Raw genomic sequence first — 57,415 nt, forward strand, 5'->3', positions numbered from 1 at the left:
AAGAGGCTCTCAGACTCAGGGAAGCCGGCAAGGCGAGCGAAGTTATCGTCGTGTCCGTCGGACCGCAGCAGGCAACCGAAACCCTGCGTACAGGCCTCGCCATGGGTGCGGACCGGGGTATCCTTGTCAAAACGGATGAAATCACCGAGCCGCTGGCGGTCGCGAAAATTCTGAAGGCCATTGTCGAAGCCGAGGAGCCGGGTCTTGTTATCGTCGGCAAGCAGGCGATCGACGACGATTGCAACCAGACAGGTCAGATGCTGGCCGCCCTTCTGGGCTGGAGCCAGGGAACCTTTGCTTCCAACATCGAGCTTGGTGACGAAACGGCGGACGTCGTTCGCGAAGTTGACGGTGGATTGCAGACCGTCAAGTTGAAGCTGCCGATGATCGTCACGACCGACCTTCGTCTGAATGAGCCCCGGTATGCATCGCTTCCCAATATCATGAAGGCCAAGAAGAAGCCGATCGACGAGAAGACCCCCGAGGATTTCGGTGTCGATATCACGCCGCGGCTTACTGTTGTCACGACGACAGAACCGCCTGCGCGCGAGGCGGGTATCAAGGTGGCTTCGGTAACCGAGCTGGTCGACAAACTGAAAAACGAGGCCGGTGTCCTTTAAGGACCCGTCGCAGGAGGAAAGAAAATGACAACACTTCTTGTGGCTGAACACGCCGGTGGTGCTTTGAACGATGCGACGTCGAAAGCTCTGACTGCAGCCGTTGCGCTCGGATCTGACGTACACGTACTGGTCACCGGCAAGGGCATCCAGGGTGTCGCGGAAGAAGCCGCCAAACTGAGCGGTGTCGCAAAGGTTCTGGTCGCGGAGAGCGACGCCTTGGAGCATCAGCTTGCAGAACCGACTGCCGATCTCATTGTTGGTATGGCCGGTGATTATGATGCGATCGTCGCGCCGGCGACGTCAAACGGCAAAAACACGCTGCCGCGTGTTGCCGCACTTCTCGACGTCATGCAGATCTCCGATGTCACGGCCGTGATTGATGCGGAAACCTTCGAGCGTCCTATCTATGCCGGCAACGCGATGCAGACGGTCAAGTCTGGTGATCCGAAAAAGGTCATCACCGTTCGTACGTCGACATTTGCCGCAGCAGAAGAAGGCGGTTCCGCTGCCATCGAAAATGTGGCCGGTACGGATGGGACAGGTCTGTCGGAATTTGTTGGCGAAGAACTGTCGAAATCCGATCGTCCGGAGCTTACCTCGGCAAAAATCATCATTTCCGGTGGCCGCGCACTCGGCTCGGAAGAAAAGTTCCAGGAAGTCATCATGCCGGTTGCCGACGCACTCGGCGCGGCAGTCGGAGCGTCCCGCGCAGCAGTCGATGCCGGGTATGCACCCAATGACTGGCAGGTCGGCCAAACCGGCAAGGTGGTGGCACCGGATCTTTACATCGCCTGCGGCATTTCCGGTGCAATTCAGCACCTTGCCGGCATGAAGGACTCCAAGGTCATCGTGGCAATCAACAAGGACGAGGAGGCGCCAATCTTCCAGGTTGCCGACTATGGCCTTGTTGCCGATCTGTTCGAGGTTCTGCCCGATTTGAAGGCTGCCGTGGAGTAATACCTGCGGCAAATTGATCACGGACCCCGGGGTGAATGCGAGTTTTCGCTCCGGGGTTCTTGCTGTTCGGCTCAAGACTTGCCAAAAATAGCCACAACCCGGTCCGCCGGGGTGTTTCTCATACACGGAAGTTCAGGATGGCAGTCGAAATCAAAAAAATCGGCGTGATTGGGTCAGGCCAGATGGGTAGCGGCATCGCACATGTGTGCGCACTTGCCGGCTACGACGTCGGACTGAGCGACATTTCGATGGAGCGGATCGAATCCGGGCTCGCCTCGATCAACGGCTATATGGCCCGTCAGGTCGGCAAGTCCCTGATAACCGAAGACCAACGGGCAGCAGCGCTTGACCGTATCAAGCCTGTGGAAGAGCTCGATCTTCTTGCCGACGCGGACCTTGTAATCGAGTCCGCAGTGGAAAACGAGCAGGTCAAGCGAAAGATTTTCGCGCAACTGTGCCCGATATTGAAACCGGAAGCCATTCTGGCAACCAATACCTCGTCGATTTCCATCACCCGGCTTGCGGCCACCACTGACCGTCCGGAACGGTTCATCGGTATTCATTTCATGAATCCGGTTCCGCTCATGGAGTTGGTCGAACTGGTCCGAGGCATAGCAACGGAAGACGAGACATTTGAAGCTTCCAGGGGCTTCTGCGATCGACTCGGCAAGCAAGTTGCCGTTGCCGAGGATTTTCCGGCATTCATGGTCAACCGCATTCTGCTGCCGATGATCAACGAGGCAATCTATACGCTCTATGAGGGTGTCGGGTCTGTCGAATCCATCGACAAGGCCATGCGCCTTGGTGCAAATCACCCCATGGGTCCTCTTCAGTTGGCCGATTTCATCGGTCTCGACACCTGCCTGTCGATCATGCAGGTGCTTTATGAAGGCCTCGCAGACACCAAGTACAGACCTTGTCCCTTGTTGGTGAAATATGTCGAGGCCGGCTGGCTCGGACGCAAGACTCAGCGCGGATTTTACGACTATCGCGGCGAGATCCCGGTTCCGACCCGGTAAGGTGCATGAACCTCGCCCGCTACTGCCTGACGAATGCCGATGCGGATCCCGGCAAGACCGCACTGGAAGTCGTCGGGCCGGGCGGCGCAATACGCGAAACATGGTCCTATGGCCAGCTGACCGGCACAGTTCTTTCAGTTGCTTGTGGCCTGAGATCCGCGGGCCTTGCAACCGGTGACAGGATCCTGCTCAGGATCGGGCACAGCAGCGATTTTCCGTTGATGTATTTCGGTGCGATTGCCGGCGGTTTTGTTCCCGTCCCGACCTCCGATCAACTGACTGCAGCCGAGACGGCCGGAATTCTTGCAGACAGCGGTGCAAGCCTTGTCATTCACGACAGGGAAGCGGTTTTGCCCGAAGACGGCACAGTTCCTTTTCTGGGACCGGAGGGGATCAGGGAACTCAAGACGTTCCGGGCAGGTGAGTTTGCAGATACCGGGCCAGATGATCCGGCATATCTGATCTATACATCCGGGACCAGCGGCGTGCCTAAGGGAGTGCTGCATGCCCAGCGAACCGCCCGGGCGCGATTGCCTGCTCATTCGGGCTGGCTGGGACTGGAGGCCGATGACCGCCTGTTGCATGCCGGCGCGTTCAACTGGAGCTACACGCTGACCGTCGGACTGATCGACCCATGGATCAGGGGTGCGACAAGTGTCATCTACCAGGGTCCGCGCGATCCATCCGTGTGGCCTGATCTACTCCAAACCAGCCGGGCAACCCTGTTTGCCGCGGTTCCGAGCCTTTACCGCCGAATCCTGAAATACTCAGATATCTCGCACACTTCCTTTCCGGCATTGCGGCACGGCCTGACCGCGGGAGAAGGCCTTCCCGCCGCACTTTACCGCGACTGGAAAGACCGGACAGGCCGTGAGTTGTACGAAGCCCTCGGTATGAGCGAAATCTCGACTTATCTGTCCAGCGGTCCGGGTGTCCCGGTGAAACCCGGTGCAACCGGGAAACCGCAACCCGGGCGCAAGGTTGCTCTTTTGAACGATCGGGGTGGTGCCCTGAGCCCGGCCGGGGTCGATGAACCGGGCTTGCTATGCGTTCACAGGGATGAACCCGGGCTGATGCTTGGTTACTGGAATCGGCCGGATGAAACCAAGGCAGCTTTTCGCGGAGACTGGTTTCTGACAGGCGACCGGATGCGGGAGGACGCCGATGGTTACTATTGGTATGACGGGCGTGCTGACGACCTGATGAACGCCTTCGGCTATCGTGTTGCGCCCGAAGAAGTGGAACGGGTTTTGACGGCGCACCCCGATGTGCATGAAGTCGCCGTCACCGAACTGGAAGTGCGGCCGGGCGTCAGCCTGATCACCGCCTTTGTCGTGCCACGCGATCCGGCGGAGTTCGACGAAGAAGCGCTTTCCGTCCACACTTCGCGACATCTTGCAGACTACAAGCGGCCAAAATTGTACAAGATCCTCGACCAACTACCTCGCACTCCGTCTGGCAAGGTTCGGCGCAAGGCCCTTGCAAGGACAGTTGAGGATGGAGCTTAAACATTTAACAAGACCGATAAATATCTGTTAACGCTTGCTTAAGCGCAGAGAGCTAATGTCGGGGACGATATTGGGAGCTCTCATGAACAGCGTTGGAATCGCCAACACATATGCAGCAACGATGCAGGCGCAGACCAGCCAGGCGCTGCAATCGGAAATGCTGAAAATTGCCGCCCAACAGGATGCCGGACTTGTCGCTCTGCTGCAGGAAGGCGCTGCAAACCTTCAGTCCACTCAGGCGGCTCCCGCCCCGGGTTTGGGAACGCAGGTCGACGTCTCCGCCTGAAAACCTTTCTTCCTTGAAAAAGTTAAGCTGTCCTTCGTGATTGATCCACGAACGCCGGCACGTGCAGTCTGTTTGCAAGGCCGGATCCCACTTGCATGAAACCTTCCGGCTCGTCCACCTGAAAAAGAAAGTAACCAACTCAGTATCTTGACTGTGCTTATTTCAACATTTAGATAAATTTCTGGTATTTCTTTAGATATATATGAAGTAACAAAGCAACTTTACTGTAAAATTTACCTTTCAATTCAATCCTCTAGGGCACAATGAAGTCAAATCGCAACGTGTATTTGGCTTAAATATGCCCGAAGCAATAGCAAGTTCAACATCCCAGGTATTCCAGCCTTCGCTTGGAACTCCGCGAACAGAAAAGATCGCGGAACAGGCGAAAGCGCTTGGAGCGCGCCAGTCGGAGGCTGCAGCCGAAGCTGTTCAGCGTCAGGCCGAGTTCAGCTCGAATCGCGCGGAGTTCCTGAGCGATCAGGCTCAAAAGCTGGAAAATCGTGCGCAATCGCGCAGCCCGGAAAACGGCCTGGGTGGCCGGCTGGATATCACCCTCTAGCTGCCTCGCGTAACCATGTCACAGGAGAATCAGGAATGGCGAGTGTCTCAGACAGCACATCAGCGTCCTACAGTGTTGCAAATATCCGCAACGAATTCGCCATCAATGCGGTGAAAGATCAGGCCGAACAGGAACGCGCTGTCGCCGACAGGCTAAACGACGCACAGGCAACCCAGGAAGAACAGCGTCGCGAGACACGGAAGATCCCTGGCCTGGGCGAAGCCGTCGACGTCACGGTCTAGGGCTTCATACGACTTTGGCGCGCCGGCCCTGTCAGCTCAATCAGCGCGCCATTTGGCCTGTTCTGGGAAGACCGCGAGCCTTACCGCAAGGACAAGCGACGTTTTTCAGTGGCACCGGCTCAGTGTCTTGTCAGCCAGAAAATCAGGTGCCACTCTTCCCCCGCGCGCTTTGAATGAGGGCCTTGGCTTCTCCGGAGGCCCATTCGGCCGGCCCGTACATCGTCCCGACCTCACAACCATCCGGATCGATGAGAATTGTCGTCGGCAACCCCGTTGCCCGGCTGACCCTGCGAAGAGCCTTCAACAATCCGTTTGAACTGTCCTGATAGTAGGTCAGATTTGACACACCTATTTCGTCCAGAAATGCTTTCGGCTTGTCCGGACCTCCGCGGTCCAGATTTACCGCAACCACCTCGAAAGTCGGATCTCCAAGATCTGCCTGAAGCTGATCAAGCGCAGGCATTTCCTTGCGGCACGGCGCGCACCAGGTCGCCCATAGGTTGAGCAGAACCGTCTTGTCCTTGAAGTCGGCCATCGACATCGGTGCGCCTTCGGGTCCCTGGAAGGTAAGGTTTTTCAGGTCGAGTGGTTGGCTGGCCGGAAGAAAGGCAGCAACTTCGCCCTTGGCAAAGGGCTTGGCGGAAGCTGCGGCTGACAGGGCTGCGGAACAGCTTTGCGCACTTGCGATATTGCCATCGGGACCGGCGATCACGTATAGAGCCGCTAAGGCGGCTACCGCGCCTGCGAGCCCTGCGGCGACCAAGCCGCGCCTGGAGCTCTTTGCGGGTTCGGTTGGCTTATTCATTTCGTTCACACCTCGCAAGAGGCGCCTCTTAAGGGACAGGACATGAGCAATCGCATGTGGGGAGGCCGGTTCGCCGAAGGACCGGACGCCATCATGGAGGAAATCAATGCCTCCATTGACTACGACCGGAAGTTATATAAGCAAGACATCGACGGCTCGAAAGCCCATGTGCGCATGCTCGCAGAAAAAGAAATCGTCACCCGCGACGATGCCGAGAAGATTGTCGGCGGTCTAGACACAATTCTGTCAGAAATAGAAAACGGCGAGTTCAAGTTCTCCCGCGCCCTTGAAGACATTCATATGAATGTTGAGGCCCGTCTGGCCGAGCTGATCGGTCCGGCGGCCGGACGCCTGCACACGGCGCGCTCGCGGAACGACCAGGTAGCAACGGATTTCCGTCTCTGGGTGCGCGATACGCTGGACACCCTCGATGAGCAACTGAGCGACCTGATGCTTGCTCTCGCCGAAAAAGCGGAGACGCATGCTGCCGACGTGATGCCGGGTTTCACACATTTGCAATCGGCACAGCCTGTCACTTTCGGTCACCATCTGCTTGCCTATGTCGAAATGTTCGCACGTGACCGCGGCCGGGTTCGTGATGCACGCAGGCGGATGAACGAATGCCCCCTGGGATCCGCTGCGCTTGCCGGCACCTCGTTCCCCATTGACCGGAAGCTGACCGCGGAAGCGCTTGGCTTCGACAGGCCGACTGCGAACTCGCTCGATGCCGTCTCCGATCGCGATTTCGTCATCGAGGCGCTGAGTGCCTCCGCCATGACCGCAATGCACCTGTCTCGTCTTGCCGAGGAGATCGTGATCTGGTGTTCGGCACAATTCGGCTTCGTGAAGCTGTCCGACAAGTTCTCCACCGGCTCCTCCATCATGCCGCAGAAGAAAAACCCGGACGCTGCGGAACTCGTGCGTGCCAAGAGTGGCCGCATCTACGGATCGCTGCAGGCGCTTCTGGTGATGATGAAGGGACTTCCGCTGGCCTATTCGAAAGACATGCAGGAAGACAAGGAGCAGGCATTCGACGGTTTGGCCAGCGTTTCCCTCGCGCTCGCCGCCATGACCGGCATGGTCAAGGATCTGGAACCTGTTACCAAGGCAATGAAAAAAGCCGCGGGATCGGGGTATTCCACCGCCACGGATCTGGCAGACTGGCTCGTAAGGGTGCTGGGAATGCCGTTTCGTGATGCCCATCACGTGACCGGCCGGATCGTTGGTCTTGCTGTGGTAAAGGGTGTTGAACTGCACAAAGTCCCACTGGATGAGATGCAAAAGGTTGATCCGAAGATCACCGGGGAAGTGTTTTCGGTTCTGTCCGTGGACAAGTCCGTCCGCAGCCGCACCAGCTTTGGCGGAACGTCGCCGGTCAACGTGCGCAAACAGGCGCGCCGCTGGCTGAAGGAACTGTCCAGGGGATAGGTTCGGGACTGGCAATCTTCCCTCGTTGGCACCGGTGGCCTTGCTCAACGGTGTCTGTCATGCGAGGAGAAGACCTAAGAAGAGAATTCCGAGAAGGGCATTTGCGAATGACGATCCGGTTCAAATCACTGGCGCTGATCGGCCTCTGCCTGGGCGTGCTTCTGGCCGGGTGCGGCCGGAAGGGCGATCTGGACGTTCCCGGGACACCTGAAACACCGGAAAACGAAGCAGTTGATCCTGCCGACGCGCCGGCACCGCCGCAGCTTGAACCGGAAAGTGAGAACGATACCTTCTTTCTGGATTTCCTGATCAACTGACACTGAGCGCATGGAGTTCCGGAAATTCACCGGACCGATTGATACGCGACAGCTCGACGAGGCACGTCTTGCATCATTTCGACTACAAGAATGGCGAACTTCATGCCGAGGATGTGGCGATTGAACGAATCGCCAGAGAGGTCGGTACGCCGTTTTACTGCTATTCGACCGCGACCCTGACCCGACACTATCAAGTGTTTGCCGGTGCGTTTGACGATATTCCCTCGTTGGTCTGCTATGCCATGAAGGCCAATTCGAACCAGGCTGTCCTGAAGACCCTGGCACAGCTTGGGGCCGGTATGGACGTGGTTTCGGAAGGCGAATTGCGCCGCGCCCGCGCTGCAGGTGTTGCACCCGCCAGGATCGTTTTCTCCGGAGTCGGAAAAACGGAAGCGGAACAGGCATACGGCCTGGAAGAAGACATCTTGTGTTTCAACGTGGAATCCGAGCCGGAATTGCATCAGCTGTCCCGCGTTGCCAGCGAAATGGGCCGGACCGCGCGCGTCTCCATGCGCATCAATCCTGACGTTGATGCCAGGACCCATGCGAAGATCGCAACCGGCAAGGCGGAGAACAAGTTTGGAATACCGTGGCAACGCGCCCGGGAGGTATATGCGCAGGCAGCAAGCCTTCCTGGGATCGAAGTGACCGGTATCGACATGCATATCGGATCCCAGATCACGGAGTTGCAGCCGTTTGATGATGCGTTTGCCCGTCTGGGCGAGTTGATTTCCGATCTGCGTGGACAGGGGCACAAGATTGACCACGTGGATCTGGGCGGCGGCCTCGGTATCCCCTACGTCACGGACAATGACCCGCCTCCGCATCCGGATGCCTATGCCGAAGTCGTCAAGAAACATGTGCGAGAACTTGACTGCAAGGTAATGTTCGAGCCGGGACGGCTGATCGCCGGCAATGCCGGTATTCTGGTGACAAGGGTCATCTACGTGAAGGATGGCGCAGGCAAGACATTCGTCATCGTCGACGGGGCGATGAACGACCTGATCCGCCCCACACTTTACGAAGCCCATCACGAAGTGCGGCCCGTCAGGGAAGATGATGGAACCCGGGAGCGAATCAAGGCGGATATCGTTGGTCCCGTTTGCGAGACCGGCGATTTCCTGGCGCAGGACCGCGACATGGCCGAAGTGGCTGCTGGGGATATGTTGGCGTTTCTTTCCGCCGGCGCCTATGGTGCTGTCCAGTCGAGTACGTATAATTCCAGGCTACTTGTCCCCGAAGTCCTCGTAAACGCTGATCAATTCGCGGTCGTTCGTCCTCGTCCGACATTCGACGACTTGCTTGGTCTGGATCAAATACCCGATTGGCTCAACGCTTCGTGACGAAGTCGACCTCGAATTAGTTGGCTCATACTGTTGCCGGATTGCCTCCGATGCCTCACCTTATAGGGTGGAGGGCCGATCACGCAGCCGGTGTCCGTCTCATCGGCGACCGCGGGATATGAACCGGAGGTGCCTTTGAGCACGAACGACAGCGACCTGGAACCTGAACGGCAGAAAGACCCGGAGCCGTCCGGCTGGCGGCACTACATCCAGTCTCGCCTGGACACGCTTGTCAGGCAAAGCCGCGTTTCCTTGTTCCTGGAGCGCTTCTGGCGCGCCTTGGTGCCGCTGCTTGTCGTCGTCGGCATATTCATCGGCCTGTCCTGGCTTGGTTTCTGGCTCGTCCTGCCTGCCTGGGCGGGACCGATCGGGATTATCCTGTTTGCCGCCGCCGCCATCTGGTCCGCCAGGGATCTGACGAGATTGTCCTGGCCGACGCGTGAAGACGCGCTCCAGCGCGTCGAGCAGTCATCCGGCTACCGTCACCGCCCGCTGACCGCGCTGGAAGACGATCTGTCTGTCGGTTCCGACAACCCGCAAACCCGCGCGATCTGGGCGCTGCACCAGCGCAGAACCGCCGAAGCCGTCGCTTCGATCCGCTCGAAAGCACCTGACCCGCAAGCCTATCGCCGGGATCCGTGGGCTCTCAGGGTTCTCGCAGCGAGCCTGTTGCTGGTGGGACTGACGACCGCGAGCGGCGACTATATGGGGCGTTTGACCTCTGCTTTTCAAAATCCTTTCAAGACGGTCGAGCCACCCAGCCGGCTTGATGCCTGGGTAACGCCGCCGATCTACACAAGCGAACCTCCTATCTATCTGACCGGCGAAAGTGCCCAGTTGCGCGACCCCGGAACGCCGGTCTCCGTTCCGGAAGGCTCTATCCTCGTCGTGAGGTCGCAAGGCGCGCGCGAACTGGCAATGACATTTGCCGGACCGGACGATGCCGAGCCGCTGGTTGTGGATCCGGAAGAAAATGCGGAAATCGCGGATCCGGGCGTTGCCAGGCTGCTTCCGGTCGAGCGGCGCCTGAAACTCGAAACCACCGGTATCGTGGAGCTTTCGAACGGCGAGGAACCGTTCATGAGCTTTGTCTTTGCGGTCAGGCCTGACGACGCGCCTGAAATACGCCTCGTCGATGACCCTGAAGAGCAGCTCAGCGGTGCACTGAAATTCTCCTATCTGGTGAATGACGATTACGGTGTCGTTGCCGCCGAGGGGCGAATAAGGCCGCTCCCCAATCCTGATCATGTGGATCGTGTCCCCCGTCCGCTGGTCGAGGCACCCCAGTTTCCCTTGTCGCTTCCGCCACGAACCGGCACGGCAAAAACCGCGGAAACGATCCGCGACCTGACGTCTCATCCCTGGGCAGGCTCGGAAGTCGATCTGACGCTGCTCGCGCGCGATCAGGCCAGCCAGGAAGGCACGTCTCCGGTCTATCGGATCACGTTGCCCCAGCGCCGTTTCGGCAAACCCCTTGCCCGTGCGATTGTCGAACAACGCCGCAATCTGGCACTTGATGCACAAAACCATGCGCAGGTAATCACCGCCATGGACGCGCTCATGCTGGCACCGGAGCGATTCAATTTCAAAGCGCGCAACTACCTCGGCATGCGCTTTGCCTACGGAGAACTCGTGCGCGCGCAATCCGACGAGGATCTCAAGGCTATGCTGCCTCTGTTGTGGGATCTTGCGCTGTCCATCGAGGATGGCGACCTGTCTGCAGCCGAGCGCAAATTGCGGGACGCCCAGGAAGCGCTGCGCAAGGCACTGGAAGAAGGTGCGAGCGACGAGGAAATCGCCAAGCTGACGCAGGATTTGCGCGAGGCGCTCAACGAATACATGCAGGCACTGGCCGAACAGATGCGGCAAAACCCGCAGGCTATGCAGCCATTTGATGGCAACCAGCAGACCCTTAGTCAGCAGGATCTGAGCGAGATGCTGGACCGCATCGAGGAACTGGCAAAGACCGGGTCACGGGATGCCGCCCGCGAGCTTCTGGCGCAGATGCAGCAAATGCTGGAAAACCTGCAGGCCGGGCGACCGCAGATGATGCCCAACGGCATGAACAGCGAAATGATGGAGATGCTCAATCAGCTCGGCGAGATGATCCAGCGCCAGCAGCAATTGATGGACGAGACCCACCGGTTCAACCAGGACCAGCAGCGCCAGCGCGGCGATCAGCGCCAGCAGGGCCAGCAACAGCAAGGTCAGGGTCAGCAACTCACCCAGGAGCAGCTGGAACAGATGCTGCAGCAGCTTCAACAGGGTCAGGGTGATCTGGCACAGCAGCTTCAGGAACTGATGGAACAGCTCGGCCAGAACGGTATGGGCGAGAATGAAGCTCTCGGCCAGGCCGGCGAATCCATGGGCGATGCACAGCAATCCCTTGGCCAGGGCCAGGGTCAACAGGCACTCGGTGAGCAGGGAGACGCGCTGGACGCACTCCGGCGTGGTGCGCAAGGCATGACCGAGCAGATGATGGGCCAGGGCGAAGGGGCAGGAAACCCGAACGGACCCTCGCCCATGGACGAAGATCCACTCGGCCGTCCGCGCCGTGCAGAAGGACCGGATTTCAACAATCGGGTACAGATTCCGGATGAAATCGACGTTCAGCGCGCACGGCGGATCCTGGAAGAACTGCGCAAGCGCTTCTCCGATCCCTCCCGACCCAAGCTGGAACTGGACTATCTGGAACGGCTTTTGAAGCGGTATTGATTGAAAAGGCCGAATAGGCCTGCGTTATTGCAAGTCCCCCGTCATGTGTGTACCGGGGTTGTTTGTTGGCAACCGGAAGAATGTGAGGGTTAGGCCGGACGCCAAAAACGGCAAGGGGCCGGGTTCACAGCGCAAGACGTCCGTTGATTGAATCGAGAAAGCCGGTCTTATCAATCCGATGCCGATCCGGCGTCCGGGAATTGAAAATCAGGTGATACCGTCACTAGAACCTGCGAGCGCAGACCGCGCGCTATTCAGCACTCTGATGCGCGCAGAGAATGGCGTCATAGACACACGCTTCTGCATGTGTGTGTTGCTTATCATCTCGACGCGACAGACAGATGGGAACGTCAAAACAAAACCTGTCCGGACGTATAACACGCATTTCATTCCGTTCGATCCAATAGTCTGCAAAGAATTCGGGCAGGAAACCGACACAACGTCCACTGAGGATAAAATATGCCAGCCCCTCCATTTGATGCGAGACTGCAAGGGCAGGACTGTTGAAATGGGATGAATACGGCGTCATAACCGAAACAAAACCACGCCGAACGTATTGTTGCTCGGCAACCAGCTTTGACGTCATCTTGTCTTCGTCAAGCAAGAATAAAGGGTTCTCCCTGCCGCAGAGTAAAAGTTGCCTTTCCGAGAATACTGGTCTTTGTGAAATGAATTTCCTGTTCTGAAACTGTGGCGTGATCGCCATTTGGATTTGTCCCCGAACCAATTGTTCCTCAATCTCGTCAGGTGGAGCAATCCGAAGCGTAATTCTCAGGTCTTGGGACACGGCAAGAGCGTCGCGGATCGCGTCGCGAAGGTGACAATCCGAATTCGTGATGAGGTTGTCGACAACACCGACGGTGACTTCACCGACGATCCGTTCCTTCAGGTGCTCGATTTGCGCGTGGTAGCCTTCGATTGCAGCCAGCATTGAACAGGCCGCCTCGTAGACGGAGCGACCCCGGTCAGTCAGCGCGAAGCCGGCGCGTCCGCGGCTACACAGCTTGAACCCGACCCGTGTCTCAAGATTTGCCATATGTGTGCTGATGGTTGAGCGCGACAGATTGAGCTCGGCCTGCGCCGGAGAAAACCCCCTGCATTCCACGATCGTGCGAAACACACGAAGCAGCTTGATATCGACATCTGCAAGTATGGAATCGGTCATTACGTCCAAATTTTTCAAAGTTAATTACGATATGTCCGAGTTTATCAATTTCAAGAAGTAACTACAATTGCGCAATCACACAAGTTTTGAAGAGATCGCAATGTTGCCTAAAGACGCCGACTTCCAGCCAGTTTCAGGAATGAAAACACCTCGCTTCGCGGCGCTGCCCACGTTCATGCGGCTTCCACATGTCAATGTCGACAGCGCAGATGCCGACAAACTGGATATCGGGATTGCCGGCGTTCCATTTGACAGCGGCACCTCTAACAGGCCGGGACCACGCCATGGCCCGCGTCAGCTTCGAGACCTGTCCACAATGATCCGGACCACTCATCCGCGCACCGGCATGAACCCGTTTGCGCTGGTCAATTGTGCCGACCTTGGAGATGCGCCGGTCAATCCGATGGACATCATGGAAAGTCTGGATCTGATCACCGGATTTTATGATCAGATCCATGAAAGGCGCATCGTTCCGCTAACAGCTGGCGGCGATCATTTGATTTCGTTTCCGGTCTTGCGTGCCTTGGGCAAGGAAAAGCCGGTAGGTATGGTTCATTTTGATGCCCATACCGACATGAACGATGTCTATTTCGGTGGCAGCAAATACACCCATGGCACACCCTTCCGCAGGGCAATTGAGCAGGGTTACCTTGATCCCCGGCGCACAATCCAGATCGGTATTCGCGGCATCAAGTACGATGCTTCGGACTTTGACTGGGCGTTGGAACAAGGCGTTCGCATAGTCGAGATAGAAGAACTCTTCGAGCGCGGTGTGGTCGATGTCATGACCGAGGCGCGTGAAATCGTAGGCTCTGACGAAACCTATGTCAGTTTCGATATTGATTCCATTGATCCATCTTTCGCGCCCGGAACCGGCACACCGGAAATCGGCGGATTTACAACATTTCAAGCGCAACAAATGGTTCGGGCTCTCGATGGGCTAAACATCATCGGCGGCGATCTTGTTGAGGTGTCACCACCATTCGACCCGACCGGGGGCACGGCCTGGGTTGGCGTCTCGATCATGTTTGAAATTCTGTGCGTTCTCGCGCGTGCGCGGGACGCAAGGTCATGAACCGACAAGAAATGCAGCGAGATTGTCCAGCACCGAGGAGAATGAAATGACATCGATACTTCATCACATAAAACTGCTCTCGAAAGGATTGTTCGGGTTTGCAGCGATCCTTGCGATGACCGGTTTGTCAAACGCTGGGTCGGTGCTGGAAAGCGTCAATTCCAACGGAAAAATCACGGTCGCGACAGAAGTTGCATATCCGCCGATGGAGTATCTCGAGAACGGCAAGGTCGTCGGATACGGCAAGGACATTCTCGATCTGGTAGTGACCGATATGGGTGTTGAACTCGAGCAGCTTCAATTGCCGTGGGACGGCATCCTTGCCGGCGTTCTGGCCAAGAAATACGATCTCGTCGCCACCTCGGTTGCGATCAAGCCTGATCGGGTCGCGAAATACGCTTACACCCGACCGTTAGCGGTGGCAGAAACCATGCTGGTCAAACGTCATGGTGATGACAGCATGTCCAGTCTGGCGGATGTAGCCGACAAGATCGTCGGCGTTGAGCTGGGCTCATCCCAGGCGCAGGAAGTTGAAGCCGTTGATGCAGAACTGAAGGCCGCGGGCGGACCAGGATTTGCAGACATTCGGGGCTTCAAATCCACTGATGACATGCGTCTGGCCCTGGCAAGCGGTCAAATTGACATTGGCACAATTCCTTCCTTTTCACTGGCTCCGATGCAAAGGCAGCGCCCCGATACATTCGCGAAGCTTGATCTGATCGGCGAGGGTACGTTGTTTGCCTGGGTCGCACATCCCGATGGGTCGGATTTGCGGGATCAGGTAAATGAAATAATTGACAGGCTCGAAGCCGACGGCAGCCTGAAAGAACTTCAGATGAAATGGTTCGGATTTGAAATGAAGCTTCCTGAAAGTTACCTGCCAGCTGGTGCGCTCTGAGTTTTCGTTAAACCGGAACAGGGCGGGAACCAGTTCCCGCCCTGTTCCGGTTCAACTAACCCCTCACCGGAAAGAACATCTCCATGGAGCTGCAATTTGCAGAAATCATCCCGAAAACGGGACCCATGCTTTGGGGCGCTCTTTACACGATTTTTGTCGGCATCCTGGCGTGTTGCGTCGGCATTCTTGTCGGGACCGTCCTTTTGTTGTTGCGTAACAGCCGTTGGTGGTTGCTCAGGTCGATTGCCACAGTCTATGGCAGCTTCATTCGCGGAACGCCCGCGTTGGTCCAAATCCTGATTTTCTACTATGCGCTTGCCCCGCTAACGGGAGTGAACATTGGCCCATTCACCGCTGGAATCATGGCAATAGGCTTCAACAGTGGGGCCTTTGTTGCCGAAATACTTCGTGGTGGTTTAAGCCGTATTCCGAAGGGGCAATGGGAAGCGGCCGAAGCCCTGGGACTTTCCAAAAGCAAGGTCTGGCTCAAGATCATCCTGCCCCAGGTCTTCAATTCGGTAATCCCCTTGCTGGTGAATGAATTCACCATGGTGATCAAGATAACACCGTTGCTGTCCACCATCACATTGGTTGAGCTGACCCGTGCATCCCAGATGCTTTACAACGAGACATTCCGGCCTGTTGAAGTGCTGGGCCTGGCGGCGATTGTCTATTTCGTAATCTGTTTTTCGATCAGTCAGTTTGGAGAATACCTCCAGCGCAGATCCCTGAAATACCGGGTGTAGAGAGGCTCCATGACATTCGATTACAGCGCCATATGGGACAATCGGGATATTCTGTTCGAGGGTTTGATGAACACCTTGCTGATCTCGGGAATCTCGATCCCTGTCGGCATTCTGATCGGGGTCTTTGTCTGCCTGTTGCGCATATCAAGGTCTCGACTGCTGCGCTGGCCCGCGATCGTGTTTATCGAACTGATGCGCAACATCCCATTGCTCATCATAATATTCATGGTTTTTTACGCGCTTCCATTCTACGGCATCCGGTTGTCGGGCCTGACCACGGGATTAATCTGCCTGTCGGTCTATGGCGGAGCATACTTCGCCGAAGTGTTTCGCGGTGGTGTGGAAGCCATTTCACAGGGTCAGTTCGACGCTGCCAAGGCGCTTGGCCTGAAGTATGGCTTTTACATGCGCAGGGTAATCTTCCCGCAAATTTATCAATATGTGTTTCCGCCAGGGACAAATATCGCTCTGACGATGATCAAGGAAACCTCACTACTGTCGATGATCACGGTGGCCGAACTGACTTATGCAGCAAGCGATATCAATGGGCGCACGTTCACACCGGTCGAGACATTTGCAACGATCGCCGTGATCTATTGGATGCTTTCGACGCTCTTTCTGAAACTCACGCAGATGGTGCAGGTCAGGATTGATGTCGAGACCGCCAAACCAGCGGCCGCCTTGCGCTAGACACCAACGGGAATCCGGACCAAATGGAAATTCAGCACTTCACCGAGGAATCTTCGCCGTCCGTGCGGGATCTCATGATCGACCTTCGGCATGTGAACAAGTGGTACGGCGATTTCCAGGTTCTGAAGGACATCAATCTGACTGTGCACAGCGGAGAGCGGATTGTTGTCTGCGGACCGTCCGGGTCGGGAAAATCCACACTGATCCGATGTATCAACCGTCTGGAAGAACATCAGCAGGGGGATATCATCGTCGATGGCATCCCCTTGACCGGCGACGTGGAGAATATCGATCAGATCCGTTCGGAAGTCGGAATGTGCTTTTAGCAATTCAACCTGTTTCCGCACCTGACTGTCATGGAAAACTGTGTGTTGGCCCCGATGTCTGTTCGCAAGAAGACGCGCCGGGAAGCTGAAAGCCTGGCCCGGCGCTATCTTGAAAAGGTCAGGATACCGGACCAGGCTGACAAGCTTCCCGGCCAATTGTCAGGTGGACAGCAGCAGCGGGTGGCCATCGCCCGCGCATTGTGCATGGAACCTCGCATCATGTTGTTTGACGAGCCGACATCTGCGCTGGACCCGGAGATGATCAGTGAAGTTCTCGATACAATGGAACAACTCGCGACAGAAGGCATGACAATGATCTGCGTTACCCACGAAATGGGGTTCGCCCGGAATGTCGCAGATCGGGTTGTGTTTATGGATCAGGGTCAGATTGTGGAAGTGAACGAGCCTGAGAAATTTTTTGAAAGCCCCCGCAATTTGCGGACCAGGAGTTTCCTGGATCAGATACTGCAACACTAGTCCTGGACAATCATGGGGAAAAGACACCCAAAGGGCTTCGCTCGATTGCGTCATACAGATCGGATCGACCGCCTCTAGGCGGGTCAGGCACCAGAACTTTGATCGATCAAGTCTCTTCTGACTTGATCAGGTTGTAGCTTTTCAGCAGAAAGCCGAAAGACTATTCCCTAGCGTATGCGGATGATCGTGACGGACAGAACCCTGGATTGACAACCAAGTGCAGATTACGCGTAACGCCGTGTTTCCTGCGGCAACTCGCCGGCAATGGCATTGCGGACGGTTTTGCGGATATCGACAAGCGAGAACGGCTTGGTGATCACGTCGTGAACCAGTGCGTCCAGACCGTTCGCACGCTCGCGCTGATCGGCAAAACCTGTCATCAGCAGTATCGGCATATCTGGAAAATCACGCGCGGTTTGCAGGGCGAGCGCAATGCCGTCCATGACCGGCATCTTGATATCGGATACCAGAAGATCGAACTCGCCCTTTTCGCGGGTCAGCGTTTCTACGGCTTCACCACCGTCTTCCGCCACGTCCACCGAATGTCCATCAAGTTCAAGCGCGCGCTTTACGAAACTGCGTACCGCTTCGTCGTCTTCCGTTAGAAGAATGCGAGCCATGCTCACGCTCCTGTTTTGCCGTCTGCCGCTGCCTCGTCTTCGGAAGCCACGACATATCCAATAAAGGGCAATTGCCGCCACGCATGGCCCATATCCATACCGTATCCGACGACAAACTTATCAGGACAGGCAAATCCCACATAGTCGGCAGATATGGCAGCTTTGCGGCGCTCGGGTTTATCCAGCAGTGCCGCAATCCTTACAGAGCGGGCGCCGCGCCCGATCAGCCGCTCCCTAGCAAAGGCGAGAGTACGGCCCGATTCCAGAATATCATCCACTAAAATTATATCGCGGTTGTTAACGTCACTTTCAACATCGCGCAAAACACGGATGTTTTCCGATCCTTCTGTTCCTGCGCCGTAGGAAGACAGGTGAATGAACTCCATTTCAGGCTCCAGATTGGCGCGGTGCATGGCGCGGACAAGATCCGCGGCAAAAATGAAGCTCCCCTTCAGAACGGCGACGACGAGCAGGTTCCGGGGGTTTCCCTCGGCGATTTCCTGGGCAACCGCTGCAACACGCGCGGCAATGGCATCTTCATCAAAAAGGGTACGGATATTGGCTGTCATGATCACTCGAGTACTATTTGGCGTTTGCCGCGGTCGGTAAACCGGACCTGGATATCGGAGGCCTCTTCCGGCGGGTCGGCCAGTATTGTCCTGAACCGGGTTTCATCGAAACCGTTCAGAGCTTTTGTGCGCGGTTCGACGGTCCAGGCATATACTTCCTGCAGATCCGAATTGCGAATGGAAAGTCGAACGGCCGGCACCGCATTTGCTTCGTCGAGAAGATTACGGATCGACCCTTCGACAACAAGAACCTTCTTGCCGTCCTCGATTTCTGAAAATGTTCTGAGGTTGCGGAATTCAAGGCCGCGCAGGTTGACGTCAAAGCCGATTATCTGGAAGAGGCTGGCGAGGTCCGGTGATTGCTTGACCATGCTGTCTCTGAGCAAAACAAAGGACGCAAGCGCGGCAATTGAAACACCGAAAATCAACAGACCGCCCAGCCTGCGATAATTTCGCCTGGAGAGCCAGCCCAGCAAGGCCCCGATATGATTGCGGCGGAACTTGTCGGGATTGACGATGATCTTGGGTCGCTTGGCCTGGGATTCGATGTCGACCTGGTCTTCCGCATCACCCTCGTCCGCGGCGAGATCGGCAGCAAATTTGCTCTCGTCGGCGCTTGCAGGTGTGTCTGCCGGTGGCGATTCGAAATTCGCGATATCTTCCTCTGGTTCGGAGTCTTCCGCCGGCTCCTGCTCCGCTTCGTCGGATTGTGAATCCGCCTCGGAATCAGCCGCCCAGTCAGCTTCATCCTTGTCAGTTTCGGCGTTGTCGATTTCGCCCTTGTCGGTTACGTCTGGATCCGAACCTGTGGTGGATGAATTTTCAGCCGCCTTGAAATCTGAAGATGCGTCGTCATCATCAGGGCTGACAAACCAGCGGTTGCCGCATTTGGCGCATTTGACACTGCGCCCTTCCGGACCGACAGCTTCTGTCTTGATTTCATAGGACGTACTGCAGTCCGGACATTTGATCTTCATGTGCGAAGACCTTTCGCCATGTCTTGCTCAAGCGCTATTATCTTGTGACCGACCGGGTCGAAATCCGGCACGAAATGTTGGACAAATGCCGGCAAATCCAGTGACGGACTTTCAGGTCACTAATGGACCTTTATATGATTAATGCACCGTTAACGGCCTGGCTATAGCGTCGGTCCATCAACAGGAGACAAATTTGTGATCCGCTTCGAAAATGTCGGATTGAGATACGGTATGGGACCGGAAATCCTGCGGGACCTGACATTTCAGGTCGAACCGCAGTCGTTTCAGTTTCTCACCGGGCCGTCAGGCGCCGGCAAGACCAGTTTGATCAGGCTCCTGTTCATGTCGCTTCGTCCGACCCGCGGATTGATCAAGGTTTTCAACCGCGATCTGAGCGTTATCGACAAACAGGAACTGCCGCAACTGCGCCGCAAGATCGGAGTCGTGTTCCAGGATTTCCGTCTGCTTGATCATCTGACGACCTATGAAAACGTTGCCTTGCCGCTTCGCGTCGTTGGTAAACAGGAGTCCGAATACCGTTCGGACGTGATCGACCTTCTGAAATGGGTAGGCCTTGGTGACAGGATGCATGTCCTGCCGCCGGTCTTGTCGGGTGGCGAAAAACAGCGAGCCGCCATCGCCAGGGCGCTGATCACGAGACCGGAAGTGCTTCTCGCGGACGAGCCGACCGGAAACGTCGACCCGCCTCTCGCGCGCCGTCTGTTGCGTCTTTTCATAGAATTGAACAAACTCGGCACTTCCGTTGTGATCGCGACCCACGATATCGCATTGCTGGAACAGGTGGATGCCCGGCGCATGGTGCTGGCCGACGGACGCCTTTCGATTTTTGACTAGGCGACAGACATACGACCAGGCAACCCAATGGCCCAGACCGAGAACAATGATGATGAGCAGGCAGTGGCCGTGGAAGTGAAACCGCCGAACCGGCTGGTTCGCAAAAAGCGACCCAAGAAGAAAGCGGCCCCCAAGGCCCCGAAAACGGAGCAGGGCGATGCGGCAAAGCTTCGTCCGGCTGCCGCGATCGTACCGCCTCAATCGGTGGCGGGACGGGCACTGACGCTTGTTGTCGCGATCATGAGTTTCCTGGCCTGCCTGACAGTAGGTGCCGTGTCCATCGTGTGGGACGCGGCCGATGCCTGGCAGAATGATCTTGTTCGGGAGATCACGATACAGATCCGGCCGACCGAGGGTGTCGACATGCTTCGGGAAATCGACAAGGCGGTTGCGCTTGCCCAGGAGTTCCCGGGAATAGGCGCAGTCCGTGCGTTGTCTGATTCTGAAACAAAGGCCCTGCTGGAGCCCTGGCTGGGGGAAGGGCTGGAGCTCGAAGGCCTGCCGGTTCCAAGACTGATCCAGATTACCGTAAGCGATCCGGAGCTTCTGAACCTGTCTCAGCTGCGCAATTCGGTCTCCGGGCAAGTGACCGGTGCGAGTGTCGACGATCATTCGATCTGGACGTCCCGTCTTTCGGCCATGGCTGGTGCCGTTGTTGCCGGTGGATTTGCCATTATGGTCCTGGTGATGGGATCGATGGTCCTGAGCGTGGTGTTTGCGACCCAATCGGCAATGGCGGGCAACAAGGACGTCGTTTCCGTTCTTCATTTCGTCGGGGCCGAGGACGGCTTTATTGCGCGGGAGTTTCAACGGCACTTTCTCATGCTGGGCCTCAAGGGAGGCGTGTCCGGAGGTGTGGCCGCGATTGTCTGTTTCGTACTTGTCGACATGTTGACCCGTCAGGGTTCGGGCCAGGCAGGATCTGACCAGGTTTCGGCGCTCCTCGGTTCAGTGTCCGTCAGCCTGCCCGGGTATTTCGGTGTCTTCGCCGTTGTGTTCCTGGTTGCAATTCTCACCGCGTTGACTTCCGGTCTTGCCGTCAAGGCCCATTTGGCGAAAGTTGATTGATTTTAATGTAGAATGCCGCGAAATTGGCCGAATCAACGATCACAGTTGCTTCATGTCGCACGCTGATACGCTCATAGACCCTTCATCAGATGACGGCGTTCACGCCGGAGCCGGGCGAAGTGTGTCTTCGGCGAGCGGAAACGACGTCGCGTATGTCAACGGCAATTCTGTTTCGAAAAAGCGCAGAAAACGATTCGGACTGAGGATAGCGTTTCTCCTGTTCCTGGTTGCGCTCATGGGGGGAACAGTCGGCCAGTTTCTCTATTTTGCCCATCAGATTGCCACGGCAAAAGTACCGAAATCAGCCAATGCCGATGCGATTGTCGTACTGACGGGAGGCCATGCGCGTGTCAACGAAGCGGTTCGTCTTCTTGAAGAAGGTCATGCCAATCGCCTGCTGATTTCCGGGGTCCATCCGGGAACGACGCGCGAACAGCTTGCAGCTGTGACCGCCTCAAGCATGCCGCTCGAAAAAAGCACTGTTGATCTTGACCGGGTTGCGCTCAACACCGCCGGAAATGCTACCGAAACCGCAAACTGGGTCCAGAAGAACGGGTTTGATTCGTTGCTTGTTGTCACCAGTGCGTATCACCTTCCGAGGGCGAAGGCCGAGCTCTCCGATGTTCTCCCCCAAGTCAACCTGATTGCCTATCCGGTTTTTTCAAAGGATCTGAAACTGGATACCTGGTATCGCGAACCGGCAACGATCCGGCTTCTCATGCGCGAATATGTGAAGTATATCCTCGCCAGACTCCGCAACACCGTGAAGGGCATGAACTGAATTTCGTCAGTGCGTGACCAAAGCGGTGACCTTGCTCCGCTCAAGCTTTCTGGTGCCATGCTTCTCTTGCGTTCTACCCTTTTTCAGGTGCTGTTCTACCTGGTCACGTTTGTCGAAATGATCCTGTTTTCACCGGTCATGCTGTTGCCACGCAAATGGGGCTGGCCGATTGTACCGTTCTGGTCGCGGTCGCTGCTTTGGCTGATGCATGTCGTCGCAGGTATCAAGGTGGAAATCCGCGGCCGGGAAAATTTGCCGGAAGGCGGATACATCGCCGCCATGAAACATCAGTCTGCCTGGGAAACGGTCGCACTGATTCCGCTTTTTGCGAGCCCTACCTTCATCTTGAAACGGGAATTGCGCTGGATCCCGATATTCGGCTGGTACACGGCGAAATACAGACAGATCCCGATCAACCGCGGAAAACGTTCCGAAGCGCTCGCCGCCATGATGGAGGCGGCCAAGGAAGCGATTGCTGAAAAACGCCAGATCATGATTTTTCCTGAAGGGACCCGCAGGCCCGCAGGAGCAGAGCCAAAATACAAATACGGCATTGCCCATCTTTACAGGGACCTGAAATGCCCGGTCGTACCGATCGCTCACAATGCCGGGCTCTATTGGCCCCGGTCGTCCTGGAAAGTTTATCCAGGCACTGTGATTGTCGAGATCCTTCCGCCTATCGAGCCGGGTCTTGCGCCGGATGTCTTTTATGAGCAGTTGGTGGATACGGTCGAAACGGCAAGCAACAAGTTGATCGAGGAAGCCCGGCAGGCGCCCGTCCCGTCGCCTGTGCTGCGGGAAGTCGATGCAAGCAAGACCACCGAACCCGTCGGAAACAGCAGTTGACTGGAATTTCCCTAAAGGGCCTTCAATTTCTCTGCGAGCCAGGCAAGGTTGCTGTCCGCAATGCCCATCTCTTCCAGGTGGGAGGCGGTATTGATCACGTATTCGGGATTTTCGCCTGATTTACCGACAGCGCCGTTGACGATCTCAAGCTGTCTTTCCACTGGGAGAGCACCGGCATATTGCGCATGATCATGATCCACCATGTAGACGAGAGCCTGCACTTTTTCACCACTTTCAAGCTCGATATTGTGCCAGTGTTCCTTGTAGACCATTGTGGTCTGTTCGCGCGCACGAAGGTAGTCGAGCGTATCGGGCCAGATGTCCTCGGCGACCTGGTAAGCCATTCCGCGGCAGGCGCCGCCGTTGTCGAGACCGAAAACCAGGCCAGGACGGTCCTGCGTGCCGCGGTGAACCCATGAATAGACACACAATGCCCTGTGGGCACCGCGCAACAGGGCCTGCTCGGAGCGCAGATGATCAAATCCCGGGTTCCACATCAGGGATCCGTAGCCAAATACCCAAAAATTGCTCATATCGCCCTATCTATCCTTTAGTCGGTAGCGGAGATAGCAATACCTGGTCGATGATTCAATGCGTGGCGCAGGTTGCCCGAACAAGAATGCCCCAAACAGGGAATTGAAACCGTGTCAGAAAACGAAAGCAAACCGGCAAGGTCCTCCAGGCGCCGGTTCATAATTCTCTTGAGTGTGATCGTGCTGGTCGTTGCTGGCTGGTCTGGTGCCTGGGTCTACGGCCGGTCCGTGCTGGCCGGGCAGCTCGACCTGCAGATGAAGGCCATGGCAAAGGAAGGTGTTCAGGTCAGCTGCGCGGATCTTTCCATCAGCGGGTACCCTTTCCGCTATGAGGTCTACTGCAAGGAGCTGATCTCCCGGGACAGGACCGGTGCTGAAGGTTCTCTTGGTGCGCTGAATGCCGTCGCGTTGATCTACAATCCCTGGCACATCATAGTCGAAGCCAAGGCACCGGCGTCGGTCGCCGAACCGCTGAGCGGTCTCCTCGGCGAAGTGAAGTGGGAGACGGCACGGGCAAGTGTCAAATTTTCCAGCGCCTCGCTCGGCGCCTTTGACGCGGTTCTGGAGAAGCCGGAAGCTGCGGTTGAAAACGCGGTTTCAGCGGGTGTTTTCGCGGCGGACAAGGCGGAAGTTCACTTGAGGGAATCACCAGAGCTGGCTGGCACGGTCGACGGATTCGTATCCATAGCCGCATTGCAGTTGAAATCGGTACCGAACCTCACCGAAACGATCGATCTTCGCGGCCACCTGCAGATAGAGGGCGGGTCCCCGCTCCTGGCGGGTGCTGATATAGTCAGCCTGGTGCAGTTCAACAACGGCAGTCTGCCGGTCAAGCTGGTCCTGATGGAAACAGTGATCGGCAAGAGCAGGCTGGGAGCGTCAGGAGATCTGGCCGTCAATGGAGACGGGACCGTGTCAGGTCAGCTGAACATGACAATTGGCAATGCTGATGGACTGCTTCAAACGCTGAAGCCGCTGTTTCCGCCGCAGGACAACGGATTTTCCGTTGCCCAAACCGTCGTTCAAAGCCTGAAGGCAACCGAAAAGGAAGTCGACGGCGTTCCCTCGATCACGTTGCCGGTTGCGATTGATCATGGGGTCGTTCGTGTCGGTTTCCTGTCCCTCGGTCGGATCCCGCCACTCTTTTCGGCCGGATCCTGACGCCGCGTCCATCCGGGGCACGGGAGGTTTGACCGTGCCGGCGCGGAGCCGAATTCCTCGACGGTTCAGTCTCCGGCAACCCTGTCGATCGGGATCACATAGCTCTTGCGATGGTCAGGTTCGGCAATTTTTTCGTAAAGCGCGACCGCCGGGGCGTTTTTGCCGGGGACAATCCAGCGCAGATGCAACCAGCCGCGCCTCTGGCCTTCGCTGACAAGCGTTTCGATTATCTTCCGTCCGGTTCCCTGGTTGCGGTGGTCGGGATGAACGTAGATGTCATCCAACTGACCGATTCGCAGTCCCGTGATCAGTTCGGGCAAGTCGAAATAAACGCCAAAACCGACCAGATCATTGGCGACGAACGCCCCAAGAACCTCGGCGGACTTGTCGCCCAAAATGCGTTCAGCGTAGTACTCGTCGGGTCTGCGCGGCGCTCCGCGTTTGAGCGCCTGGGCATTTTCGGCAATGAGTGGCGCGAGCTGATGGGCATTTTCCGGCCCAAGGACCCTGATTTCCGCAGTTGTCATGAATTCCCCGGATATGGCAGATGAAAATAGTGACCCCCAACATGTCCCGAAACAGGAGCCGGGATCAAGGACCTGAATCAAAATCCGTGAAATGGGCACCCAAGTCTTTTGCTATGCGGCATTTCATGCCAAGAGCGAACTGGAAAACAGAATCGGACGATGGGTAATGGCGGAAACCGGACGTGTGAAGGCAACGGCAATCGGGCTGAGCGCAGTTCTGATGTGGGCGACGCTCGGCGTCTTCGGGGCCGGTTCTGGCGATGTTCCACCGTTTTTGCTGAATGCGCTCTGTTTCGGCATTTCAGGAACCCTTGCGCTGATCTGGCTGACGGTTTCGGGAAAGCTTGATCGTCTTCGCCAGCCGCTCAAAGTCTGGGCCTTCGGCACCATAGGACTGTTCGGCTTCCATTTTTTCTACTTCACGGCGATCCGGAACGCTCCTCCGGTCGAGGCCAACCTGATCAACTACACCTGGCCACTTCTGATCGTGTTGTTTTCAGCACTGCTGCCGGGTGAAAAACTCCGGATCCATCATGTTATCGGAACCATCCTGGGTCTTGCCGGCGCAGCACTGCTGATCAGCGGCGGAGAAGGAATTCAGTTCTCGGGCGGATTCGCGATCGGATACGGAGCAGCGGTTACCTCCTCACTATTCTGGGCAAGTTACTCTGTTCTGTCGCGGCGGCTCGGGGCAGTGCCGACCGAGGCGGTAGCGGGATTTTGTCTGATGACGGCCATCCTCTCCGTTTGCTGCCATATCGCGCTTGAAGAGACCGTTTGGCCTGCCGGATCACTGGAATGGGCCTCGGTCCTTGCTCTTGCGCTGTTTCCGGTCGGCCTTGCCTTTTTCACCTGGGACATCGGCGTCAAGCGCGGCGACATTCAGGTGCTTGGAGCAGCTGCCTATTCCGCTCCCCTGTTGTCGACACTCCTGCTGATCGCGTTCGGCTTCGGAGCACTCACGATGTCCGTAGGAGTGGCTTGTCTTGCAATCACGCTGGGTGCCGTAGTCGCTGCAAAAGACATGATTTTCAAGAAAGGTCGTGGCGCCAAGACACCATGAAAAAGGCGAGTTGACCTTACCCCTTCGGCGGATATCGCGGAACTGAGCGATCCGTTAGGGTGCATTCAAGTCTCCAGCGAACAGTCCAGGATCCCTCAATGACACCATCGATCAGACCGCGCCGATCCGCTCTTTACATGCCGGGTTCAAATGCGCGAGCCCTTGAAAAGGCAAGGACACTCAATGTTGATTGTCTGTTGCTGGATCTCGAAGATGCCGTGGCGCCCGACGCCAAGGAACTTGCCAGAAACCAGATTGTCGAAGCTGTCGCGACGGGTGGATATGGTGAGCGGGAGGTCGTCATTCGCATCAACGGTCTCGATACGCCTTGGGGAGAAGCGGATCTGCAGGCAGCCGTCACCGCATCTCCGGACGCGATCCTTGTGCCGAAAGTCAATTCGCCTGCCGACCTTCAACGTGTCGCGCACATGCTTTCCCTTCACAATGCCCCTGATACGCTGAAGCTCTGGGCGATGATGGAAACACCGGAGGCAATGCTGAACGCCGGGGCCATCGGTTCCTGCGGCAAGGATCCGGCAGTCCGGCTTTCATGTTTCGTCATGGGGACCAACGATCTTGCCAAGGAAACCCGCGCCCGGTTGACGGCCGGCCGCGCCGCGATGATGCCCTGGCTGATGACTTGCGTTGCCGCGGCGCGTTCCGGTGGTATCGATATCCTGGACGGTGTTTACAACGCGTTCCAGGACACCGAAGGTTTTGCAGTCGAATGTGCGCAAGGAGCCGAAATGGGCATGGACGGCAAAACGCTGATCCACCCAAAACAGATCGATGCCTGTCACGCGGCATTCAGCCCGTCGGAAGACGAAATCGCCTGGGCCCGCAAGATCAACGAGGTGTTCGAACTTCCGGAAAATGCCGGCAAGGGCGCAATCCAGGTGGACGGCAAGATGGTTGAACGGCTACATGCCGATATGGGCAGGCGGGTGATCGCGATTGCCGATACCATCGCTGCCCGGGGCTAACCGAGAGGCCCGAACTCGGGTCACGCGGCTCCGCATACATCAAAAGGATTCTGGACCATGAAGCTCTACCGGCTCATCACAGGTATCGACGACAGCGAATTCTGTCACCGGGTCACGCAGGCTCTCAACAAGGGCTGGGATCTTTCCGGCTCGCCTACCATGGCTTACGACGCAACAAGAGGCGCGACAATCTGCGGCCAGGCCGTCACAAAGGAAGCCAAAGGACAATATTCCCCGGAAATAAAGCTCGGCGAATACTGACCACCGGATCAATTTGTGTTTGACCGTGATCCGGCATCAGGGCCGGATCATGATCTTTTTTCGCACTGGTGTCCGCTCGAACGTGTTTCAGTGCTTCAGCTTCGTCTCGAGAACCTTGGTGATCTCTTCTGCGTTGAAGGGCTCCTTCAGGAAATTGAACAGCGGTTCCAGTTTTTGTGCGCCTTCCAGATAATCCTCGTAGCGCAGCCGATAGCAGACATCCTTGTTCGAATCGGCATAAGCCTTTGTCAGGTTTTCGAAATTTTGCCACTTTCGCTTGACTTCGGCCTGTTCCATGTTCTTCCAGAATGAAGACTTGGCAACGTTCTCGAAGGACCGGTTCTGAAAGATGAACCGGCTCTTCGGAAAATAAGTCCGGATCGTGTCGAGGAATTTCGGGAAATACCGGGGATCGTTGTGATACCGGATCTCCTTGAAGCCGAGGACCCGTGCAGTGCCTTTCGGACAAAGCACCCTGGAGACGAACGTGTCAAAAAGACCCATCGCATAGTCATCAACGTCGACGTCTTCCATGCCGTACCAGGGGTCAAGGGACGTTCCCACCATCTTGCCGAAATAGGGTCGTTCAGTAGCGATCCTGGACCGCTCCGGTTCCTGACGCTGCTGAAAATTTCCTTCTCCGCGGATGGCTGTTATCGATCGGCACAAGTGCACCAGCGCGTTGCAGTTTTCTCCGCGAATGAAATATCCGGGAAGCGAATTCAAAAGGTGCTGCGTCAAAGTTGACCCGGATCGCCCAAACGCTACGACAAAGACAAATCCGTCTTTCGGGAAATACAGCGCAGGATACTGCTTGTGCAGTTGGAAGCTGTCCTCCCGAAACGGCAATACATTCGACATGATGCGATCTCCTGAAAATCAGACTGAACGTCCGCAAAATTACGTTCAGCCCGGCACTTCGCCTAAAACCATAGATCCGCATTGTCCTGTTCAAGCCATCAGTCTTGCTTTGCCGACGGCTCGTAAAACTGAGATGGATCTCGTGCACAATATTTTTTCTGAATAATGTCTATTTTCGCAAATATGTCTAGAAGTACTTTAAATGAATCCAGAAAGCTAAAAATTGTTTCGAAAATGCTATTAAATACTTTTTATTTATTTGAATACGAGTTCATCTTTCAGAAAGAATGTCAGTTCGAAAACATGGCGTCGAAAAGCCGGGTGTAGATTTCCTTCACCAGTCCAGCTTCCTGATGCCCCTGCCGGTAGAGATTGCTCAGCCCGGGGGCAGCATTCACCTCCAGTACGACAGGAGCCGAGCCAGGGTCCGTTTCTTCAGGTACAATCAGGTCTACACCTGCGTAGCGCAAGCCGAGGCTTCTGGTGGACTTACAGGCGATGTCAAGAAGGTCAGGTGCGATCTTGTCAGTAATGATCTGAGCCGATCCGCCGGAAGACAGATTGGACACGGGAAGTACCGAAACGATTTGCCCGGCAGCCGGAACACTTTCCGGCGTCAGTCCCTGCAAAGACAATTGGTCTGCAAACCGGCTGTCGGCCGGACTACTCCGGTCATCGGCAACGACAAGTTCCGAAACCGGGCGCCTACCGTCGCCGGTCACCTGCGGAGGCCTGCGTTCGATGGCGCACAGGACGTCACCGTCAAGAACGACAATCCGGATATCCCTGCCTTTCATTTCTTTCTGGACAAGGATTTGGGCGTGACGACTTGCGATTTCGCGAAGCGCTGTGTGAAGCGCATCATAAGAATCGACCCGAACAACGTCCCGGCCTTCCTTTCCGCAATTGGGTTTTACAAACAGCGCGTAATCTTGCTTTGCCGCGAAATCGAGTACGTCCTTGTTCAATGGCTTCCCGTCCTTGATATCTGAGCCGAAGACAAGGAGTGTTGCCGGCACGGCAACACCGTTCATATCAAGGAATTTTGCCGTATAGGCCTTGTCATTCGCGATTTCCGCACTGCCGAACGGATTTATGTCGAACCGGGCGCCCTTGAAATACCAGCGCTTCCCTTCAGGGCTCTCGATAAGACCGGCGTGGCCATGGGGATCACCTGCGATCAGGCGCAGGTTTTTTTGTGCGCAAAATGGTTCCAGTAACCGGAACACAAGTGACCGACCTGTTGCATCAGGCTTATCCTGAGGTGCCAAATCTGCTCAGTTCCGGCCCTTGCGCTGATTTGCATTGGCCAGGTAGTCGATCTTGAACAGATCCGGGTTGGTCGGCGCATTGGAAACAACGTTGTAGACAGCAACAGACGTGTCATAGCCCTGCTGGTCGGTGACGGTCCATTGCTTCAGCGCAAAGTCATCGGTGTCAAAGATGAGCGTCAATGTGCCTGAATTGAACTTGGTCTTGTCAAAAATCGTGACGGTGATCAGGTCTTTTTCGACCAGCACGTTGGTGACATTCGTGTCTTTTTCCAGGTTAATCGAATCGGACAGGAGGAAACGGAGCGGTGTCTGTCCGAGGGGCCAGATGTCCTGTGTGTTCAGCTTGCGGTCACGCACGGAAACCGACTTTCCGTCCGCTACGATGTCGAGCACGGAGGGTTTGTTGTAGTAGAAACGCACCTTTCCAGGACGGGCTATGTAGAACTTGCCGTCAGACTGGCTGCCATCCGGACCGAACTGGATGAAATCGCCATGCATGGTTTTCACGGAGTTGAAATAGGTACTCAGTTCCTGAAGCGTTTTCTGCTCTTGCTGGGTCAGTGCTTGCGCCGGAAGCAGAAGGGTCAATGTTATGGCTGCTGCCAAAAACGGCCGGCTGAGATGTCCGGCCAGGCGAAGAGCAAAGCGTTTCAGCATGATGCAATGTCCTAAATCGTTATTTGCCGCAATTATTATACCCTAGCTATTCAGAGTGTGTGGCAAAGCTTTGGCATTTGGGACTTAAAACTCTTCCTCAACGCCGTTTTGCACGAGAATTTCCCGTTTTCCGGCATGGTTTGCGGGACTGATCAGGCCCTCCTGCTCCATGCGTTCAATCAGGGAAGCCGCACGGTTGTAACCGATCGAAAGACGTCGCTGAACGTAGGAGGTAGACGCCTTCTTGTCGCGCAGAACGATTGCCACTGCCTTGTCATAAAGCTCGTTACCTTCCCCGCCACTGGCCAGTCCGCCTCCGTCATAGGGGCTTTCCGCCTCGTCTTCTTCCTCGGTGACGGCTTCGAGATATTGCGGCGTGCCCTGAACTTTCAGATGCTTGACGATATCCTCCACTTCGTCATCGGCAACGAATGGCCCGTGCACGCGCTGGATACGTCCTCCACCCGCCATGAACAACATGTCACCCATGCCAAGCAATTGCTCGGCGCCCATCTCGCCCAGGATCGTTCGGCTGTCGATCTTGGAAGTGACCTGGAACGAGATTCGGGTCGGGAAATTGGCCTTGATCGTGCCGGTGATGACATCCACGGACGGGCGTTGCGTCGCCATGATCAGGTGAATGCCGGCAGCACGCGCCATCTGGGCAAGACGTTGGATTGCCCCTTCGATGTCCTTGCCGGCAACCATCATCAGATCGGCCATCTCGTCGACGATCACGACAATGTACGGCATTGCCTCGAGCGGCAGTTCCTCGTCCTCGTAGATCGGTTGGCCGGTGTCCCGGTCAAATCCGGTCTGTACGGTGCGGGTGAAACTTTCGCCCTTTTCGAGCGCCTGCTTGATCCGGGTGTTGTAGCCATCAATGTTGCGGACACCCATCTTGGACATCTTCTTGTAGCGGTCCTCCATCTCGCGCACAGTCCATTTCAGCGCGACGACCGCTTTCTTCGGATCGGTAACCACCGGTGTCAGAAGGTGTGGAATGCCGTCATATATGGAGAGTTCAAGCATCTTCGGGTCAATCATGATCAGCTTGCACTGTTCCGGCGTCAGCCGGTAAAGCAGCGACAGGATCATGGTGTTGATCGAGACGGACTTGCCCGAGCCGGTAGTCCCGGCGACCAGGAGGTGCGGCATGCGCGCCAGATCCGCAACGACGCTCTCGCCGTTGATCGTCTTGCCAAGGGCCAGTGGTAGCTTCGCCTTGGATTTTTCAAAGTCCTGGGCGGCAATCAGTTCACGCAGGAAAACCGTTTCCCGGCGAGCGTTCGGCAGTTCAATACCGATGGCATTCTTGCCCGGAATAACTGCCACACGGGCTGAAATCGCGCTCATCGAACGGGCAATATCGTCGGCAAGACCGATGACGCGGGAGGATTTGATGCCGGGCGCTGGCTCAAGTTCGTAGAGTGTGACGACCGGACCCGGACGCACTTCGATGATTTCGCCGCGGACGCCGAAATCCTCCAGGACACCTTCCAGAATGCGGGCATTCTGCTCAAGGGCGTCAGCCGACAGACCCGGAACCTTTCCGCCAACCTTGGGTTCGGAAAGCAACCGGAGAGGGGGCATTTCGTATTCCTCGGGTGCGCCGAGGAAAGAGGGTTGCGCTTCCGCGATCGCACGCTTGCTTTGCTTGGGCCTAGGCGCAGGTGGTATGACCCGACCGCTCTGGCTTGACTGGACGTCGGGCTGACCTGCCGCCACCTGCGGCTGATCGGGAGCAGCAATGCCAACTGGCATTATCTGTTGGCCGGCAACGGGACCCTTATCGATCAGGAGTTCTTCAGGTTCGAAGCCTTCTCCCTCCTCTTCGTAAGGTTCATCGGCGTAGGGATCATCCATGCCGTCTTCTTCCGCCTGATGGCCCCGACCGTAAAATTCGTCCAGGCCATCGTCGTCCTCCGGCATCAAACGGCCTTTCAGGGCCCGGCGGAAAACCGAAAGGCGACCCTGATTGCGGTCGTCTTCCGGTTCAAGGTCACCCTCGAAATCGTCTTCATCCCAATTGTCTTCGTCTTCACCGAGATGTTGCTGCTTGCGACCGGTCAGACGGCGGAACTGGGTCTGGCCCTGCAATCGCCAATGTTCCATCTGCCCGACAAAGGCACTGAAAAAGAGTGAAAGCCGGGATTCGCTTTCATCGTCCTCAAGGCCGAGCTCCTCCTCGATCGACCGGCCGTGGCCCTTCGCGGCGCGGGCAGGTTTGCCGACATCGTTATCGGCACCGTCATCGGGCAGGTCTTTGTCTCCGAGCCAGCCCGCCGCGGACATGAGAAAGAATATTGCCGGCACGCCGAGGCCCAGGCCGCCGACAATCGTTGCGGCACCGGATGTCATGTTGGATGTGATTATTGCCGGCAACTGGTGGACAGTGTCACCGAAAAATCCGCCAAGGCCGGTCGGCAGCGGCCAGCTGTCCGGAACGGGAAGCGCAGCCAGAGCGCCGGCCGAAAGACTGGAGCCTATCGCCCAAAAGAACAGCCGTTTCCTGCCGATACCGAGCGCATGTCCGGCCAGAAGCCGCCAACCCCAGAGTACGAGAGGGATTAGAAAGACGGCCGTTGCAAGGCCGATCGTCTGCATGAGAATGTCGGCAACGATGGCGCCAACAGAGCCCAGCGCATTGCGGACGGACCCGCTCGTCGCGTGATTGAGACTTGGGTCGTTGACGGACCATGTCGCCAGAGCGGCGGCAAGCATGGCGGCCAGCGCAATGATGCCGAGCCCGGAGGCACCGACCAGATTGCGCCTCAAGAAGCGCTTGACGGGACTTTCGGTGTCCAGAAGGTCTACCGGCGACCGGCGGCCGTTGCTGCGTACTGCACTGGCTCGTCTCATGCCTGTTCTCCAAACCAGTTTGCCATGCGTTCAAGTGCGACTTCCGTCTGCTCAAGCGGAGCGACCAGTCCGATACGGATAAAGTCGCGGCCGGGGTTGCTGCCGTCGGATTGATCCGACGCCAGGAAACCACCGGGAACGACCTTGACACCGATGTCTCGCCAAAGGCGCTTCGTGACAGTCACACCATCACCCCACTTGCCGACATCAAGCCAAAGAAAAAACCCGCCCTCGGGTGTTACCGACCCCATGATCGGCCCAAGAAAACGTTCAGCCGCTTCGAATTTCTCGTTGTATAGGCGCCTGTTTTCAGCGACATGCGCCTCGTCCTGGTATGCCCGGACTGCAACGGCCTGTGCGGGGAGCGAGACCTGCGGTGCCGCAAGGCCCCGGAATTTTGCCCATTTGCGCAGAAACACCGGATCCCCCGCCGCAAAACCACAGCGCAAGCCCGCGAGATTGGAGCGTTTCGACAGGGAGTTCAGAACAATGATATTGGAAAAATCGGTATTCATTGCCCTGGCGGCTTCCAGAATTCCGGGAGGCGGATCGCTGCGATAGATCTCCGAATAGCATTCGTCAGCGAAGATGTAGAAGCGGTGCTTGCGGGCCAGCCCGATCAAACGCTGCCAAAAGGCAATGTCCGCGGGATAGCCTTCCGGATTTGTCGGAGAAGCGATGTAGAAGGCAACGGTTTCATCGAGGAGATCTGCGTCGAGGTTGTCGAGATCCGGCAGGAAATTGTTGCCCGGAACGGCGTCCAGCAGCACGGCCCTTGCGTCAGCAACATGGGCCGCCGCCGCATAGGTCTGATAAAACGGGTTCGGCAGCACGACAACGGGGTGATCAAGCCCCTTGTCCAGTTGGTCCCGGGCGGCGATCGCGCCGAAGGAAAGTCCTTCACGGGATCCGTTCAGCGGCAGAACGCCGTGATCCGCGTCGATTGTGCCACCAAGGCGATAGCGTCGGTCGAGCCAGTCCGCCACGGCCCTGCGAAACTCCGGTGTCCCGTTGATTGGTGGGTATCGGCGGAAGTCGCCGATATTTTCAGCAAGAACTTCAGCCGTAAAATCGGGAATGGCATGCTGGGGCTCGCCGATGGTCATGACAACCGGGTCAAGCCCGGGCGTCTCGCCTTCGAGGAGCTCGGCAAGGCGCTGGAAAGGGTTGGAGCTCGGCAGGACAGCGCCGCGCTTATAGGCTTTGGGGCTGGAAATCATCTAAAATCCGGCAGTCGTTACGCAGTACATTGACGCAACCCTATCGTGCCCTTGGTAAATCTCTTATTAACCAAGCACGGAAAACGGTCATTTCATGTAACCGATTGCCTGCCGGGGGGAACTTTTCTAAGGTCGCCTGAAAACAATCCCGCATTGATCGCAAAGGGTTTTCATGGCGGAAAAAAAGGCTCCGGTTGCCGTTGTCTGCTTCGGCGACTCCCTCACCTGGGGGTTCAACCCTGTGGACAAATCCAGATACGGCCACGACGTGCGCTGGACCCGGCGGCTGCAGATGGAACTTGGGACGGACTACTACGTGATCGAGGAGGGTGTTAACGGGCGCACCACCGTGTTCGAGGACCCGACAAGAGGTGACAAGAACGGGCTCGCGCATCTTGCCACCGTGCGCAAAACCCATATGCCGATCGACGTGCTGGTCATCATGCTCGGATCCAACGATCTCCAGGACCGGTTCAACATGAGTGCGGAGGCCATCGGTCTTGCGATGGGGCGGGTGCTGTTCGAGGCGACGCGGGCAACCGATGATGTTGAAGGCAGGGCTCCGAAGGTTCTTTTGATGGCGCCGCCGCCGCTCGGCGACTTTTCGGGTCTCGAATATGAAGGTCTTTATTCCAATGCGCACGGGGGCGCCCAGTCACGGCGTCTCGCAGAGGTTTATGCGCGCCTTGCGGAGCAATACGGCACCGCTTTTCTGGATGTCGGGAAGCACATGAATGCGAGCCCGGTTGATGCCATCCATTTCGAAGCAGCGCCACAGGCAAATCTGGCGAAAGTCATTGCAAATGAGGTCCGAGGGCTGGCCGGCATCTGATTTAGACCTTGAGTTTTTCCAATGCCTTTCGAATGCGCACTTTTACCGAGCCAGCCGTCTCGCATGCGTCAGAACGTTCCAGCGTTTCAATCGCATGGGATTTATGCGCCGGAAACCGCTGGGCTAACACGGCGAGCGCGTAGTGAGACCAGGCGCGCACGAACTTGTTTTCAGATGTCAGTCCGCTGTCGATCATCTGCCTGAGGGGGTCTTCCAGATGTTCCGGGATCTGCAAATGCTCGAAATACTGAAGAAAGTGCAGTCGGGCTTCCCAGTCGGTTAGCTTCGGCGCGAAGGCTGCGTGCCTCGCTGCTAACTGTTCCGGAAGCCCGCTTCTGGATTTTGCCACGTAATGCTTCAAAAGCCACGTTGCGCCGCGCTCACACTCCTCAATCTCGCAGAGCTCAACCAGGTGAACGGTGAAGTCCGGTTCTGTCGCAAAGCTTGAGTAGGCATGCTCCAGCGGCGCGGTATCCTTACCGTCCCACTTTCGGAGAATCTGGGCGAGTTGCATGCGCATGAGCTAGGGGCAGGCCCTCAAAAGTCAACCGTCAGGCCCTTGATCTCCCAATCATCGTACCGGGTCGGTTCCAGTCCGCCGCGGCCGTTGATCTCATCCGGCATGGCATCTTGTTTCGCGTCGATCTGTTTCCGGCGCTCGTCGGCCTCGAGAAGAGCGCGCTGGGCAGCAGGTGGGAGGTCCTCGAAACGTTTCTTCGGCTCCGCTGCGGTCTCTGTCTTCAGCGAAGGAGCTTCACTCTGGCTGTAGCTCGCGGTCGGTTCTTTCTGGTCGTGCGTCATGTTAGCTATCGGCTGGCTGCATGTTTCGGTTATGTCGTCCTGATTATCTTATATAAGGCATGACTGCCGGATTTGGCAGTGGGCGTATTCCAGTATCGGTATTGCTCGATTGGGCTCATAGCCGTGAATATTAGGCTGCGGCGGGCAGCCCCGCGCGGTGTACATTTCGTCCGATTTGGTTATGCCCGACTGTGCGCGGCTTCAGGTGCCGCGAGCGGCAATTGGGTGTGCCGTGGTTGCCTGTATCTGACAAGCAGGAATAAACCGGCTGGAACCGCGGCTACCAGCAAAAATACCAAGGTCGCATGGGTTCCCAGGGTTGAAGGCCAGATCGACAGGAGCAACACATAGACAAAAGGTTGCATCCAGGTAATGCCCGCCAGAAACTGCAACTCCATTGGCCAGTCAGGCATCGACCTGGCAACGAAAAGTACGCCTGCGGCAAACAGGGGCCAGCTGTAGTACAGAAAGGACGGTGCAACGATGGTGCTGAGCAGCAAAACAAACCCGATACGCAACTCATAAGGCAAGCGGGAAGGCAAGCGGAGTGTGCAGATCACGCCCAGTATGATTGCTGCAAAGACGAGCGCCGCTCTCAAACCCATATCGACATGCATCCGGCCCAAAAAAGACCGGAGCGAGGTGTCCCATTCCAGGGCCGTGAGTGCGTAGGCCTGATAAAGGGGCGTTGTGAAGGACGACATATAGCTCAGCAAAACATCTGGTCCGTAAAGGGCAAGTGAGAGGCCCGTCAGCACCAACGTGCCGAGCGTTGCCCAACCGATGCATCGCCAAGCGCCAATGCTGACCAAAAAGAAAGGAACAAGAAGCCCGTATTGCGGCTTAATTGTCGCGACGGCGAGCGACAAGCCGGCCAGAATGGGGCGTTGTTTTGCGTGAACAAGAGCAAAAACAATCAATGTTATTATAAAGATAGAAAGATTTAGCCGTAGAAGGATCTGAACCGTTCCAACGGAGGCGGCAAACAGCGCGGACACGGCCAGATTAAACCCTGCAAGTCGTGGAATCGCGAAGAGCGCTATCAGAGTCATTCCCAATACGATGATTTTCAGCGTGGCGAAATCCATCCAGGAAAAAACATGAAAGAGTGGGAGGGCATGCGGCGGATTTAAGAAAATCAGGTCTGATAGCCGTTCCGACAACCCGTCCCGGAACAACTCCGGATCGTAGACGTCCGCCGCTGATCCGGCATTGGACATCTCAGAGGCCCGATGAAACGCTGAGAGGTCCTCGACGCGGGCATCCTTCAGGGTTCGCGGAAAGTCAAAAACGGCGGACCTGACAGTCCACAAGGCTTGCAGCGTACCAAGCGCCGATATGATCAACAGCCACAAAAACGCGGGCCCGCCGAGTGTGTTTTTGACGGTTTTCGAGTGCCAGAACGGCAACAGGCTGCGAGCAGAAGACAAGGCAAAAATTCCTTTGTAAAAAATCAGGAGAATACAAACGGCGCAAAAACCTTAAGTTGCGCAGAAATCTAAAAAATGAGTTAAACTTCAGGTTGTGCAATTGAAAGTTGATTGAAAAAATCAGACGAAACGTCCGGCCGTGCCCAATAGACTTTTGCCACCCCGATCTCGTCGCAATAAGCGTTGTGCCTTTGTGACAAGGAAATCAGTCACGGAACCTGCGTGTCTCCATGGATTACGTCTTTGTAAGGCTCTTGTTGCGCAACTTGCCAAGCCTGACTTCAATACCCATCTTCAGTCAGGATTTTGACTTGATCGGCGCCAATGCGCGCCGGTGACAAAAGGACAGGAAACGGACACAGGCACTAATGAACTACATTCGTACGGCAATGCTGTTGGCGGGGATGACCGCCCTCTTTATGGGAATCGGCTTCATGATCGGTGGACAGTCGGGCATGCTGATTGCCCTGGCGATTGCTGCGGCCATGAATGTTTTCAGCTATTGGAATGCGGACAAGATGGTTCTGCGCATGCATCACGCGCAGGAAGTGGACGAGCGGTCGATGCCTGACTTTTACCGCATGGTTCAGCGGCTGGCACAAAATGCCGATCTACCGATGCCCAAGGTCTATATCATCAACAATCCGCAGCCAAATGCCTTTGCCACTGGACGAAATCCGCAAAATGCGGCTGTTGCAGCAACGACCGGACTGCTGAACATGCTGACACCTGAAGAGGTGGCCGGCGTGATGGCGCACGAACTCGCACATGTGAAGAACCACGACACGCTGATCATGACGATCACGGCGACGATCGCCGGGGCTATCTCGATGCTGGCCAATTTTGCGTTCTTTTTCGGCGGAAACCGTAACAACCCGCTCGGCATCGTCGGAATGCTCCTGATGATGATCGTGGCGCCGATGGCAGCCATGGTCGTGCAGATGGCGATCTCGCGGACACGCGAATATGCAGCCGACCGGATGGGTGCCCGAATCTGTGGTGAACCGATGTGGCTGGCTTCTGCCCTCGGCAAGATCGCCGGCGGCGTCGAGCGTATCCACAACCCCGACGCGGAAGCCAATCCGGCGACGGCACACATGTTCATCATGAACCCGCTGTCCGGAGAGCGGATGGATAATCTGTTTTCCACGCACCCAAACACGCAGAACCGGATTGATGAGTTGCGCAAGTTGTCCGATGGAGGACTGGGAACCGGCGGACGGGCCTCGTATGGCAGTGCCGGTTCCGCGCCAGGTTCAGGGCCTTGGGCAGGAATGGGCAGCCGGCCTGGCACCAGCGAGCCACACCGCCCGAAGGGGCCTTGGGGCTAGAACGTGATCACCGATGCTCAAAAACACCTTTTCTGACTGACCCGGAAGGAATAGGGTAAAACCATTGCGCCGCAGCCGGTCATCCGGTCTGCGGCGCTTGCCTTTCGCCGCCAGGACGCGGCTCCAGACAGGAACATTCCTTGAATAGTCGCTTGAGTAAAAAATCCGGACAGCCCGGCCCAAAGGAAACTGACCGACCCGAAAAGCCGGGATTTGCCGCCCGAAAGGTCGCGGCCGATATCCTGGGGAATGTCGTTCACAAGAAACGGCCCCTCGATGGAGAACTCGAGGCAGGATCCGGCCATTCGGGTTTTCGCGCTCTTGCCGGCAATGACCGGTCGCTGGTTCGCGCCATAATAGGGGCCGCATTGCGCCATCGGGGCGAGATCACGGAAATTCTCGATCGATTGCTGGACCGTCCGATCCCCGAGAAAACGGGCAGGATTCTGGACATTCTCCATGTGGCGATAGCGCAGATGCTGTTCCTTGATGTTCCGGACCGTGCTGCCGTTTCGCTGGCCGTCGACCATGCGGGACTGGATCGCAGGGCGCGTCCCTACAAGGGTCTCGTGAACGGTGTATTGCGGCGTCTCGGGCGGGAGAAGGAAGAGATCACGTCCGATATCGATGCAGAGAAGGTGAACACACCGGACTGGCTCTGGGACAGCTGGCAAGATGCCTATGGTGCAGAGGGCGCCCGGGCAATTGCACGATCGCACCAGTCGGAGGCGGCGCTTGACCTGACGGTGAAATCCGACCCGGAAAACTGGGCGGACAAGCTGGAGGGTCGCGTTGTCGGCAATGGAAGCGTAAGGTTGGTTCGCAAGGGAGCCGTAGACTCCCTTGACGGATTTGAAGAAGGCTCCTGGTGGGTTCAGGACGCGGCTGCGGCACTACCGGCCCGGCTGCTCGGCGACATTCAGGGCCTCAGGGTTGCCGATCTTTGTGCAGCGCCGGGCGGCAAGACGGCGCAACTCGCAGCGGCGGGGGCGCATGTGACGGCTGTCGACATCAGCAAAGGCCGCCTCAGACGGCTTGAAGAGAACATGACCCGGTTGGGCTTCGACGTGGAGACGATTGTATCCGACCTCCGGGAATTCGAACCGGACGACCCGTTTGACGCTGTCCTGCTGGACGCTCCCTGCAGTGCCACCGGGACAATCCGGCGCCACCCGGACGTCGCCTGGATCAAGTCGCCGTATGATGTCGAGAAACTGACCGAAATTCAGCGGGATCTGCTCGACAGGGTGCTTCCCTGGGTCAAGCCGGGCGGGTTGATCGTCTATTGCACGTGTTCGCTGGAGCCAGCAGAAGGAGAAGGGCAGGTTGCTGCATTTCTGCAACGGCACGCGGAATACATCCGCCTGATACCGATCGGATCCGACGAAATTGGTGGTCTCCATCAGTGCGTTACAGGTGAAGGATACCTGCGCTGCCTGCCCAGTCACGCTGCAGACCCGACAGCTGAATCAATCGGTATGGATGGCTTCTTTGCCGCGAGATTCAGGCGTTCTTAACGTAGCTTAAACCGTTCATTTGCAATGTTTATATCAATGAAATGCTAACCTTAATGGTCTGTTTCAGATTTGAAGAGCACTAGTGACGCTCTTGAGAACCGGAGAATTCACAATAGTAGCGCGTAAACCATCAGCATCGGGGATGGTTTGGTGAATATTGCAAGCCTCAACGAAAGAAGCCGAATCTGGCGTCTTGTGGCCCTGCATATCTGGCACCGTACCCTGAAATGGATGCATGGCGGACCAATCTTCCGCATGCAGCCGTTTTCGGCTGTGCCATCACGCCTGCTGATCGCGCCGCAGGATCTTCGAACGGCTGACGAAACCAATGCGGCCGACATTTACGGCGGCCGCTTTCTGTTTTCAGGCCATCTGGTGGAGACCCAGGGTCGCTCACCTTTCGAGCTGGATGCAGTCCACGAGGATTGGCAACGCGAACTGCACAGCTTTGGCTGGCTGCGGGATCTGCGCGCGTCCGACAGTCAGATTGCGCGCCAGAACGCCCGTGTTCTGGTTCAGGACTGGATGAAGTATTGCGGACGGCGGCATGTCATCGGCTGGGAAGCACCGGTCGTGACACAGAGAATTTTGTCCTGGCTGGCCCATTCGCCCTTCATTCTCCAGGACGGTGACCACGAATTTTACCGCAGCTTCGTGAAGTCTCTGTCGAGACAGGTCCGTTACCTGCGGCAGACAATCAACGAGACCGAAGACGGGGTTGTACGGCTTCGGGCATCGCTGGCGGTAGCCTCGGCTTGCATTTCCATGGCAGGTCAGGGTCGGTTTGCTCGGCAGAGCATCCGCCGGCTCGAGCACGAACTGACACGTCAGATACTCCCGGATGGCGGACACATCTCACGCAACCCCCGGGCACTTATCGACATCCTCGCGGACCTGCTGCCCGTCCGGCAGGCTTTTGTCTCGCAGGGTCTGGAAATGCCGCCTGCGATGCTGCAATCCGTCGATCGCATGATGCCGTTGCTGCGGTTTTTCCGCCATGGCGATGGTTCGCTCGCCCATTTCAACGGCATGGGGTCGACACCGAGTGACCTGGTTGCGACCATCCTTGCTTATGACGACGCCAGGGGTGCGCCCCCGGTAAATGCGCCCCACTCAGGCTATCAGCGCCTTGGCGGAGCGAACTCGGTGGTTCTGATCGATACGGGTGCGGTACCCGCACTCGGCGTTTCAGGCGACGCCCATGCCGGCTGCCTGTCCTTCGAGTTTTCTTCCGGAACAAACAGGATCGTCGTCAATTGCGGTGTCTCACCGAAGTCCAATCCTCTCTGGCGCAAGGTCAGCAGATCGACTGCGGCGCATTCGACAGCGACCGTCGAAGACACCTCTTCGTGCCGTTTCCTGTCGGAAAGACCTTTTGGGCGCCTTCTTGGCGCGCCCATTCTGTCTGGCCCGTCTTCGGTCGACGTTGACCGTGAAGACGACAAGGCGGGCAGCCGCATCACGGCCTCCCATGATGGCTACGCGTCGGAATTCAATGTCATCCACGAGCGTGACCTGCGGCTTTCGGGGGATGGGACCGTGCTCGACGGCATCGACACCTTGCGGGCAGTAGGGCCCGTCGACGCGGAGCATCACTATGCGCTTCGGTTTCACCTTCATCCGGGGCTTCGCACGTCCCTCTTGCGCAGCGGGTCTGCCGTTCTGATGGTCTGCCGCAGCGGAGAAGCGTGGGAATTCGAGGCGCCGGGCAGCGAATTGTCCCTGGAAGAGAGCATCTACCTGTCCGATGTCTTCGGCCACAGGAAGACGGACCAGATCGTGGTCACCGGATCGCTGCTCGAGGCGCCGTCGGTTGGCTGGCAATTCCGCAAGACGGCGACGGCAAAACTCAGCCGGCGCGGAACAACCGAGTTTGACGAACTGGATGAACTGCCGCTCGAAGAATAGGGTGGCATCCGGACAACCAAGTACCTTCCGATTTGCCTGAAGACGTGTTAGGGCGACGTCGAACTCCCCGATCGTTCCCACTTGCGAGGCAAACTCATGGCCATTGTGTCCAAAGCCGTTCCGATTCCCGAACTGGTGTCCGTCAAACGTGCGCTTCTATCTGTATTCGACAAGACCGGATTGGTGGATTTCGCCAGGGCTCTGTCTGACCGCGGTGTCGAACTGGTCTCAACGGGCGGGTCATACAAGACCCTGAAGGACGCGGGGCTTGAGGTTCTGGACATTTCTGAAGTCACCGGGTTTCCGGAGATCATGGATGGCAGGGTCAAGACGCTGCATCCGATGGTACATGGTGGTCTTCTCTCGATCCGCGACGATCAGGATCATCAGGCTGCCATGCGGGAACACGATATTGCCGGTATCGACCTTTTCTGCGGAAACCTCTATCCGTTTGAGGACGTTGTGGCGTCGAATGCCGATTATGCAACGGGGATAGAAAACATCGATATCGGCGGACCGGCCATGACCCGCGCCGCTGCAAAGAACCACGCCTACGTCACGGTCGTGACCGATCCTGCCGATTATGATGCCGTGATCGCGGAACTCGATGCCAACGAGGGCAAGTCGCCGATCGCCCTTCGCAAAAAGCTTGCGCTGAAGGCATTTGCACGCACGGCCGCCTATGATGCCGCGGTTTCAAACTGGATAGCAGAGCAGCTTGATGAGGCGACCCCGGCACACAGGGCCGTCGGGGGCGCGCTGGCGGAAGTCATGCGCTACGGCGAGAACCCGCATCAGACGGCCGGCTTCTACAAAACAGGTGAGAAGCGTCCCGGCGTCGCGACCGCAAGTCAGTTGCAGGGCAAGACGCTGTCCTACAACAATATCAACGACACCGACGCGGCCTTTGAACTTGTCAGCGAATTTGATCCGGATCGCACCAGCGCGGTAGCGATTATCAAGCATGCCAATCCTTGCGGTGTCGCCGAAGGTGCAAGCCTGAAGCAAGCGTATGAAAACGCCCTGCGCTGCGACCCGGTATCCGCTTTTGGCGGTATTGTCGCCCTCAACCAGGTTCTCGACGCCGAGGCAGCGGAGGAGATTGTCAAGGTTTTCACCGAAGTGATCATTGCCCCGGATGCGGACGACGCGGCACGGGAGATCATCGCGTCGAAGAAAAACCTGCGACTTCTGGTCACCGGTGGACTGGCGAACGCGCGCGCCAGCGGCCTTTTTGTCAAGTCGGTGGCCGGCGGGCTGCTTGTCCAGTCCCGTGACAATGGGGTCATTGACGATCTCGACCTTAAAATCGTGACCAGGCGCGCTCCGAGTGAGCAGGAGCTTGCCGATCTCAAATTTGCCTTCCGTGTGGCCAAACACGTGAAATCCAACGCGATCGTTTATGCCAGGGATGGCGCGACGGTGGGAGTTGGTGCAGGCCAGATGAGCCGCGTGGACTCAGCCCGGATCGCTGCAAGAAAGGCTTTGGACGCAACGGAAGCTGCTGGCCTGAGCGAGCCTCTGACCAAGGGATGCGTTGTGGCGTCCGATGCCTTTTTCCCCTTTGCAGACGGATTGCTGTCGGCCGCCGAGGCCGGGGCCACAGCGGTCATTCAGCCAGGCGGTTCCATGCGCGACGACGACGTGATCGCTGCTGCGGATGAGGCTGGACTTGCGATGGTGATGACGGGTATGCGCCACTTTCGTCACTAATGTGTCAGTGATTGAAACCTGCCGATCCAACGGATTGATTTTGCTGTCACAAATGACGAAATCGAGGCAACCCGGCGTAAGTCGGCGCGTCAGCCGGATCGATTGATCGCAAAACCCGATCAAGACATAGAAGCGTGCCGGAACTACCCGGCGCGCTGCTCCTTTACTCCCCACATCAACACCAGTCCGACGGCGAAGAAGACGAGAACCACCGACATGCCACCGGCCTGACTGCCGGTCAGGGCAGTGACAATCCCGACCGCGAGCGGCGCCATGAAACTCGTGACCTTGCCTGATAAGGCCAGCAGACCGAAATACTGGGACATGTGTTCCCTCGGGGCCAGCCGTATCAGCAGACTGCGCGAGGAAGCCTGCAACGGGCCGGCTACGGAGCCGATCACGGCGCCAAGCCCGATGAACACCTGCTCGGGGAGCGAGGCGAATTGAGCGCCTTCCGGCGCAGCCTGCGTCTTGATGATGAAGAATACCGTCGTCTTGTCGATCGAGACCATACCAAGGCCGCAGATCATGAGGATGACGAGCGAGAATATAATCACGGGCCAGGCGCCCAAACGGTCGTCCATCGGCCCTGCCAGAAGAAGTCCGAGTATTCCGGTGATAATGACAATGATGCCGAAGATGCCGATTTCGATGGACCCCCAGCCGAGTTGGCCAGCGGAATAGATGCCGCCAAAGGCAAAAAGCGCGACCAGACCGTCCTTGAAAATCATGTTGGCGATCAGGAATTGAAAGATATTCCGGTTGGCCCTTGCCTGGGAGAGGCTTGCGTGCAATTCCGACAGCCCCTTGCGGATCGCTGTCGTGAATTTTTCTTTCGCGGATGCATCCGGCACGAAGAAGAACATCGGCAGGACGAACAGGGCGTACCACAGAGCCGAGAAGGGTCCGGTCACCCGGTCGCCTTCCTGTGTTGCCGGGTCCAGGCCGAGGACCGGACTGATCCCGGCAAGGGTCTTTCCGGTGTGCGAATCGGCTGAAAAGAGCAGCAGCGCGATCGCAAGCGTGATCAGCGCGCTCGCATATCCCGCCGCCCAGCCAAAGCTCGACAGGCGGCCGACCTGCGGTGCAGGAACGAGCGAAGGCATCATGGCATTGTTGAAAACTGTCGCAATCTCGATGGAAAGCGTGCCGACCGCAAAGGCGACAAGGGCAATGGCAATGCTGTTCGAACCGCCTGGCTCGGCGTACCAGAACATCCAGCAACTGATGACAAAAGGGATTGAAAACACGAAGATCCACAACTTGCGGCGTCCGGTCGCGTCAGCGACAGAGCCGAGGATCGGCGCCATGATCGCGATACCAAGACCGGCCGCGGCAGTGGCAAACCCCCAAAGCGATTGACCTTCTTCCGGCGTTGCTGCCAGGACGGAGGCGAAATAGGGTGAAAACACGAATGTTGTGATCAGCGTAAAAAACGGCTGGGCTGCCCAGTCGTAAAGCGCCCAGGAGAGTACGGCGCGAGGATCTGTTTTCATCGTCGATCCACCAGAGACGGTATCCATCACGCTGTCCTGTCTCGAATTGCGAAAGGCCGGCAGGGAAACTGCCGGCCTTGTCACGCCATACCTTGCATGCCGCGTTAAGCCGTTCCGCAGATTTCCGCCAGCAGTCCGGCCGCCACGGTGAATTTCGATACGCTCAGGCCACCGTCGAGAATTTCCGTGACCGCACGATGCCTGTTGGCTGCTTCTCCCCCGTGTTCCTGCAGCCAGTTCTCGAAATTACCTGCCCTGATGGCCGCGCTCGCCAATGCCCTGTGCGCCGAGAAGAGAATCGCGCGTGCCCGGTCGAGGGCCAGCCCGTCATAGTAATCGCGGACTTCCAGGTTGCTGGCCATCTCGTGCATGTTTCCGATCCTGAAATGATGGGCGACCTGATAATAGGCCATTGCCGCGGTCTCGAGATCGGCGCCGGTTTCTTCAGAAACAATGACGATGTCCGGGATTGCCTGTTCGGCCAGAAGCCAGGCAATTCTGCGTGCAAGCGTCTGGGGAACGCCCTTTGCCTCGAACTCCGCTGCTCGCTGATTCAGGAGGCGAGCGGGTTCTTCCGGCACCAGGGACTCCAGGCGGCTGCGCAGATCGGAAATACCGGTTCGGAAACGCTCGACAACCGCGGAAAGTCCGTTGTCGAACGAGACGTTTCGCTTGAACCAGACCACCCGCTCCAACAGCAACGACTGGATCTCGGTGTAAAGATCAAGTTGCAGATCACCATCGACCTTGGTGTCGAGTGCATCGATTTCAGTGTTCAGGTCGGTGAGATCGAAACTGTTGCGGACCGCGACGAATCCTTGCGCGATTTCTGTCGGAGTCGCACCTGTCTGGTCCATCAACCGGGTCAGGAATGTCGCGCCGCCACGGTTGATCATCGAGTTCGCCAGCATCGTAGCAATGATTTCGCGGCGCAAACGGTGGCCCCCGATCTCGTCCTGGTATGTTGTCGCCATCTGGTCGGGAAAATAGCGGAACAGTTCTCGTGCCAGATAGGCATCGTCCGGAACGGTGCTGTCGAGCAGGGCGTCATAGAGAGTGATCTTGGCATAAGCCAGCAGGACGCCAAGTTCGGCGCGGGTGAGGAGCTGTCCGGCCTTGCGCATCTCCCTGAGTATCGCCTCGTCGGGCAGTTGCTCGACTTCCCGGTCCAGCAGATCAGCCTGCTCCAGTTGCCGCATCATGCGAACCTGGAAACCGAAGTCTTCCTGGCCCCGCAGTTCCATCATGGAAATCGCAAGCGTTTGCAGATAGTTGTTCCTGAGAACCAGATCGGCAACCTCGTCCGTCATGTCGGCGAGAAGCACGTTCCGGTTTTCAAGAGACAGTTTCTGCGCCTTGCACGCCGCACCGAGCGCAATCTTGATGTTGACTTCCATATCCGAGGAATTCACGCCCGCGGAATTGTCGATCGCATCGGAATTACAGCGTCCACCCTTCTTGTTGAATTCGATGCGCGCCAGCTGTGTCAGGCCGAGGTTGGCACCCTCGCCGATTACCTTTGCCCCAACGAACGGTGCCGTGATGCGGATCGGATCGTTGGCCCTGTCTCCGGCATCCGCATCGCTTTCCGTGGTTGCGCGGATATAGGTCCCGATGCCACCGAACCAGAGAAGGTCAACATTCATCCGCAGGATAGCCATCATGACTTCCTGGGGTGTCGCACTGGATTTGTCGAGGCCGATCAATTCCTGGATTTCAGCAGACAGCGGAATGGACTTCAGCTGCCGGGAGAAGATGCCGCCACCCTTTGAGATCAGGTCGGTATTGTAGTCCTTCCAGGAGGATCGGCCCATGTCGAACAGCCGTTTGCGTTCGTCCCAGGTCTTGGCGGGGTCAGGATCCGGATCAATGAAGATATCGCGGTGATCGAACGCCGCGACAAGTTTCGTCGCCTTGGAGAGCAGCATTCCGTTGCCAAAGACATCACCCGACATGTCACCGACACCGGCCGCGGTAAAGGGTTCGGTCTGAATGTCCCGATTCATTTCACGGAAGTGACGCTTGACCGCTTCCCAGGCACCGCGTGCGGTGATGCCCATTTTCTTGTGGTCATAGCCGGCGGAACCGCCTGAGGCAAAAGCATCCCCGAGCCAGAAATGCCGCCCTTCCGATATCCCGTTCGCCGTATCGGAAAACGTCGCAGTGCCCTTGTCGGCTGCGACAACGAGATAGGGATCGTCGCCGTCGAAGCGTTGCACCCGATCCGGTGGAATGAGCTTGTCCTCATCCAGGTTGTCGGTGACATCGAGCAATGCGTTGATGAAGACCTTGTAGCTTTCAGTCCCCTCCTTGAACCAGGCTTCCCTGTCATTGATCGGAGGAAGCTGCTTCGGTACGAAACCGCCTTTCGCGCCGACAGGCACGATAACGGCATTCTTGACCTGTTGTGCCTTGACGAGGCCGAGCACTTCCGTCCGGAAATCCTGAGGTCGGTCCGACCAGCGCAATCCGCCACGGGCGACCATGCCAAAACGTAAATGCACTCCTTCTACACGGGGGCTGTAGACGAAGATTTCCCGATATGGCCGCGGCTGAGGCAGGTCTTCGATCTTTGGACTTTCGATCTTGAAAGCAAAAGTGGGTTTGAGCTGTCCACTCTTGTCCAGCTGATAGAAATTCGTGCGCAGGATCGAGTTGATGACATTCTGGAACCGGCGCAGGATACGGTCATCATCGAGACTGGAAACCTCTTCGAGGTCGGCTGTCAGCTCTTCCGCGAGCCGGTCTGAACCCAATTCCCGGTCCTTTGCGGTGACGTCCGGATTGAAGCGCAGATGAAAAAGTTCCACCAGCTTTGCAGCGATCAGCGGATAATTGTTCAGGGTCCGCCACATGTAGTCTTCCGAGAACGGAATACCGGCCTGGCGGAGAAATTTTGACAATGCCCTGACGACAGCGACATCTCGCCATGCAAGATCGGCGGTCATGACCAGGCGATTGTAGCCGTCGTTTTCGGCACTGCCTTTCCAGATGGCCATGAACATGCCCTCAAGCCTGGATTCCAGTTCCTGCGGCAGGTTGAAGTCGTCTCCGGAGTGGCTTTCGAGTGTCATTTCATGCAGGTAGGACAGTGGCCTGTCCGCCGGTGTCACCCTGTAGGTTCGCTCGTTGATGACCTTGAAGCCCATGTTCTCCAGCAGCGGTACGCGGGCGGACAGGGGTATGGGTGAACCGCAGTGATAAACCTTCAGGGACAGGCGGTTGTTTTCCGAACCTGACGGTCTGCGGAACGAGATTGTCGTGTCATCAAGCCCGGCCAGGGTTTCGAGCTTGACGATATCCGATACGGCGGACTGGGCAGTATAGACTTCCTTGTAGCCTCCGTGGAACGACAGGGCGTACCGTTCGGCCAGCTGCCGCGCCTGGACAGGCGGGAATTCCTTGTTCAGGGCATCCCGGACATTGTCGGACCAGGTCCGCACCATGTCAGCGACGGCAATCTCAAGTTCTTCCTGTTCCGGTTTCGGCGTTTCACCCTTGTCCCGCCCGACAATATAGTGAACCCGCGCCAGGGGACCTTCCATGTAGGTCACATACCAGGCGGACAGGCGACCCTCGTATATCGAGGCAAGATAGGTTCCGATATTGATCCTGATTTCGGTTGAATACCGGTCACGAGGCACAAACACCATGATCGAGACATACCGGTCAAACTTGTCCGGCCGGGACAGCACCCTGATTCGCGGGCGCTCGTCCAGTTGCAGGATTGCGATGGCAAATTCAAACAGGCGCTCACGTTCGATCTGAAACAGCTCGTCGCGCGGGAAAGCCTCCAGCACGTTGCGCAGCGCGCGGCCGGAGTGACTTTCAGACCCGTACCCGGCGCGTGCCAATACGCTGGCAACTTTCCGCCGCAGAAAGGGTATCGTGTTGGTCGGTTCGGTATAGGCGGTTGAGGCAAACAAACCGACGATGCGCAATTCACCCGTCAGATTTCCATCATCGTCGTAAATCTTCGCGCCAACGTAATCCATGTGCACACGCCGGTGAACGGTGCTTCTGACATTCGCCTTGGCGATGATGAGAGGCTCCGGATTCTTCAGGAATTCCCGGATTTCAGGTGTTATCTGCACAAATTCGGATCCACGTCTCAAGACGCGGACATCCGGATCGGTCAACAGGCCGAGGCCAGTTCCTTCGGTAGGTGAAAGCTCGCCTTCATCAACTCCGCCCTCGAACCTGTATTCCCGCATTCCCAGGAAAATGAAGTTGTTGTTTTCCATCCACTCGAGGAAATGGATTGCCTCCCAGAGATCGTCGCTGCTGCCCGGAATTTGCGTGGTCTTGAAAGTGTCGATCGCTTCGGCGAGTCTCTCCTGCATCGGTTTGAAGTCGTCGACAACCGATCTTACCGAATTCAGGACATTGTCGAGCCGTTCCCGGAGCGCGGTGCGTGCTTCTTCCGAATCGATGCGCGTCACGTGAATGTGGATCAGGCTCTCCTGCCGATCCTTGCGCTTTGCCGGTTTCTTTCTGCCGACGGCAGAAAGCAGTTTGCCTTTTTCGTCCCTCTCGACAATGAAGATCGGATGCAGCACAAGGTGGATTTCCAGCTTGCTGCCCTGCAATTCGTCCATTACCGAATCAACCAGGAACGGCATGTTGTCATTTACGATTTCGATGACGGTCAGATTGTCGATTCTTGGATTTTTGCCTGAGGATGCCGGGTCGGTGATGCCAACGCGGTGTGTGCCCAATTCATGGTTCTGGAAATCCTGCCAGGCATCCACAACGAAGCCACACAGTTCCTCCGCCGTGTAGGTGACAAGATCCTCTGCTGCCGCCCGGTCAAAAAACGCGCTGGCGAACTCCACCAGGGCGGGGTCTTTTTCTTTCAGGCCTGCGTGGACTGCGTCGATGAGCTTGATTTTCTCGACGTCGTGTTTGTCCGGCATTTCATTCCCCCTAGGCGATCTTTGTTGTGGCTCGGCCGCATGATGTGATTTTGTATTGCAGCGACATAAAAGTTTTCATGACGGGAGAGGCAAATTGTCAAGTAAAGTCACCGCCTTGCATATCGATTCAAATGAAACATTAAGTGAAAAAACACTCGCTTATTTCGATTTGTGCGAAGAAAAGCTGGGTCTGGTGCCCAATGTGCTGAAAGCGTATTCCTTTGATGAATCGAAGTTGGGCGCATTCACCGACATGTATAACGACCTCATGCTGGCGGAATGCGGTCTCACCAAGCTTGAGAGGGAGATGATTGCCGTTGCGGTATCCGCCGTCAACCGTTGTTTCTATTGCCTGACCGCCCATGGCGCGGCTGTACGCGAATTATCGGGCGATCCGGTCCTCGGGGAACTGATGGTCATGAACTACCGTGTTGCCGAATTGAACGCGCGCCAGCGTGCGATGCTGGATTTTGCGGTGAAACTGACTGAAAGACCTGCCGAAATCCTCGAAAGCGATCGACAAGCCCTGCGCGATGCGGGGTTCAGCGACCGCGATATCTGGGACATTGCCTCTGTTGCCGGCTTCTTCAACATGAGCAACCGGGTGGCGGCCGCGACCGACATGCGGCCCAATGATGAGTATCACTCAAGGGCTCGTTGAGGTCTGATCGCGCTCACAATCGGTGACAAGACCGTCGATTGGGTGTATGACGCATTCGATTTTACTCAGCCAGAGGAGAGGAACGGGCCATGGTTGCGCGCGTGTTCATAGATGGTGAAGCCGGTACGACGGGTCTGCAGATCCGTGAGCGCCTCGCCATGCGCCGCGATCTGGAGCTGATCTCCATTCCGGACGAAAGCAGAAAAGACCCTGCGGCCCGGGCCGATTATCTCAACAAGGCCGATGTCGCGATTCTTTGCCTGCCCGACGCGGCGGCACGGGAAAGCGTCGACCTGATTGAAAATGATACGACCCGGGTTATCGATGCGTCGAGCGCACACAGGGTCGCCGAGGGCTGGGCGTACGGATTCGCCGAAATGGATCCCGATCAGAGCGGCGTCATTGCTGCGGCGATGCGTGTTGCCAACCCGGGTTGCTGGCCCCAGGGGTTGATCGCTTCCGTGCGTCCGCTCGTTGCCGCAGATCTTCTGCCTGCCGATTTTGCTCTGTCCTATCACGGGGTGTCGGGTTATTCCGGTGGCGGCAAGGGCATGATCGCCGACTACGAAGGGCGCGGGACGGACGCAAATGTCTTTGCGCCCTATGCGCTCGGCTTCAACCACAAGCACCTGCCGGAGATGACCGAGTATGCTCTGCTCGATTCGGCCCCGCTTTTTACACCGTCCGTCGGCAACTACTACAAGGGCATGCTGACCGTGTTGCCTCTGAACCTGGCCGAATTGGCGCAGGCTCCGACAGGCATGCAGCTTCACGCCGCATTGGCAGACCATTTTGCCGGCGCGGACAACGGGTTTGTCGAGGTCGCACCGCTTGAATCGCTGGAACGTGCCGATTTCCTGGACCCGCAAGCCGTCAATGACACCAACCTGCTGCGTCTTCATGTCTTTGCAAATGATGCACGCGCCCAGGCCGCGATCATTGCCGTTTACGACAACCTCGGCAAGGGTGCCTCGGGCGCTGCGGTCCAGAACCTAAACTTGATGCTCGGCGTCGATCAGGCCACAAGCCTTGCTGCCTAGGGCTGATGGCCCGGGGCGATCGAGCGGAACTGACCTTTCAGGAGACAGAACAATGGAAAAATTTGAAACCCTGACCGGTGTCGCGGCGCCCATGCCGATCGTGAATATCGATACCGACATGATCATTCCGAAGCAATTTCTGAAGACGATCAAGCGCACCGGACTCGGTTCCGCGCTGTTTCACGAAATGCGGACCAATGACGACGGTTCTGAAAACGTCGATTTCGTACTGAACAAGGCGGCTTACCGCGATGCGAAGATCCTGATTGCAGGTGACAACTTCGGATGCGGTTCTTCCCGCGAACACGCCCCCTGGGCGCTTCTGGATCATGGTATCCGCTGCGTCATCTCCACGTCCTTTGCAGATATCTTCTACAACAACTGCTTCAAGAACGGCATATTGCCGATCGAGGTCTCCGAGGACGAGTTGGAAACCCTTCTTCACGCAGCTGAGCGCGGCGCGAACTTCACGCTGACCATTGATCTTGAAAATCAGGAGATCCGCGGTCTGGAAAGTGGGGACGTGGCGTTCAAGATCGATCATTTCCGCAAGCACTGCCTCATCAATGGTCTTGACGATATCGGTCTGACGATGGCGAAGGCCGAGCAGATCGACACATTCGAAGGAAACCTGGGCGAAAGCCGTCCCTGGGTGTGATCGATCCGGGCGAGCGGAAACTGATTAGCTTCCGGTCTCCCGATCCCATTGCGATTTCAGGTTATTCTGTCCCGCTTCCAGTCCGGTAAAGCGGGACTTTTTTTGAGCGACGGGCGGATGAACCGCCAATACGGCAAGGTCATTGTCCGCGGCGCTGCGAACGATCAGTTCGGTCTTGCTAGTGCAATGCTTCCTGAACCGAAGGGAGTGCCGGTCTGTCCTTTATCAAAAACACGAGAATACCTGCGAACACGGCCAGACAGACAGACGACCACCAAACCCAGGTGTATTGAGCGTAGATGTCGTACAAGACACCGCCAAAATAGGCTCCGACTGCAGCACCAACCTGATGGCCGGCGGAAATGAGCCCGAATGCCAGCCCCATGACGCTTCTGCCAATATGAGATGCCACAAGACTTGCGGTGACCGGAACGGTCGAATAGTCGACCAGGCCAAAGAGGATCGAGAAAAAGATCAGCGTCTCAAAGCTTGTGCCCACATTCACCAGAATGATGAAGGTGAAGCCGCGAATGAGATAGATGATACCCAGAAGAAGCGGTCTGTTCATCCGGTCCGAGAGCCATCCCGCCAGGATCATTCCGGCAAGGTTTATGGCTGACAGAAGACCGTAAGCGGAAGCTGAAGGAACCGGGCCGAAGCCGCAAAATATTGCATAGGGCAAAAAATGCGTTTCGATCACACCCGACGTTGTGTAGCCGCAGATGAAGTAACTCCAGAACAGGATCTGAAACGTGGGCAGCTTCAGGATATTCAGGAGATCGTCTCCCAGACTGCTTTGCGATTCCTTCTGATCAGCGGAAAACATTGTTCTGCGCGTGTTTTGCGGGAACCAGAGATAGATGCAGAACATCACGACAAGAGCGCCCAGTCCAAGGGCCACAAATGCCATGCGCCAGTCATAAGTGCCGATCAGCATGGCCAGAAGCGGTACAAAGACAAACTGTCCCCCCGTTGAACCCGACGTCGCGAAGCCGGTCGCAAGTCCCCGGTTCGTCTCGACCTCCTGTTCAACCGCGGTTGAGACCACATGAGTGGCCACCAGTCCGAATCCGACGGCGGCGATCCCGCTAAATGCCAGAAAGAAGACAATCGGGTCGGTGGTGGCCGCCACGAGAAAGCAACCGATGGCAAGAGCACCGAGGCCGACGAGCAGGATCGCCCGTGCTCCCTTTTTATCGACAAGTCGCCCTCCGAACGGCGCAATGACCGCCATAACGAGGAGCGCCACGGCTGCCGCACTCGAGGTGAAGCTTCGCGACCAGTCGAGTTCTAGTTCAAGGACAGGTATCACCAGTCCCAGGGACGCTCTTGCGGAAAATGCCAGGGCGAGGGCAACGAAGGACAATCCGATTGTCAAAATTGCCGTGCGGTTTTGTTGTGCCGGTTTCAATTCCGGGTCCTCCTGTTTCCGAACCCGGTTTACAGGAGGGCGATTTTGGCATAAATGACAATATGCGATCAAAAACGGCCAAACTCGAAGACACTGAAGACCGGCAACCTCGCCGCGTCGTATTTGTGATCTATCCCGGTGTCACGCTGCTGGATGTCGCGGGCCCGCTGCAGGCCTTTTCAAGTGCGAACAACACCGACGTTGCAAACGGTGTTCGCGCATATGACGTCGTGGTCGCGTCACCGGAAGGTGGTCCAATCATAACGGACTGTCAGGTGGAACTGGGCACGGTCACACTGGACAAAGCATCCTTCAAACCCATCGACACACTCATAGTTGCCGGTGGTGACGGTGTGTTCGATGCGATGGAACAGGAAGATCTTGTCGATTGGATCAAGGAGGCTTCCAACGGTAGCCGACGCATCGCGTCGACCTGTATGGGCGCATTTCTCACGGCTGCAGCCGGTCTGATCAACGGGAAAAGTGTAACCACCCACTGGCGTCAGGTTGACGAATTGCAGAGATGCTTTCCCGACATCGAGGTCAAACGCGATCCGCTTTTTGTGCGCAACAGCAATATGTGGTCCTCTGCCGGTGTCACGGCCGGCATCGATCTGGCGCTCGCGATGATCGAGGAAGATATGGGCCACGAAGCGGCGATGCAGGTTGCTCAGTCTCTGGTCGTCTTTTTCAAGCGGCCGGGAGGACAATCGCAGTTCAGCGACGTACTCAATATCCAGGCGTCGGAGCCCGAGGGGCTGTTTGCCGATCTCCATGCATGGATAGCTGGGCATCTGCAAAGCGATCTTAGCGTTCCAAAACTTGCGGAAAGACTCGCGATGAGCCCCCGCAGCTTCTCACGTAAATACAAGGCAAGAACGGGAATGACCCCAGCGAAGGCCGTTGAGCTTATACGCGTCGATGCGGCCAAACGAGCGCTTGTGCGCCGCGATCTTCCCTTGGCGAAAATTGCCGTCAATTCCGGTTTTCTGGATGAACAGCGCCTCCGGCGCGCCTTCCAGAGGCACGTTGGCGTATCTCCGCTCTCGTATCGCGACATGTTCGGCGAAAATCAGGAATAGCGCTGGATTTCGGCCTGGCCGTCGGTATGAGGCGTAGCATCTGCACGATAAGGCCGACAGCTCGCCTTTATCGTATTCGGCATCGAAATCCGCGTCGGCATGCCCCCCAACGCGCTATGCGACGTGGAGCATTATCAATGTAAACCGCCGCGTTCATCAGCGTCGTCTTCGTCTTTTCCGAAGGCAGGCGGTTCGGATTGAAGTCACCAAACCACCGGCAAGGCCGCACTCCATGTTGTGCTGCGGCATTGAAGGTGTATGTTCTGCGCCACAACATCCAAGACAGAAGAGAGAGCACGGCATGCTGGCCCAAGATACAGTGGCGACTGAAAACACAATCGAAAGTGCGGAGGACCTCTCTTCGATTGCATTCGGTTTCATGGCGTCCAAATCTCTGTTTGCCGGGCTTCACGTTGATATCTTCTCGGTACTTGCAGACGGGCCCAAATCGGCTGAAGAGCTGGCGAAGGCCACCGGCATTCCGATAAATCGGATTGTTATTCTGACGACTGCGCTTGCAAGCGTTGGCCTTCTCGCCATCGGTGATGACAGGAAAATCTGGAATTCACCGGCGGCACAGAACTTTCTTTCGAAACAGTCGCAGTATGATTTCGGCGACTACCTGCGTCATCAGATCGATCAGCAGATGTATCCGTTCCTGCTCCAGCTCAATGCTGTGATGAAAGGCGATCTGTCCGAAGATGCGATTGCCTCCTATAGCCACTGGATGACGGACGAAGAACAGGCGTCGGTCTATTCCGAAAGCCAGCACGCAGGGTCGCTCGGTCCGGGCAAGACACTTGCACGGAAAGTGGATCTGAGCAGTGCCGACACCTTGCTGGACGTCGGTGGCGGAACCGGCGCAATGACGATCAGCCTGTGCAATGAATACGAAAATCTGCACGCGACGATCATTGATTTTCCGAATGTCGCGGAAATCGGCTGGCGGTTCATCTCCGAGGCAAATCTGGTCGATCGTGTTCGCTACATCCCCGGCAACGCCATCGAAGTCCAATGGCCAAGCAACCAGAGTGCCATCTTGATGTCCTACCTGATGAGTGGCGTTCCGGGCGACGACGTGGAAGGGCTTTTGCAGAAGGCATTCGATACGCTTTCTCCGGGCGGCAAGCTGATGGTTCACGACTTCATGGTCGAAGAGAACCGGCGCGGCCCGGCGCTGGCAGCGCTCTGGCAATTGCAGCACATGGCTTTCACCCCCGAAGCTCGCTCGCTTTCTGTCGGGTGGCTGACGGAAGCTGGCAAGAGAAAGGGATTCGAGGTTGCTGACGTCGATAACCTGATTCCCGCGATGACCAAGTTGGTCGTCTTTGAAAAACCCTCCTGATCGGGTGACCTCATGGCAACGTTTCGCCTGCACGAAGAGCCGCTCCAGAGCGACTGGCTGGACGCCTATGGTCATCTGAACGAGGCTTATTATCTTGTGCCCTTCAGCAATGCGACCTGGAAGCTGCAAGACCATTTCGGCATTGGCACCGAATATTTCGAGGAAAACGGGTGCGCGTTATACACGCTGGAGACCCATTTGCGGTATGTCGGAGAAGTGCGTGCACCCGCGACACTGTCAATTGAATCCGCAATACTGGGTGTGGATACCAAGCGACTTCATGTCGGGCATACAATGTGGTCAGGGACCCGCGAATGCGCAACGTTCGAATGCATGCTGCTGCACTACGACACTCAAGCAGAAAGGTCCGCAGCATTTCCTGATGTCATTCGTGAAGGTCTTCACAACGCGCTCTTGAAGCCGACACCTGAATGGGTCGGACGGGCATTGCGCCGATTGGAATAGGCGTGTCCGGTCAAAAAGGAAATCAGGCCCTCAAATCGCGGTGCGCGCGCGGCTGAAATAGCCGTGCCTATTCGCTCGCCTTTGAATCATCGCGCACCCGCCGCTCCGCATTGAGCTGTTCCAGCTCCACCATCTTGTCACCAATCGGACGCAAGGCGGCGATTGTGGCACGATACTTCAGGGAATGCTGCTCGAACAGACGCTGTGCCAGTTCCGGATACTCCTGGATCATGCGCTTGAACAGTGCCCGGCGGATACGGATGATGCTGACCGTTCCGACCGCATCTGCACGGCAAGGCCGTTTGCTTTCAGTCAGGAGTGCGGTCTGGCCGAGCAGGGTGCCCTGACCGACCCTTTCGACCTCGTCAAAGCCGTCTTCGCCCTTTTTCTGCAGGCTGACGGTGCCATTTGTGATCACCAGACCGCCATCGGCCCGCTCCCCTTCCTCGAAGAGGCGCTGGCCGTCGTGGTAATCCATGCTTTCGGCGCTGAAGGCGAGCAGGCGGAGCTGATCG

General features: G+C 56.9%; 53 protein-coding genes and 1 pseudogene (2 of these 54 cut by a window edge). 35 read left to right on the top strand and 19 right to left on the bottom strand.

Translation table 11 applies throughout. The features are described from left to right. From LA5095_RS11875 to LA5095_RS11905, 7 genes are all read left to right on the top strand, one after another. Positions 1-620 carry the 3' portion of an electron transfer flavoprotein subunit beta/FixA family protein gene (locus LA5095_RS11875; protein ID WP_029062809.1) on the top strand. The gene continues 130 nt to the left of window position 1, outside the view, so the window shows 620 of its 750 coding nt (coding positions 131-750); its start codon lies beyond the left edge, outside the window; its stop codon occupies positions 618-620. 24 nt (positions 621-644) lie between these two features. Further along, positions 645-1,577 carry an electron transfer flavoprotein subunit alpha/FixB family protein gene (locus LA5095_RS11880; RefSeq protein WP_055115116.1) on the top strand — a complete coding sequence of 311 codons (933 nt, stop codon included), beginning with the start codon at positions 645-647 and terminating at the stop codon, positions 1,575-1,577. A gap of 137 nt (positions 1,578-1,714) precedes the next feature. Then, positions 1,715-2,596 carry a 3-hydroxybutyryl-CoA dehydrogenase gene (locus LA5095_RS11885; RefSeq protein WP_055115651.1) on the top strand — a complete coding sequence of 294 codons (882 nt, stop codon included), beginning with the start codon at positions 1,715-1,717 and terminating at the stop codon, positions 2,594-2,596. A gap of 5 nt (positions 2,597-2,601) precedes the next feature. Beyond that, positions 2,602-4,104 carry a class I adenylate-forming enzyme family protein gene (locus LA5095_RS11890; protein ID WP_055115117.1) on the top strand — a complete coding sequence of 501 codons (1,503 nt, stop codon included), beginning with the start codon at positions 2,602-2,604 and terminating at the stop codon, positions 4,102-4,104. Positions 4,105-4,186: 82 nt separating this feature from the next. Beyond that, complete coding sequence (locus LA5095_RS11895) at positions 4,187-4,390, top strand: hypothetical protein (protein ID WP_055115119.1); 204 nt, start codon at positions 4,187-4,189, stop codon at positions 4,388-4,390. A gap of 298 nt (positions 4,391-4,688) precedes the next feature. Then, the gene (locus LA5095_RS11900) at positions 4,689-4,949 is read left to right on the top strand and encodes a hypothetical protein (RefSeq protein ID WP_029062804.1); all 261 of its coding nucleotides are present in this window, start codon (positions 4,689-4,691) and stop codon (positions 4,947-4,949) included. 35 nt (positions 4,950-4,984) lie between these two features. Continuing rightward, entirely contained in the window at positions 4,985-5,191 is a 207-nt protein-coding gene (locus LA5095_RS11905) for a hypothetical protein (protein ID WP_055115121.1), read from the top strand. A gap of 142 nt (positions 5,192-5,333) precedes the next feature. On the opposite strand, the gene tlpA is transcribed toward LA5095_RS11905, so the two are convergent. Further along, a complete protein-coding gene (gene tlpA, locus LA5095_RS11910; protein ID WP_055115123.1) occupies positions 5,334-5,996 on the bottom strand; it encodes a thiol:disulfide interchange protein TlpA in 663 nt (220 codons plus the stop codon). 42 nt (positions 5,997-6,038) lie between these two features. On the opposite strand from tlpA, the gene argH reads away from it, so the two are divergent. The 4 genes from argH to LA5095_RS11930 all read left to right on the top strand — a co-directional run bounded on the left by argH (position 6,039) and on the right by LA5095_RS11930 (position 11,799). Then, positions 6,039-7,424, top strand: coding sequence for an argininosuccinate lyase (gene argH, locus LA5095_RS11915; RefSeq protein ID WP_055115126.1), 1,386 nt, complete (start codon positions 6,039-6,041; stop codon positions 7,422-7,424). 107 nt (positions 7,425-7,531) lie between these two features. Beyond that, on the top strand, positions 7,532-7,741 hold the full coding sequence (gene lptM, locus LA5095_RS11920) for an LPS translocon maturation chaperone LptM (RefSeq protein WP_055115127.1): 210 nt from the start codon (positions 7,532-7,534) through the stop codon (positions 7,739-7,741). 68 nt (positions 7,742-7,809) lie between these two features. Then, the gene (gene lysA, locus LA5095_RS11925; RefSeq protein ID WP_055115129.1) at positions 7,810-9,084 is read left to right on the top strand and encodes a diaminopimelate decarboxylase; all 1,275 of its coding nucleotides are present in this window, start codon (positions 7,810-7,812) and stop codon (positions 9,082-9,084) included. 129 nt (positions 9,085-9,213) lie between these two features. Next, entirely contained in the window at positions 9,214-11,799 is a 2,586-nt protein-coding gene (locus tag LA5095_RS11930) for a TIGR02302 family protein (protein ID WP_235808772.1), read from the top strand. 250 nt (positions 11,800-12,049) lie between these two features. Here LA5095_RS11930 and LA5095_RS11935 read toward each other — a convergent pair whose 3' ends face one another. Next, a complete protein-coding gene (locus LA5095_RS11935; RefSeq protein ID WP_055115132.1) occupies positions 12,050-12,964 on the bottom strand; it encodes a LysR family transcriptional regulator in 915 nt (304 codons plus the stop codon). Between the two features lie 100 nt (positions 12,965-13,064). On the opposite strand from LA5095_RS11935, the gene speB reads away from it, so the two are divergent. The 5 genes and pseudogenes from speB to LA5095_RS11960 all read left to right on the top strand — a co-directional run bounded on the left by speB (position 13,065) and on the right by LA5095_RS11960 (position 17,176). Further along, complete coding sequence (gene speB / locus LA5095_RS11940; RefSeq protein WP_055115653.1) at positions 13,065-14,039, top strand: agmatinase; 975 nt, start codon at positions 13,065-13,067, stop codon at positions 14,037-14,039. A gap of 46 nt (positions 14,040-14,085) precedes the next feature. Continuing rightward, on the top strand, positions 14,086-14,937 hold the full coding sequence (locus LA5095_RS11945; protein ID WP_144435964.1) for a transporter substrate-binding domain-containing protein: 852 nt from the start codon (positions 14,086-14,088) through the stop codon (positions 14,935-14,937). 83 nt (positions 14,938-15,020) lie between these two features. Continuing rightward, positions 15,021-15,683 (top strand): amino acid ABC transporter permease, encoded by a 663-nt coding sequence (locus tag LA5095_RS11950; RefSeq protein ID WP_104703233.1) that lies wholly within the window; start codon positions 15,021-15,023, stop codon positions 15,681-15,683. Between the two features lie 9 nt (positions 15,684-15,692). Beyond that, entirely contained in the window at positions 15,693-16,373 is a 681-nt protein-coding gene (locus tag LA5095_RS11955) for an amino acid ABC transporter permease (protein ID WP_055115136.1), read from the top strand. A gap of 74 nt (positions 16,374-16,447) precedes the next feature. After that, a pseudogene (locus LA5095_RS11960) lies at positions 16,448-17,176 on the top strand (amino acid ABC transporter ATP-binding protein). Between the two features lie 224 nt (positions 17,177-17,400). Here the strand turns inward: LA5095_RS11960 and LA5095_RS11965 are convergent. From LA5095_RS11965 to LA5095_RS11975, 3 genes are read right to left on the bottom strand one after another with little or no spacing between them, the layout of a single operon-like run. Further along, a complete protein-coding gene (locus LA5095_RS11965) occupies positions 17,401-17,796 on the bottom strand; it encodes a response regulator (protein ID WP_055115138.1) in 396 nt (131 codons plus the stop codon). 2 nt (positions 17,797-17,798) lie between these two features. After that, complete coding sequence (gene hpt / locus LA5095_RS11970) at positions 17,799-18,365, bottom strand: hypoxanthine phosphoribosyltransferase (RefSeq protein ID WP_035898033.1); 567 nt, start codon at positions 18,363-18,365, stop codon at positions 17,799-17,801. A gap of 2 nt (positions 18,366-18,367) precedes the next feature. Continuing rightward, a complete protein-coding gene (locus LA5095_RS11975) occupies positions 18,368-19,342 on the bottom strand; it encodes an MJ0042-type zinc finger domain-containing protein (RefSeq protein ID WP_055115140.1) in 975 nt (324 codons plus the stop codon). A gap of 195 nt (positions 19,343-19,537) precedes the next feature. Between LA5095_RS11975 and ftsE the strand changes: the two genes are divergently transcribed. The 4 genes from ftsE to LA5095_RS11995 are packed head-to-tail and all read left to right on the top strand — an operon-like array spanning position 19,538 to position 22,892. Next, positions 19,538-20,197, top strand: a complete 660-nt coding sequence (gene ftsE / locus LA5095_RS11980; RefSeq protein WP_055115142.1) for a cell division ATP-binding protein FtsE — start codon at positions 19,538-19,540, stop codon at positions 20,195-20,197. Between the two features lie 27 nt (positions 20,198-20,224). Next, positions 20,225-21,265: a cell division protein FtsX gene (locus LA5095_RS11985; RefSeq protein ID WP_055115144.1), complete on the top strand. Its 1,041-nt coding sequence runs from the start codon at positions 20,225-20,227 to the stop codon at positions 21,263-21,265. Positions 21,266-21,317: 52 nt separating this feature from the next. Next, complete coding sequence (locus LA5095_RS11990; RefSeq protein WP_055115146.1) at positions 21,318-22,046, top strand: YdcF family protein; 729 nt, start codon at positions 21,318-21,320, stop codon at positions 22,044-22,046. Between the two features lie 57 nt (positions 22,047-22,103). Next, positions 22,104-22,892 carry a lysophospholipid acyltransferase family protein gene (locus LA5095_RS11995; RefSeq protein WP_055115656.1) on the top strand — a complete coding sequence of 263 codons (789 nt, stop codon included), beginning with the start codon at positions 22,104-22,106 and terminating at the stop codon, positions 22,890-22,892. Between the two features lie 11 nt (positions 22,893-22,903). Here LA5095_RS11995 and LA5095_RS12000 read toward each other — a convergent pair whose 3' ends face one another. Further along, the gene (locus tag LA5095_RS12000) at positions 22,904-23,425 is read right to left on the bottom strand and encodes a gamma-glutamylcyclotransferase (protein ID WP_055115149.1); all 522 of its coding nucleotides are present in this window, start codon (positions 23,423-23,425) and stop codon (positions 22,904-22,906) included. Positions 23,426-23,536: 111 nt separating this feature from the next. On the opposite strand from LA5095_RS12000, the gene LA5095_RS12005 reads away from it, so the two are divergent. Continuing rightward, positions 23,537-24,586 carry a DUF2125 domain-containing protein gene (locus LA5095_RS12005; RefSeq protein WP_144435965.1) on the top strand — a complete coding sequence of 350 codons (1,050 nt, stop codon included), beginning with the start codon at positions 23,537-23,539 and terminating at the stop codon, positions 24,584-24,586. A gap of 65 nt (positions 24,587-24,651) precedes the next feature. On the opposite strand, the gene LA5095_RS12010 is transcribed toward LA5095_RS12005, so the two are convergent. Further along, a complete protein-coding gene (locus tag LA5095_RS12010; RefSeq protein ID WP_055115153.1) occupies positions 24,652-25,113 on the bottom strand; it encodes a GNAT family N-acetyltransferase in 462 nt (153 codons plus the stop codon). A gap of 166 nt (positions 25,114-25,279) precedes the next feature. Here LA5095_RS12010 and yddG point away from each other — a divergent pair, with 166 nt between their 5' ends. From yddG to LA5095_RS12025, 3 genes are all read left to right on the top strand, one after another. After that, positions 25,280-26,176, top strand: coding sequence for an aromatic amino acid exporter YddG (gene yddG / locus LA5095_RS12015; protein ID WP_055115658.1), 897 nt, complete (start codon positions 25,280-25,282; stop codon positions 26,174-26,176). 98 nt (positions 26,177-26,274) lie between these two features. Further along, positions 26,275-27,159, top strand: a complete 885-nt coding sequence (locus tag LA5095_RS12020) for an HpcH/HpaI aldolase/citrate lyase family protein (protein ID WP_055115155.1) — start codon at positions 26,275-26,277, stop codon at positions 27,157-27,159. Positions 27,160-27,216: 57 nt separating this feature from the next. After that, complete coding sequence (locus tag LA5095_RS12025; protein WP_055115157.1) at positions 27,217-27,420, top strand: DUF1737 domain-containing protein; 204 nt, start codon at positions 27,217-27,219, stop codon at positions 27,418-27,420. 87 nt (positions 27,421-27,507) lie between these two features. On the opposite strand, the gene LA5095_RS12030 is transcribed toward LA5095_RS12025, so the two are convergent. From LA5095_RS12030 to LA5095_RS12050, 5 genes are all read right to left on the bottom strand, one after another. After that, complete coding sequence (locus tag LA5095_RS12030) at positions 27,508-28,281, bottom strand: sulfotransferase (protein ID WP_029060762.1); 774 nt, start codon at positions 28,279-28,281, stop codon at positions 27,508-27,510. 290 nt (positions 28,282-28,571) lie between these two features. Continuing rightward, entirely contained in the window at positions 28,572-29,552 is a 981-nt protein-coding gene (locus LA5095_RS12035; RefSeq protein WP_055115159.1) for an ATP-grasp domain-containing protein, read from the bottom strand. Between the two features lie 6 nt (positions 29,553-29,558). Beyond that, positions 29,559-30,212, bottom strand: a complete 654-nt coding sequence (locus LA5095_RS12040) for an outer membrane lipoprotein carrier protein LolA (RefSeq protein WP_055115160.1) — start codon at positions 30,210-30,212, stop codon at positions 29,559-29,561. Between the two features lie 84 nt (positions 30,213-30,296). Next, positions 30,297-33,074: an FtsK/SpoIIIE family DNA translocase gene (locus LA5095_RS12045; protein WP_055115162.1), complete on the bottom strand. Its 2,778-nt coding sequence runs from the start codon at positions 33,072-33,074 to the stop codon at positions 30,297-30,299. Further along, a complete protein-coding gene (locus tag LA5095_RS12050; protein WP_082442508.1) occupies positions 33,071-34,294 on the bottom strand; it encodes an aminotransferase class I/II-fold pyridoxal phosphate-dependent enzyme in 1,224 nt (407 codons plus the stop codon). Before LA5095_RS12050 ends, LA5095_RS12045 begins: the two co-directional genes overlap by 4 nt. 172 nt (positions 34,295-34,466) lie before the next feature. Between LA5095_RS12050 and LA5095_RS12055 the strand changes: the two genes are divergently transcribed. Then, positions 34,467-35,126, top strand: coding sequence for a GDSL-type esterase/lipase family protein (locus LA5095_RS12055; protein WP_055115164.1), 660 nt, complete (start codon positions 34,467-34,469; stop codon positions 35,124-35,126). Position 35,127: 1 nt separating this feature from the next. Here the strand turns inward: LA5095_RS12055 and LA5095_RS12060 are convergent, their stop codons facing one another. The 3 genes from LA5095_RS12060 to LA5095_RS12070 all read right to left on the bottom strand — a co-directional run bounded on the left by LA5095_RS12060 (position 35,128) and on the right by LA5095_RS12070 (position 37,357). Next, on the bottom strand, positions 35,128-35,640 hold the full coding sequence (locus LA5095_RS12060) for a hypothetical protein (protein WP_144435966.1): 513 nt from the start codon (positions 35,638-35,640) through the stop codon (positions 35,128-35,130). A gap of 23 nt (positions 35,641-35,663) precedes the next feature. Beyond that, entirely contained in the window at positions 35,664-35,927 is a 264-nt protein-coding gene (locus LA5095_RS12065) for a DUF1674 domain-containing protein (protein WP_082442509.1), read from the bottom strand. 179 nt (positions 35,928-36,106) lie between these two features. Further along, complete coding sequence (locus LA5095_RS12070; RefSeq protein ID WP_144435967.1) at positions 36,107-37,357, bottom strand: glycosyltransferase family 87 protein; 1,251 nt, start codon at positions 37,355-37,357, stop codon at positions 36,107-36,109. Positions 37,358-37,725: 368 nt separating this feature from the next. Here LA5095_RS12070 and htpX point away from each other — a divergent pair, with 368 nt between their 5' ends. From htpX to purH, 4 genes are all read left to right on the top strand, one after another. Further along, positions 37,726-38,688 carry a zinc metalloprotease HtpX gene (gene htpX / locus LA5095_RS12075; protein WP_055115169.1) on the top strand — a complete coding sequence of 321 codons (963 nt, stop codon included), beginning with the start codon at positions 37,726-37,728 and terminating at the stop codon, positions 38,686-38,688. 152 nt (positions 38,689-38,840) lie between these two features. Continuing rightward, positions 38,841-40,205 (top strand): RsmB/NOP family class I SAM-dependent RNA methyltransferase, encoded by a 1,365-nt coding sequence (locus LA5095_RS12080; protein ID WP_208992647.1) that lies wholly within the window; start codon positions 38,841-38,843, stop codon positions 40,203-40,205. Between the two features lie 150 nt (positions 40,206-40,355). Beyond that, a complete protein-coding gene (locus LA5095_RS12085) occupies positions 40,356-42,113 on the top strand; it encodes a heparinase II/III family protein (protein ID WP_055115663.1) in 1,758 nt (585 codons plus the stop codon). Positions 42,114-42,209: 96 nt separating this feature from the next. After that, positions 42,210-43,826 carry a bifunctional phosphoribosylaminoimidazolecarboxamide formyltransferase/IMP cyclohydrolase gene (gene purH, locus LA5095_RS12090; RefSeq protein ID WP_055115175.1) on the top strand — a complete coding sequence of 539 codons (1,617 nt, stop codon included), beginning with the start codon at positions 42,210-42,212 and terminating at the stop codon, positions 43,824-43,826. Between the two features lie 143 nt (positions 43,827-43,969). Here purH and LA5095_RS12095 read toward each other — a convergent pair whose 3' ends face one another. Both LA5095_RS12095 and LA5095_RS12100 read right to left on the bottom strand, forming a co-directional pair. Further along, entirely contained in the window at positions 43,970-45,349 is a 1,380-nt protein-coding gene (locus LA5095_RS12095) for an MFS transporter (protein WP_055115176.1), read from the bottom strand. A 77-nt stretch (positions 45,350-45,426) separates the two neighbouring features. Next, a complete protein-coding gene (locus LA5095_RS12100; protein ID WP_055115178.1) occupies positions 45,427-50,238 on the bottom strand; it encodes an NAD-glutamate dehydrogenase in 4,812 nt (1,603 codons plus the stop codon). Between the two features lie 94 nt (positions 50,239-50,332). Between LA5095_RS12100 and LA5095_RS12105 the strand changes: the two genes are divergently transcribed. The 3 genes from LA5095_RS12105 (at position 50,333) to leuD (ending at position 52,597) form a co-directional block, all read left to right on the top strand. Next, positions 50,333-50,899, top strand: coding sequence for a peroxidase-related enzyme (locus LA5095_RS12105; RefSeq protein ID WP_055115180.1), 567 nt, complete (start codon positions 50,333-50,335; stop codon positions 50,897-50,899). Between the two features lie 89 nt (positions 50,900-50,988). Then, a complete protein-coding gene (argC, locus tag LA5095_RS12110) occupies positions 50,989-51,939 on the top strand; it encodes an N-acetyl-gamma-glutamyl-phosphate reductase (protein WP_055115183.1) in 951 nt (316 codons plus the stop codon). Between the two features lie 52 nt (positions 51,940-51,991). After that, entirely contained in the window at positions 51,992-52,597 is a 606-nt protein-coding gene (gene leuD / locus LA5095_RS12115; RefSeq protein WP_055115185.1) for a 3-isopropylmalate dehydratase small subunit, read from the top strand. A 178-nt stretch (positions 52,598-52,775) separates the two neighbouring features. Here the strand turns inward: leuD and LA5095_RS12120 are convergent, their stop codons facing one another. Continuing rightward, positions 52,776-54,008: an MFS transporter gene (locus tag LA5095_RS12120; protein ID WP_055115188.1), complete on the bottom strand. Its 1,233-nt coding sequence runs from the start codon at positions 54,006-54,008 to the stop codon at positions 52,776-52,778. 62 nt (positions 54,009-54,070) lie between these two features. Between LA5095_RS12120 and LA5095_RS12125 the strand changes: the two genes are divergently transcribed. From LA5095_RS12125 to LA5095_RS12135, 3 genes are all read left to right on the top strand, one after another. Next, on the top strand, positions 54,071-55,090 hold the full coding sequence (locus tag LA5095_RS12125; protein WP_055115190.1) for a GlxA family transcriptional regulator: 1,020 nt from the start codon (positions 54,071-54,073) through the stop codon (positions 55,088-55,090). A gap of 301 nt (positions 55,091-55,391) precedes the next feature. Beyond that, complete coding sequence (locus LA5095_RS12130; protein WP_055115192.1) at positions 55,392-56,435, top strand: methyltransferase; 1,044 nt, start codon at positions 55,392-55,394, stop codon at positions 56,433-56,435. Between the two features lie 12 nt (positions 56,436-56,447). Beyond that, positions 56,448-56,900, top strand: a complete 453-nt coding sequence (locus LA5095_RS12135) for a thioesterase family protein (RefSeq protein WP_055115194.1) — start codon at positions 56,448-56,450, stop codon at positions 56,898-56,900. Between the two features lie 67 nt (positions 56,901-56,967). Here the strand turns inward: LA5095_RS12135 and LA5095_RS12140 are convergent, their stop codons facing one another. Then, a protein-coding gene (locus LA5095_RS12140) for a Crp/Fnr family transcriptional regulator (protein WP_035898027.1) crosses the window boundary here: on the bottom strand, positions 56,968-57,415 show its 3' portion. Its footprint extends 62 nt past the window's final position; the window shows 448 of its 510 coding nt (coding positions 63-510); its start codon lies off the right edge, out of view — the gene reads right to left on this strand; its stop codon occupies positions 56,968-56,970.

The organism is Roseibium album, from assembly GCF_001404515.1.
Lineage (GTDB): Bacteria > Pseudomonadota > Alphaproteobacteria > Rhizobiales > Stappiaceae > Roseibium > Roseibium album.

Bases quoted from the DNA above. Each gene is read 5' to 3' on its own strand.
- LA5095_RS11880 (WP_055115116.1), top strand. From the start codon at position 645: ATGACAACACTTCTTGTGGCTGAACACGCCGGTGGTGCTTTGAACGAT.
- LA5095_RS11885 (WP_055115651.1), top strand. From the start codon at position 1,715: ATGGCAGTCGAAATCAAAAAAATCGGCGTGATTGGGTCAGGCCAGATG.
- LA5095_RS11890 (WP_055115117.1), top strand. From the start codon at position 2,602: ATGAACCTCGCCCGCTACTGCCTGACGAATGCCGATGCGGATCCCGGC.
- LA5095_RS11895 (WP_055115119.1), top strand. From the start codon at position 4,187: ATGAACAGCGTTGGAATCGCCAACACATATGCAGCAACGATGCAGGCG.
- LA5095_RS11900 (WP_029062804.1), top strand. From the start codon at position 4,689: ATGCCCGAAGCAATAGCAAGTTCAACATCCCAGGTATTCCAGCCTTCG.
- LA5095_RS11905 (WP_055115121.1), top strand. From the start codon at position 4,985: ATGGCGAGTGTCTCAGACAGCACATCAGCGTCCTACAGTGTTGCAAAT.
- tlpA (WP_055115123.1), bottom strand. From the start codon at position 5,996: ATGAATAAGCCAACCGAACCCGCAAAGAGCTCCAGGCGCGGCTTGGTC.
- argH (WP_055115126.1), top strand. From the start codon at position 6,039: ATGAGCAATCGCATGTGGGGAGGCCGGTTCGCCGAAGGACCGGACGCC.
- lptM (WP_055115127.1), top strand. From the start codon at position 7,532: ATGACGATCCGGTTCAAATCACTGGCGCTGATCGGCCTCTGCCTGGGC.
- LA5095_RS11935 (WP_055115132.1), bottom strand. From the start codon at position 12,964: ATGACCGATTCCATACTTGCAGATGTCGATATCAAGCTGCTTCGTGTG.
- speB (WP_055115653.1), top strand. From the start codon at position 13,065: ATGTTGCCTAAAGACGCCGACTTCCAGCCAGTTTCAGGAATGAAAACA.
- LA5095_RS11945 (WP_144435964.1), top strand. From the start codon at position 14,086: ATGACATCGATACTTCATCACATAAAACTGCTCTCGAAAGGATTGTTC.
- LA5095_RS11950 (WP_104703233.1), top strand. From the start codon at position 15,021: ATGGAGCTGCAATTTGCAGAAATCATCCCGAAAACGGGACCCATGCTT.
- LA5095_RS11955 (WP_055115136.1), top strand. From the start codon at position 15,693: ATGACATTCGATTACAGCGCCATATGGGACAATCGGGATATTCTGTTC.
- LA5095_RS11965 (WP_055115138.1), bottom strand. From the start codon at position 17,796: ATGGCTCGCATTCTTCTAACGGAAGACGACGAAGCGGTACGCAGTTTC.
- hpt (WP_035898033.1), bottom strand. From the start codon at position 18,365: ATGACAGCCAATATCCGTACCCTTTTTGATGAAGATGCCATTGCCGCG.
- LA5095_RS11975 (WP_055115140.1), bottom strand. From the start codon at position 19,342: ATGAAGATCAAATGTCCGGACTGCAGTACGTCCTATGAAATCAAGACA.
- LA5095_RS11985 (WP_055115144.1), top strand. From the start codon at position 20,225: ATGGCCCAGACCGAGAACAATGATGATGAGCAGGCAGTGGCCGTGGAA.
- LA5095_RS11990 (WP_055115146.1), top strand. From the start codon at position 21,318: ATGTCGCACGCTGATACGCTCATAGACCCTTCATCAGATGACGGCGTT.
- LA5095_RS11995 (WP_055115656.1), top strand. From the start codon at position 22,104: ATGCTTCTCTTGCGTTCTACCCTTTTTCAGGTGCTGTTCTACCTGGTC.
- LA5095_RS12000 (WP_055115149.1), bottom strand. From the start codon at position 23,425: ATGAGCAATTTTTGGGTATTTGGCTACGGATCCCTGATGTGGAACCCG.
- LA5095_RS12010 (WP_055115153.1), bottom strand. From the start codon at position 25,113: ATGACAACTGCGGAAATCAGGGTCCTTGGGCCGGAAAATGCCCATCAG.
- yddG (WP_055115658.1), top strand. From the start codon at position 25,280: ATGGCGGAAACCGGACGTGTGAAGGCAACGGCAATCGGGCTGAGCGCA.
- LA5095_RS12020 (WP_055115155.1), top strand. From the start codon at position 26,275: ATGACACCATCGATCAGACCGCGCCGATCCGCTCTTTACATGCCGGGT.
- LA5095_RS12025 (WP_055115157.1), top strand. From the start codon at position 27,217: ATGAAGCTCTACCGGCTCATCACAGGTATCGACGACAGCGAATTCTGT.
- LA5095_RS12030 (WP_029060762.1), bottom strand. From the start codon at position 28,281: ATGTCGAATGTATTGCCGTTTCGGGAGGACAGCTTCCAACTGCACAAG.
- LA5095_RS12040 (WP_055115160.1), bottom strand. From the start codon at position 30,212: ATGCTGAAACGCTTTGCTCTTCGCCTGGCCGGACATCTCAGCCGGCCG.
- LA5095_RS12045 (WP_055115162.1), bottom strand. From the start codon at position 33,074: ATGAGACGAGCCAGTGCAGTACGCAGCAACGGCCGCCGGTCGCCGGTA.
- LA5095_RS12050 (WP_082442508.1), bottom strand. From the start codon at position 34,294: ATGATTTCCAGCCCCAAAGCCTATAAGCGCGGCGCTGTCCTGCCGAGC.
- LA5095_RS12055 (WP_055115164.1), top strand. From the start codon at position 34,467: ATGGCGGAAAAAAAGGCTCCGGTTGCCGTTGTCTGCTTCGGCGACTCC.
- LA5095_RS12060 (WP_144435966.1), bottom strand. From the start codon at position 35,640: ATGCAACTCGCCCAGATTCTCCGAAAGTGGGACGGTAAGGATACCGCG.
- LA5095_RS12065 (WP_082442509.1), bottom strand. From the start codon at position 35,927: ATGACGCACGACCAGAAAGAACCGACCGCGAGCTACAGCCAGAGTGAA.
- htpX (WP_055115169.1), top strand. From the start codon at position 37,726: ATGAACTACATTCGTACGGCAATGCTGTTGGCGGGGATGACCGCCCTC.
- purH (WP_055115175.1), top strand. From the start codon at position 42,210: ATGGCCATTGTGTCCAAAGCCGTTCCGATTCCCGAACTGGTGTCCGTC.
- LA5095_RS12095 (WP_055115176.1), bottom strand. From the start codon at position 45,349: ATGGATACCGTCTCTGGTGGATCGACGATGAAAACAGATCCTCGCGCC.
- LA5095_RS12100 (WP_055115178.1), bottom strand. From the start codon at position 50,238: ATGCCGGACAAACACGACGTCGAGAAAATCAAGCTCATCGACGCAGTC.
- argC (WP_055115183.1), top strand. From the start codon at position 50,989: ATGGTTGCGCGCGTGTTCATAGATGGTGAAGCCGGTACGACGGGTCTG.
- leuD (WP_055115185.1), top strand. From the start codon at position 51,992: ATGGAAAAATTTGAAACCCTGACCGGTGTCGCGGCGCCCATGCCGATC.
- LA5095_RS12125 (WP_055115190.1), top strand. From the start codon at position 54,071: ATGCGATCAAAAACGGCCAAACTCGAAGACACTGAAGACCGGCAACCT.
- LA5095_RS12130 (WP_055115192.1), top strand. From the start codon at position 55,392: ATGCTGGCCCAAGATACAGTGGCGACTGAAAACACAATCGAAAGTGCG.
- LA5095_RS12135 (WP_055115194.1), top strand. From the start codon at position 56,448: ATGGCAACGTTTCGCCTGCACGAAGAGCCGCTCCAGAGCGACTGGCTG.